Genomic DNA, 57,671 nt, shown 5'->3' with positions numbered 1-57,671 from the left:
CTTCAATTTCCTCATCAAGGTCAATAAAACCACCTGTTCGAGATTTATCAGCTGGAATCACAGCTGTTTTTTCCCATTCGCCATTGATTGCATCATAAAAATCGTCTTGATAACGTGTCATCTTGTTCTCGCTTTCATATTTTCACTTATTCCTAGCTTAGCAAAAAACACTTGGGAATGCAATTAAAAATATGACTTACCCTCGTCTATCATTCTTTATTTCAAGATGATAAAATGGCATCGCTTTCACTATTTAAAATAAATTAAAAGACTAGATTATTTTAAATTTTTCAAAAATTAACTTGACTTAATTTTTTTTTTAATGTATATTAAAATACAGGAGGGAGGAATTTGTTATGATACGTATTGAACACCTCAGCGTCTCCTACAAAGAAACGCTGGCACTAAAGGATATCTCACTAGTGCTCCACGGACCAACTATTACCGGAATTATTGGTCCAAATGGTGCTGGAAAATCAACTTTATTAAAAGGTATGTTAGGAATTATCCCACATGAAGGTCAGGCCTTTCTCGACGACAAAGAAGTCAAGAAATCTTTAAATCGAGTTGCCTATGTCGAGCAAAAAATCCATATCGACTACAATTTCCCTATCAAGGTCAAGGAATGTGTCTCTCTGGGACTCTATCCATCCATCCCGCTCTTCCACACTTTAAAGGCCAGCCACTGGAAAAAAGTGGCAGAAGCACTTGAAATCGTTGGACTCTCAGACTATGCTGATCGCCAAATCAGCCAGCTCTCAGGAGGACAATTCCAACGTGTTTTGATTGCCCGCTGCCTAGTGCAGGAAGCTGACTACATCTTTCTAGATGAGCCTTTTGTCGGGATTGACTCGATCAGTGAAGAGATTATCATGAATACGCTGAGAGACCTAAAAAAATCTGGTAAAACAGTTCTCATCGTCCATCATGACCTCAGCAAAGTCCCCCATTATTTCGACCAAGTTTTGCTTCTCAATCGAGAATTAATAGACCTTGGTCCGACCGAAGAAACCTTTACCGAGGTCAATCTCAAAAAGGCCTACGGTAGCAAACTCTTTTTCAATGGAGGTGACCTATGATAGCAGAATTTATCAATGGATTGCAAAATTTCCATTTCCTACAAAACGCCTTGATAACAGCTATTGTCATCGGAGTTGTTGCTGGAGCTGTGGGATGTTTTATCATCCTACGTGGGATGTCTCTCATGGGGGATGCCATCTCTCACGCAGTTTTGCCCGGCGTAGCCCTTTCCTTTATCCTGGGAATTGATTTCTTTATTGGAGCCATCATCTTTGGCTTGATGGCTTCCATCATCATTACCTACATCAAGGGAAACTCTATTATCAAGAGTGACACTGCCATTGGTATTACCTTTTCATCTTTCTTAGCCTTAGGTGTCATCTTGATTAGTGTTGCCAAGAGTTCGACAGACCTCTTTCATATCCTTTTTGGGAATATCCTCGCTGTCCAAGATACGGACATGTGGATTACCATTGGTGTGGGCGCAGTCATTCTCTTGATTATCGGGATTTTCTTTAAACAACTATTGATTACATCCTTTGACGAGCTTCTGGCTAAGGCCATGGGAATGCCCGTTAATTTCTACCACTATCTGCTCATGGTGCTCTTGACCCTTGTGTCTGTCACCGCAATGCAAAGTGTTGGAACCATTCTTATCGTGGCCATGCTAATCACTCCAGCCGCGACGGCTTACCTTTATGCTAATAGCCTAAAGAGTATGATTTTCCTTTCATCAACCCTAGGGGCAACCGCTTCTGTTGTGGGACTCTTTATCGGCTATAGTTTCAATCTCGCAGCAGGATCGAGCATCGTGCTCACATCCGCCAGCTTCTTTCTAATCAGTTTCTTTATCTCTCCTAAGCAACGATACTTGAAACTGAAAAACAAAAAAATCATTAAATAACGGGGAAACCCTTCTGGAGGAATCTAATGAAAAAATTAGGTACATTGCTTGTACTCTTTCTTTCCGTCATTGCACTTGTAGCATGTGCTAGCGGAAAAAAAGATGCAGCTTCTGGTCAAAAACTGAAAGTTGTTGCTACAAACTCAATCATCGCTGATATTACCAAAAATATCGCTGGTGACAAGATTGATCTTCACAGTATCGTTCCTGTTGGTCAAGACCCGCACGAATACGAACCACTTCCTGAAGACGTTAAGAAAACCTCTCAAGCTGACTTGATTTTCTATAACGGTATCAACCTTGAAACAGGTGGCAATGCTTGGTTTACCAAATTGGTCGAAAATGCCAAGAAAACTGAAAACAAAGACTACTTTGCAGTTAGCGACGGTGTAGAAATCATCTACCTCGAAGGTCAAAATGAAAAAGGCAAAGAAGATCCACACGCTTGGCTCAACCTTGAAAATGGAATGATTTATGCTAAAAATATCGCTAAACAGTTGATTGCAAAAGACCCTAGCAACAAGGAGTTCTACGAAAAAAATCTCAAAGACTATACTGAAAAGCTAGACAAACTGGACAAGGAAGCCAAAGAGAAATTTAACAATATCCCTGCTGAGAAAAAACTCATCGTAACCAGCGAAGGATGCTTCAAATACTTCTCTAAAGCTTACGGAGTTCCAAGTGCCTACATCTGGGAAATCAACACAGAAGAAGAAGGAACACCTGAACAAATCAAGACCTTGGTTGAAAAGCTTCGCCAAACAAAAGTTCCATCACTCTTTGTTGAATCAAGTGTCGATGACCGTCCAATGAAGACTGTTTCACAAGACACAAATATTCCAATTTACGCACAAATCTTTACTGACTCAATTGCTGAAGAAGGTAAAGAAGGTGACAGCTACTACAACATGATGAAATACAACCTTGACAAGATTGCTGAAGGTTTGTCAAAATAATCCATTAAAAACGTCATTCTCACCGAATTGGCGTTTTTTGTTTTCACTTTCCGGTCAAATCATTGGAAAAATCTGACAATTCTCGGTAAAATAAAAGAAAAAAGAATGGAGTAATTTATGACCACTTTTCTCGGAAATCCTGTAACTTTTACAGGTAAACAACTGCAAGTCGGAGACAAGGCACTCGACTTTTCCCTCACTACAACCGATCTCTCTAAAAAAACGCTAGCTGACTTTGATGGAAAGAAAAAAGTCTTGAGTGTTGTCCCTTCTATCGATACTGGTATCTGCTCAACGCAAACACGTCGATTCAACCAGGAACTTGCCAACCTTGACAACACCGTCGTTCTTACCGTTTCTATGGACCTACCATTTGCCCAAGGACGCTGGTGTGGGGCTGAAGGTCTTGAGAATGCCATTATGCTTTCAGACTACTTTGACCATTCTTTCGGACGTGATTATGCTCTCTTGATCAACGAATGGCATCTCCTTGCACGTGCCGTCTTTGTTCTCGATGCTGACAATATCATCCGTTATGTAGAATACGTTGACAATATCAACACGGAGCCAAACTTTGAACCTGCCATTGCCGCTGTTAAAGAACTGGACTAAAATCAAAGCCATTACGGCAGAAGGCTAGAGAAATCTAGCTTTTTTTGATATACTAGATGGAGAGAAAAGACAAGAGGGAACGAATGACGCCAAATAAAGAAGACTACCTAAAATGTATTTATGAAATCGGTACGGAGATGCAGAAAATCACCAATAAAGAAATTGCTGCCCGTATGCAGGTCTCTCCACCTGCCGTAACAGAGATGATCAAACGCATGAAAAGTGAAAATCTCATCCTCAAGGATAAAGAGAATGGCTACCTATTGACAGATATTGGCCTCAAACTGGTCTCTGAGCTCTATCGTAAACACCGTTTGATTGAAGTCTTTCTAGTTCACCATCTCGACTATACCAGCGATCAAATCCACGAAGAAGCTGAGGTCTTAGAGCACACTGTCTCTGACCTATTTGTAAAGAGATTGGATAAACTGCTTGGCTTCCCTCAAACCTGTCCCCACGGTGGAACCATACCAGCCGAGGGAGAACTCTTGGTTGAAATCAATAACCTGCCACTAGCAGCCGTCCAGGAAGCTGGATCCTATCTTCTGACTCGCGTTCATGATAGCTTTGAACTACTCAAATATTTAGAAAAGCACGCAATTCATATCGGTGATCAACTCCAAGTCAAGCAGTTTGATGGCTTTTCCAATAGCTTTACTCTAGTCAACAAAGACGAAGACCTCCAAGTTAGTATGGATATCGCCAAACAACTCTATGTCGAAAAAATCAACTAACCCCTTATCCCTGAAAGAAGTTCATTTCAGGGATTTTTTGTTATTTTGCTTGTAAGTCCCATTCGTTTGGTGTAGAATGAAGCTAGATAAAAGAGGGAGGTCTTCCTATGAAAAAACTCTTTAGAATACACTTCGCAGCCATTGCACTCTCCGATTTGCTACTATTTGCATTTTCTACCACTAGACCCGAGACATCTTGGGACTGGCTCTTACTCTCTGGCTTCATTTTCATCCTTGCTCAGGGACTACTGCTGTCTCGCTTGGTCTTCCGACTCAAAAAACATTTCTCAGAGATTTATCCTCAGATGAACAAAAAAATTCGCCTTTATTACTTAGAGATTCTCTCAGTTGACCTTCTATTATTTGTCTTTTTAGCCATCACTGGCCCTCAACATTTCTACTCTCTTACTCCAGTCTTTACTTCCTGTCATTCTACTTTTTATTATATAACGGCTAGTCACCTAAGAGAAAACTATCCCGACTTTTACAACAAACATATCTCTTTCTGGGAGTGTCTATAAACAAAAACCAAGCCGACTGACTTGGTTTTCTTATCTATTTTTAGTATCAAGGATAATGGTGACTGGTCCGTCATTGACCAGCTCAACCTGCATATCCGCTCCAAAGATGCCTGTCTGAACGGGCACTTCTTGCGCTAGCTTTTGATTGAGAGCATCATAGAAATCTGATGCCATATCAGGCTTGGCTGCACCTGTAAAGGCGGGACGATTGCCTTTCTTGGTATCTGCAAAGAGGGTAAACTGAGAAATAGAAAGAATTGCGCCCTCAATATCCTTAACAGACAGATTCATCTTGCCTTCTGCATCAGAAAAAATTCGCATGTTGACGAGCTTTCGGACAGCATAGTCCAGATCTTCCTCTTGGTCCTCTGGTCCTACTCCGACCAACAATAAGAGCCCCTGATTGATTTTTCCCTGAACCTGACCTTCAATACTCACTTGAGCTTTCTTAACTCGTTGAACGACGATTTTCATAAAAATCCTTTCTAGATCTTAGCCATTGGTCCGTTTGACAGAGTAGACCTCTGGCACACTCTTAATCTTATCCACGACTGTGGTCAGTGTAGAGAGATTTGAGATTCCAAAGGACACATGGATATTGGCAAATTTCATATCCTTGGTTGGTTGGGCATTAACGGTTGAGATATTCTTAGTTGTGTTGGAAAGAACTTGCAGAACATCATTTAAGAGACCTGTACGGTTGAGGCCGTAGATATCGATGTGAGCAATATATTCCTTGCTTGAGTATTGGTCTTCCCATTCCACATCAAGGAGACGTTGCTCGTAGTTTTCTTGGGCGCGAAGGTTCATACAGTCCACGCGGTGAATGGCCACACCACGCCCCTTGGTAATGTAGCCGACAATATCGTCACCAGGCACGGGATTACAACACTTAGCAATCCGAACCAAGAGACCTGAGGCACCTTCAATAATGACACCGCCCTCATGCTTAACCTTGAGGGTTTCTTTGTTTTCAACCTTGACCTCGCCGCCTTTGACAAGCTCTTCTGCTTCAGCCCTAGCCTTGGCACGTTCCTCCTCACGGCGTTCCTTTTCAGTCAGACGGTTAAAGACAGTAATAGCACTGATTTCTCCAAAACCAATGGCCGCAAAGAGGGATTCTTCTGTCTTGTAGCTGGTCTTTTGAAGGACTTGGTCCATGTGCCGCTTGTCCATATACTTATTAGCCACATAGCCATTCTCTTGGAGTTGATTAATCAGCAGTTCGCGTCCCTTATTAACAGACAATTCCTTGTCTTGATTTTTAAAGAACTGGCGAATCTTGTTGCGTGCCTTGCTAGTCTTAACCATGTTGAGCCAGTCACGACTCGGGCCAAAGGAGTTGGGGTTGGTGATAATTTCAACCTGATCCCCTGTCTTAAGCTTGGTTGTCAGAGGAACCATACGGCCATTGACCTTGGCACCAGTTGCTTTTTCACCGACTTTGGTATGAATTTCATAGGCAAAGTCAATCGGGCCTGAATCTTTTGGAAGGGAACGTACAGCCCCATCTGGGGTAAAGACGTAAATCTCCTCAGCTAGGTAGTTTTCCTTAACAGAATCCACAAATTCCTTGGCATCATCAGCCTGGTCTTGCAACTCAATCATTTCCTTGATCCAGTTCATCCCGATAGCTGATTCTTTGCTGTTGACCTGCCCCTTGATTCCTTTTTTATAAGCCCAGTGAGCCGCAACCCCGTACTCAGCCACTTCGTGCATTTCCTTGGTACGAATCTGGAATTCAATCGGGCCTTTTGGTCCATAGACAGTCGTATGGATAGACTGGTAACCATTGGCCTTACGGTTAGCAATATAATCTTTGAAGCGACCTGGCATGGGTTTCCAAAGTTCATGCACATAGCCCAGCATGGCATAGACATCACTCTGGGTATCTAAGATACAGCGAATAGCAATCAGGTCATAGATTTCCTCGAAGCGTTTCTTTTTATCCTGCATCTTGCGATAGATAGAGTAGATATGCTTGGGACGGCCATAGATTTTCCCTTTTAGATTGCGTTCGGAAGTGTACTCCTCCAACTTTGTCACGACTTCATCGACCAAAGCCTCACGCTCTCTGCGTTTTTCTTTCATCATGTGAGTGATCTTGTAAAACTCGGTCGGATTGAGGTAACGGAAGGATAGGTCTTCCAACTCCCACTTGACGCTGGAAATCCCCAGACGATGAGCAAGCGGTGCATAGATTTCCATGGTTTCTCTGGAAATGCGCTCCTGCTTGTCTTTTCGCAGGTGGTTAAGTGTTCTCATGTTATGCAAGCGGTCAGATAGTTTAACCAAGATAACGCGAATATCCTCAGACATGGCCATAAGCATCTTGCGGTGATTTTCCGCTAATTGCTCCTCAATTGATTTGTACTCGACCTTACCAAGCTTAGTCACCCCATCAACAATAATGCGAACATCATGACCAAACTCTTGCTCTAAATCATCCAAGGTCGTATCCGTATCCTCAACTACGTCATGCAAAAAACCACAGGCAACTGTCACAGCATCTAGCTTGAGCTTAGCTAAAATCCCTGCCACCTGAATGGGATGAATAATATAGGGCTCGCCAGATTTACGATACTGACCACTATGGCATTCAACTGCGTAAACCAAGGCTTTATGTACAAAAGCAACATCTTCTTTCGATAAATATTTTTGCGTTAAAGCGACAACCTCATCGCCCGTCAAATTCACTTCTTTCGGCATCTATTCTCTCCAATTCTTCCTACCATTTTATCACTTTTTTAAGAATATTAAAACTAGAAAAGCCTGTTTTCATGCCTAGCCTAAGCAATTAAAAGAAAAACACTGCAAGAGAGACTCTGCAGTGCTTTGTTATTTTATTTATCTTAGTAAACTGTTTTTTCAGTTTCTACATCGAAGAAGTGTGCTTTGTTCAAGTCGAATCCAAGTTCAACCGTTGCACCTGTTTGCAAGTAGTCACGAGCATCCACTTTTGCAACAAATTCATCTTTACCAACTTGGCAGTAAAGGTGAGATTCTGAACCAAGCAATTCTGATACTGAAATAGTAGCTTTGACAACTGATTCTGGGAATGTTTCAAGGAAAGCAGGTTCTGCATTCACATCTTCTGGACGAATACCGAAGATCAATTCTTTTCCTTCGTAGCCTTTTTCACGAAGAACTTTCAAAGCACCTTCTGGAACTTTCAAGCGGAAACCGTCAGAAACAATTTCGCTACCAACCAATTTCACGTTGATGAAGTTCATAGCTGGGCTTCCGATGAATCCTGCAACGAACTTGTTAACTGGGTTTTTGTAAACTTCTTGAGGTGTACCGATTTGTTCAACACGTCCGATAGTACCTGTACCAGCAGGGTTCTTAGTTGCTGACATGATAACGATACGGTCAGCAAGAGTCATTGCTTCTGTTTGGTCGTGAGTTACGTAGATAGTTGTAGCTCCGATACGGCGGTGGATTTTCGCAATTTCAGCACGCATAGATACACGAAGTTTGGCATCCAAGTTTGACAAAGGTTCGTCCATCAAGAATACTTTTGCATCACGGACGATGGCACGACCCATGGCAACACGTTGACGTTGACCACCTGAAAGGTCAGCAGGTTTACGATCCAAGAATTCTTTCAAACCAAGGATTGCTGCTGCTTCTTGCACACGTTTATCGATGTCTTCCTTGCTGTATTTACGCAATTTCAAACCGAAAGCCATGTTGTCATACACAGTCATGTGTGGATAAAGAGCGTAGTTTTGGAATACCATAGCGATGTCACGGTCTTTTGGAGCTACGTCATTGACAACCACGCCATCGATAGATGCAGTACCTTCTGTGATGTCTTCAAGACCAGCAATCATACGAAGAGTTGTTGATTTACCACATCCTGAAGGACCTACGAAAACGATAAATTCTTTGTCTTTGATGTCCAAGTTGAAGTCTTCAACTGAGTAGTGTTCGCTGTTTGGATATTTTTTGTAGATGTTTTTAAGATTTAATTCTACCATCGAGGTGAACTCCTTCTGTCTTTTGATAGTTTTATTATAGATGAAAACGCTTTACATTTCTATGGCAAGGTGACTAAAAAAATTAAAAAGTTCTGTGCAACTTGCACAAAACTTTAGAGAATATCTGGTAAAATCAACTGATAACACAAGGTGAGATCCGTCAACTCCTTCAACTGCAGTCCTGTCAATTCTTCCCATTTGTCAATCTTGTATTGGAGAGAATTGCGATGCAGATAGAGTTGCTGGGCTGTTTTAGTTAAGACAGCACTATTTTCCCAAAGGGAGAGAATGATTTCCTGAATCTGATCCTGATCCAAGATCATCTGGTGCAGGCATTCTTTAATGACCCTCAGGTCCACTAGTCTTTCTCCCATACTCCAAAGATAGAGCTGTGAAAAAGCATGAACACCTTGGTGACCCTGACGCCACCAAGTCTTAAACAAGTCTCGCTCTGCTTTGATCAAGTCTGATAGGGCTTGAGGGCCTGTCTGAAACCACACCTGCCCCAACATGATAGACAGACGAAGACCAAAGTCATACTCAACTGCTTCAATCGTATCAGATAAAATTGATCGTACAGAGGTGTACTTATCTTGTTGAAGCACGAAAACATAATCCTGAGCCCCGACCTGTAGCACTGTTTGGCAGTTGGGAAAAAGAGTCCGCATCATGTCTAGCCAAGAGGATAGATTTTCCTGTTGGAAATAGGAAAGATGGCAATAAGCCAGCTGAATCTTTTTGAAAGCTTGCGGTGCCTGCCCCTTCCCCTCAATCAGATAGGGATACCAAGGATTGAGTGAACGAGCCTGCTCCTGCTGAGTCAAAAGGGCAACCAGCTGCTTTTCACGCTCGCTGAGCCCAGCTTCCTCCAGTAAAATCCACTGCTGAGAGGCTAAAGGGAGAGTGAGATAGCCTGGTTTCTCTACTGGCTGATCTGAAATCTGAGCCTCAGGAAACCAGTCCTGTAGTTCTTTTGCAAGCATTTCTACTCCTCCACTTTTTGGATACACCAAGAGATTAAGGTTTCTAAGCGCTCTATATTTTCAGTCAGATGAAGATAGCCCATGACTGCTTCAAAACCTGTAGACATGCGGTAAGTCACCACATCAGCATTTTTAGCCTTTGTATGACTATTGGTATTGCGACCTCGTTTATAGATTTCTTCTTCCTTTTCCGTCAAGACATGCTCCTCCAACATGAGGGCAATCAGACGAGCCTGAGCCTTGGCTGAGACATACTTGGTCGCCTCTTGGTGAAGTTTATTGGGTTTGGTCATACCTTTTAGGATGAGGTGACGGCGAATATACATGGAATAAACCGCATCTCCTTCAAAGGCTAGCGCAATCCCATTAATGAGATTGACATCAATCACGTGTCCACCTCACTCCATCTTTGGTGTCAAGGAGCTTAATCCCTTGAGCAGCCAGTTGATCTCGGATTTGGTCTGCTGTCGCAAAGTCACGATTGGCACGCGCTTCTTGTCGTTTTTGGATCAAGGCTTCGATCTCTGCATCCAAAACTTCCTCAACAAAGACAATACCAAAGACCTCTAACATAGCCGCAAGAGATTTCTTAACACTTGCATCATAGTTGCCAGAGTTGATCCATTTGGCCATTTCAAAGACAACTGTGATACCATTGGCAGCGTTAAAGTCCTCATCCATAGCTGCAACAAACTTATCTTTAAAGGCTTGTAACTCTTGAATATCTACAGTCCCAGAAAATGGTTGCTCGTAAGTGTTCTTCAGATATTTGAGATTAGTCTCGGCATCACGCACAGCTTTTTCCGTAAAGTTGATTGGCTTGCGGTAATGCTGAGTAGCAAAGAAGAAACGAAGTACTTGCCCATCAATAGTTTTGAGGGCATCATGTACAGTAATAAAGTTACCCAAAGACTTGGACATCTTGACATTATCGATGTTGACAAAGCCATTGTGCATCCAGTAGTTGGCAAAGGTCTTACCTGTTTTAGCTTCTGACTGGGCAATTTCGTTGGTATGGTGTGGAAATTCAAGGTCGGCTCCACCACCGTGGATATCAATAGTATCACCTAGAATCTCTGTCGACATGACCGAACACTCGATATGCCAGCCTGGGCGACCATGTCCCCAAGGACTGTCCCAGAAAATCTCACCTGGCTTAGCTGCCTTCCAGAGAGCAAAGTCCACTGGATTTTCCTTACGGGCGGTCTCCTCATCTGTCCGACCAGAAGCACCCAACTCCAAGTCTGCCAAGGTTTTGTTGGCTAATTTGGCATAATCGTGAGACTTTTCGACGCGGAAATAGACATCCCCCTGACTCTCATAGGCATAGCCTTTTTCAATCAAGTCTTCCACAAAGCGGATAATGTTAGCCATAAACTCGACTACACGCGGATGGCGAGTCGCAGGCTTGACACCCAAGGCAGTCACGTCCTCACGAAAGGCCGCGATATACTTGTCCGCAATCTCCTGAGGCGTGATGCCTTCTTCCCTTGCGCGATTGATAATCTTATCATCCACATCCGTGAAATTGGAAATATAGGCAACTTCGTAGCCACGGTATTCAAAGTAGCGACGAATGGTATCAAAGGCTACTGTTGAGCGGGCATTGCCGACATGGATATAGTTGTATACAGTTGGCCCACAAACATACATCTTGACCTTGCCGTCCTCGATTGGGACAAATTCTCGCAAATCACGAGACATGGTGTCGTAAATTTTAATCATGCGGTCCACTCCCTTCTCTATTTCTGACTTTTTCGGCTGAAAACCAGCTCTGCAAAAGGGCCAAATTGTCTGAGGCTATCCAGTTGGTAAAAGCGCTGCCCTTCCTCTTGGGTAAAGAGGGAAACCCCCTTTCCTAGGATAAGGGGCGCTATCTGAATAATGAGGTGGTCGAAAAGATCCGCATTCAAGAGCGGTCCTACCAAGGAATTACCACCAACCACAAAGACATTTTTGCCTTTGTCAATCTGGTGAACAAAGTCCACCACATCCCCAGCTACTGGCTGATAATTGCTGACAGGCAGGTGCCTATCATGCGTAAAGACATAGTTTTCCGTAGCTTGATAAAAACTTTCTACATCTTGCAAATCTTGGATTTCCTCAAAGGTCCGCTTGCCCATGATGGTGATATCCATTTGCCTGTAAAAGTCATCATAGCCTGTATCCTCTACAGAACCAAGCTGATGCAGCCAGTCTATCCTGTGCTGGCTGTCTGCCAAGTAGCCATCCATGGTGATACAGCCGTAAAAATATACTGCCATTCTTGTAGTTACCTTTCTAGTTCCTTTGCTATTGTCAAAGCGATAGTGAAAAAAGTCATGGCATCAGCTGTCCGCTCTTCATGGCGGGCATCCCAGGTTCGGTTATGATGATCCACATAGTCAGCTGTGTAGAAGAACTGATAGACTTTACTCTTGCGAAATTGACTCCAAGCCATGATAGCCGAAGCTTCCATGTCCACCACTTTGGCTCCAGCAGCCAAGCGACGCTTGACCTTATCAGGCGTTTCTCGATAAAAGGCATCAGTCGTCCAAGACTTGGTGCGGATATGCTCAATGCAAGATTTGTTCAAAGCTTCTTCCATGGTTAAGAGCAAAGTTTCGTCATAAGCTATCTCATCACTTGCAGGAGCGTAATGGTAACTTGTACCTTCATCACGTAGAGCTGAACTTGGTAGGATAATCTTATCTGCCTGAATAGACTGATCTAGAACTCCGCAAGAACCCAAAATAATAAAGTTCTTAAATCCTCTTGCTTTGAGTTCTTCTAAGAGTCCAACAACCATCGCGGCTCCAATCGTAGCTATAGCAACTGCTACCTTACTCCCATCTTTCTCATAGATATACCATGGAAATCTACCATTTAGATTGGTTAGATAGCCGCCTTCGTAAACATCTTCAAACTGCTTTACTCGTTCAACGATTTCTCCATTAAAAGATAAAATAATCGTGTCACAGATTTCCCCACCACCACGAATACTTCTATCAGTTGGTTCGATAACCGCAGGTACATTTTCGAATTCTTCTAATAGCATTTGCCTAACCTCCTACCCAAGGCATTACTACCCTCTACAATCCCGACGATCTGTGGCTGGCTTCTCTAGCATGCTCGAGTTTATTGACGTAGTATTCTCGTTTTTCTTCGACTTCGTGGATCGTTGGCTCATCCTTCTGTCCATGAACTCGGACAATCTTAGCCGGAATTCCGACCACCGTCACATCACTAGGTACGTCTGCCACAACAACTGCTGCTGCACCAACTTTGGCATTTTCACCGATTTCTACCGGTCCGATGACTTGGGCATGGGCTGATATGAGCGCCCCTTTTCGGACAGTCGGATGGCGTTTGCCACAGTCTTTCCCTGTCCCACCGAGAGTCACTCCATGATAGAGCAGAACGCCTTTTTCAACAATCGCCGTCTCTCCAATCACCAGACCTGAACCATGGTCGATAAAGACACCTGAATCAATCTGGGCACCTGGATGAATCTCAATCTGGGTCCAAAAGCGCCAAAACTGACTATGCATCCGAGCCAGGAGTTTGAAGCCGTGCTTCCAGAGAAAATGCGAGAGACGGTGGGCAGCTAAGGCCTTGACACCTGGATAAGTCAGCAAAACTTCCAAACTGTTGCGTGCCGCTGGATCATTTTCTTTTACAATATCAATGGTTTCGCGCCACCATCCCATACATTTCTCCTTTTCTTATTCTGAATCTTTTGGTGTTTCTGTAAATTCTTTCTTAGGTTTGTGGTCCTTGTGATGACGTGGACGGTGAGGTCGCTCAGACTTTTCACCTTTTTCATCGTGTTCTGGTTTTGGTGGACGAGGAAGAAGAGCCTTCATAGAAGCATCAACACGTCCTTTTTCATCAATCTTGATAACCTTAACATCTACTTCATCACCAATGGCTACCAAATCTTCTACATTGTTCGTACGAGTCCAAGCCATTTCAGAAATGTGCACAAGTGCATCTGTCTTATCAAAGAGGTTGACAAAGGCACCAAATTTCTCGATACGAACAACCTTAGCATGGTAAACTTCATCCACTTTCGCTTCACGAACCAAACCAGCGATGATTTCTTTGGTTCGGTTAATGGCATCCTGGTCGCTAGAGTAAATGGACACATTACCTTCTTCGTCAATATCAATCTTAACGCCTGTTTCAGCGATAATCTTGTCAATGGTTTCTCCACCCTTACCGATGACAATCTTGATCTTGTCCACATCAATCTTGATGGTATCAATTTTCGGTGCAGTTGGAGCCAATTCTGGACGAACTTCTGGTATCGTTTCTTCAATCACATCAAGGATTTCAAAACGGGCTTTCTTGGCTTGGGCAAGGGCTTCTGTCAAGATTTCCGCAGTAATCCCTTGGATCTTGATATCCATTTGTAGGGCTGTAATCCCTTCACGAGTACCGGCAACCTTGAAGTCCATATCTCCAAAGTGGTCTTCCAAACCTTGGATATCTGTCAATACTGTGTAGTTGTTTCCATCTGAGATGAGACCCATGGCAATCCCTGCTACTGGCGCCTTAATTGGCACACCACCAGCCATAAGTGCAAGCGTTCCCGCACAGATAGAAGCCTGAGAAGAAGAGCCATTTGATTCCAAGACTTCTGCTACCAGACGGATAGCGTAAGGGAATTCTTCCAAACTTGGCAAGACTTGAGCAAGGGCACGCTCACCGAGAGCACCGTGACCAATTTCACGACGACCAGGCGCACCGTAACGACCCGTTTCCCCTACAGAGTATTGAGGGAAGTTGTAGTGGTGCATAAAGCGTTTCTTGTATTCTGGGTCCAAACCATCGATGATTTGCGTTTCTCCCATTGGGGCCAAGGTCAAGACAGAAAGGGCTTGAGTTTGTCCACGAGTAAAGAGACCGGAACCGTGCACACGAGGAAGGAAGTCAACAACCGCATCCAAAGGACGGATTTCATCAACCTTACGACCGTCAGGACGAACCTTGTCTTCTGTGATCAAACGGCGCACTTCAGCGTGTTCCATTTGTTCCAAGATTTCAGCCACATCACGCATGATACGGTCACATTCTTCGTGGTCTGCATATTTTTCTTCATACACAGCAGTCACTTGGTCTTTGACTGCTTGAGTTGCAGCTTCACGAGCCAATTTTTCTTCTACTTGAACCGCTTTTTGGAGGTCGCTGTTGTAGGTTGCGATGATTTCAGCCTGCAATTCAGCATCTACATGAAGCAATTCCACTTCCGCTTTTTCCTTACCAACTGCCGCAACGATTTCTTCTTGGAAGGCAATCAATTCTTTGACTGCTTCATGCCCTTTCAGAAGGGCTTCCAACATGATTTCTTCTGACAATTCTTTGGCACCAGACTCTACCATGTTGATAGCGTGTTTGGTACCAGCTACTGTCAATTCAAGAAGCGAACGCTCTGCTTGTTCTTGACTTGGGTTGATGATGATTTCACCGTCGACATAGCCAACTTGTACCCCAGCGATTGGGCCGTCAAATGGAATATCTGAGATAGAAAGAGCCAAGGATGAACCAAACATAGCTGCCATCGGTGCAGATGCATTTTCATCATAAGAAAGGACGGTGTTGATAACTTGGACTTCGTTACGGAAACCTTCCGCAAACATAGGACGGATTGGACGGTCAATCAAACGCGCTGTCAAAGTCGCATCTGTTGAAGGACGTCCTTCACGCTTCATAAAGCCACCAGGAAACTTCCCAGCCGCATACATTTTTTCTTCGTAGTTGACTTGAAGTGGGAAGAAATCCCCAGTTGCCATTTTCTTAGACATGACAGCAGCAGTCAAGACAGTTGACTCACCGTAACGCACGACAACAGAGCCATTTGCTTGCTTAGCAACCTGGCCAGTCTCTACAACCAACTCACGACCTGCAAAAGTCGTTTGAAACACTTGTTTTGTCATTTTAATCCCCTTTGGATTGATGAAATTATACGCCTTGCCTACAAAAATCAGGATACAAAGGGCGTAAAGAATCCCGTATGAAAATAGGAGATTGACGCAGTGTGCGATGCACACTGGGAAATCTATCTTTTTCACTAGGGATTTAGCCCGTGTTCAACTATCTAGATACTTTGAAACATCTAAGAATAATATTCTCTAGCATCTGTCTATTTTTGTTAGATTTAAATTGCTAAAAATCTTTTTATACCCTCATCTTTGTATCAAGTACGTACAGAGTCTATTTTATCATATTTTTCTTAAAAAGTGCGGGCTTTTCTATTAAAAAGGAACCATCCCCCTCGCTTGAGAAGAATGGTTTGCTTTTTATTACCCTAAAGACTGATGATTAAACAAGGCATTGGTTGCTTGGTGGATGTATTTTGCTGTTTCAGAATTGTTCATGGTGTAGAGATGCACACCTGCGACATCCTGGGTTACCAAGTCCACGATCTGATCCACTGCATAGGCAAGTCCTGCTGCTCTGAGCGACTCAGGGTCATGCTCATACTTGTCTAAGATGGCCTTAAATTTACGTGGAAGGTGGATATTCTCACACGTTTTCAAGAGACGAAGGGCTTGATTACGGTTCAGAATGGGCATGATTCCCGCATGAATAGGAACATCAATCCCTGCCAAGGTACACTTATCTTGGAAATCATAGAAACGCTCATTATCAAAGAAAAGTTGCGTTACGAGACTTGAGCAACCTGCATCCACTTTTTTCTTGAGATTTTGAATATCTGAGATTTGGTTTGGCGAGTCAGGGTGCCCCTCTGGATAGCAAGCTCCTACAATATCAAAGTGAGGGGCTTGTTCCTTGATGAACTCAATCAAGTCCGTTGCATAGCGGAAATCCTTTTGCGGTTCCACATCAGGAATGATGTCCCCACGTAGAGCCAAGATTTTTCGCACACCAACCTTGTCCAAGTCCGCAAGTGTCTCTGCAACTTTTTCCTTTGCCAGATAGATGGCTGGCAAGTGGGCAATGGTTGGAATCGCCAAGTCATTCTGGATAAAGTCTGCCAAACGAACCGTTGTTTCCTTGATATTGAATTTATTATTGCTGGCAGTCACACTGATAAAGTGTGGTGTCAGCTCCCGCATATCCTGCAAGGCTGAAATAATTTTATCATTACCCACAGCTGGGTTTGGAGGGAACACTTCAAATGAAAGTGACGGCGTTTGGCGTGACATAGTCATTATCCTTTTCTTTTTGATTTCATGATTGCTGAGCAGCTAGGGCCAAGCAGTTCCTTGATTAGTCAGTGTCACGAGAGAAATCTTATCTTATAATTTCTCACGCGCAGCTTTTGCTGCTTCGACAAGGCGGATCAAGCTTTCTTTTGTTTCTGGAATACCACGTGTTTTCAAACCACAGTCAGGGTTGATCCAAACTTTCTTGCTTGGAACTTTGGCAAGGATAGCCTCGATTGTATGGTCGATTTCGCCTTCGTTTGGCACACGAGGAGAGTGGATATCGTAAACCCCAGGTCCCACTTCTGTTTGGAAGTTTTTCGCTTTGAGTTCATCCAAGATTTCAAGGTTTGAACGGCTAGCTTCAAAGGAAATAACGTCCGCATCCATGTTGTCGATAGCTGGGATGATATCTGTAAATTCTGAGTAACACATGTGAGTGTGGATTTGAGTGTCTGGCGCTACTGTAGAGTGTACCAAGCGGAAGGCAGGAATTGCCCAGTCAAGGTAGTCTTCGTACCAGTCGCTACGACGAAGTGGCAATTTCTCACGAAGAGCAGCCTCGTCGATTTGGATGATTTTTACGCCAGCAGCTTCAAGGTCAAGAACTTCATCCTTGATGGCAAGAGCGATTTGAAGAGTTGAGTCCTTGATAGAGATGTCTTCGCGTGGGAATGACCAGTTCAGGATGGTAACAGGTCCAGTCAACATCCCTTTAACAGGTTTGTCAGTACGGCTTTGTGCGTAGCTAGACCATTTGACAGTGATTGGGTTGAGACGAGTCACATCACCCCAGATGATTGGTGGTTTCACCCCACGCATACCGTAAGATTGCACCCAACCATTCTTAGAGAAGAGGTAACCTGACAAGTTTTGACCGAAGTACTCAACCATGTCATTACGCTCGAACTCACCGTGTACCAGCACGTCAAATCCAACTTCTTCTTGCCATTTGATCCATTCGTCGATTGTTTCAGCAAGGAAGGCATCGTATTCTTCTTGGGTCAATTCACCCTTACGGTAAGCCAAACGTTTAGCACGAACTTCTTTAGTTTGAGGGAATGAACCAATGGTTGTGGTTGGAAGAGCTGGCAGTTTGAAGGCTTCTTCTTGGATAGCTTCACGTTCAGCAAAGGCTGGCAAACGAGTGTAGTCAGCGTCTGTCAATCCAGCGATACGCGCACGAAGTTCTGCATTTTCACCAACACGTTCAGTCGCAAAGAGTTCTTTGTTAGCTGCAAGAGCTTCTGCACCTTGACCATTGCGGATAGCATCCAAGTCACGAAGTTCTTCCAATTTTTCAACCGCAAAGGCAAAGTGGTTCAAGATAGCTGGTTCAAATTCTTCGTTAGCAGTTGTAAATGGCACATGAAGAAGTGAACATGAGCTTGTCAAAACAATGTTTTCAGCTGGGATTTGCTCAAGAACAGCCAAGCTCTTTTCGTAGTTATTACGCCAGATGTTTTTACCATTGACGATACCTGCATAAAGAGTCTTGTCAGCTGGGAAACCACCTTTAACAAGTTCAAGAGTTTTCTTACCTTCAACGAAGTCAAGACCGATAGCATCCACTGGCAAGTTTACAAGGTCAGCGTAGACATCACGAACGTCACCGAAGTAAGTTTGAAGCAATACTTCAAGACCTTTTTTATCAGCCAAAAGTTTGTTGTAGAGGTTCAAGAAGAGAGCTTTTTCTTCAGCTGTCAAATCTTTTACAAGAGCAGCTTCATCGAGTTGGATGCGAGTCGCACCAAGTTCAGCCAATTTAGCAAAAACTTCTTGGTAAGCAGCTACAAAGCTATCTACGAAGTCTTCTGCTTTCACACCTTCTTCAAAGTCTGACAATTGAAGGAAAGTGAATGGTCCTACAAGGACTGGACGAGTGTTGAGACCAAGTCCTTTTGCTTCTTGGAATTCGTCAAAGATCTTGTGACCTGCAAGTTTGACTTGAGTGTCTTTTTCAAATTTAGGAACGATGTAGTGGTAGTTGGTGTTAAACCACTTCTTCATCGGAAGGGCGCGCACATCCCCTTTTTCTCCTTGGTAACCACGCGCCAAGGCAAAGTAGCGCTCAAGGTCAGTCAAGTCCAAGTTTTGAACTGAAGCAGGCACCACGTTGAAAAGGAAGGCTGCATCTAGGAAGTTATCATAGTGAGAAAAGTCATTTGATGGGATTTCAGTGATACCTTTTTCTTTGACAATGTTCCAGTGTTTCGCGCGCAATTCTTTTGCTGCGGCAAGGAGTTCTTCTTCTGAGATTTCTTTTCTAAAGTATTTTTCAGTTGTAAATTTTAATTCGCGGAATTCGCCCAAACGAGGGAAACCGATGATCGTAGTTGACATGATGTGTCCTCCAAAATTTGTTGTTGAAACTATCTTAACAGAAAAGAAACTGTCTGTATAATTGTAAATAATTAGGCTTTGATATAGTTTGAAACTATATCACTTTTTTGAACAAAAGAAAAAGACTTGAGACCGGTGTCTCAAATCCTTTGTATTGCTTGTTTTGTGGCTGTATTTTAGTTGGAATGCTCAAACGAGCTATTGACAATTCTTCTAAGTGACTATGGCTTGCTATTAGAAAAGACTATAGGTCTATCCCCTTCTCTCGGAGATTTGCCAGACACTCCTCATAGTATCTTGCATCATGTTCGCTATAGATAGGATTCCCCAACTTTTCCTCAGGCAAGTCTTCATAAGCTGGACAAATTTTACCTCGGTAGTTTTTATCCAGCCACTCTGGACTGACCTTATAGCCTCGGTTAGCCATCTCCTTCATGATCAAGTCATGGTAGGCATAGAGACGATAGGGCGAATGGGTAAAGACATAGTCCACTGTCGCATGCTTTCTACCCCAGCCATTGCCACGCAGGGCGCAACACTCCCGATGTTGCCCCAAAAGTTGAGGACGGGGAAGTTGTGAAATCAAAGCCTCATGCCAAAGTCTCATGGGCGTCTCCTTTCAGTAAAGTCGAATGTTGCAAGTAGGTATTGGGATAGCGATCCAGCAAGTCTCGAGTCTTAGCGATCAAGTCTTTCTTAGAAGTTTGACCAAAGCGGTAGCGATCCAGCAAGAGCATATAGTCCTTGCGCTCAACATCTGTCGCTTTCTTTTTGAAATAGCCCCAAATATGCTGAAAGGCATTGCAAACCTGACCCCTGTGTTCTGGGATTTGACAGGCACGGTCGATTAGTTCTTGAACATGACTTACCTCCACCACTTCATTCTTGAGATATTGGCGAATCTCATTGTAAATATTGCTGGAATGGCTCAAAACAAGGTATTTATTTCTAGCCCAGAGTTGTTGACACTGGGATTTTTGATTAGTTTGTTCCATGTTTCTCTTTACTTTCTATCAGTTTCCAGGAAATATGGAAACAAAATTGTATCTTGGTCTTATTTCAAAAAATAAGCGAATTATGAGCGAATAAAGAAGCTATCATTACTAACTGTATGGAACATTTTCATCTTCTACAAATTTCCATAGATTCAAGAAACAAAGTAATAATTTTCTTTTAATTCACGAAAACGGTCAAAACTGAGAATACCCTCATTTTGTAGTCTGCCTAAAACGACGCTAGGATGAATATCTATCTCCTCTGCAAAACGTATGATATCCGACTTATCAAAGTTTCCTTTTTCAACAAAAGCCTGATAGTCTTCTGGTCTTATTAAAAGATCTTTTGCAAACTGATCTGCCTCTTCCTCAGAAAGTCGGTAGGATTCGCTATTTCCATCATCAGATGAAAAATCATTCTCCAGAATATGTCCTATCTCATGGAAAAGTGAGAACCAGAAAATATCTGATGCTTTGTTTCGATCCGTGAGTAAAAGCAAGGCACTGCCATTACTGAATTTTTTAGTTGCTCCATTCAGATTGGCATTTGGCAAAGCAGGTAGACCGACTAAAACAACACCACAATCAAGTAAGATATCGTACAAGCGCTGTGGAAAGATTTCTGGGTCCTGTCTGGTCAACTCTCTCAAGGCAGGCAAGCTTTTCTCTAACTTTCTGCGATTGAGCTTGATAGTTGTTGTATCACGTGCTTTTTTAGATGCCAACTCCAGCATGATATTGGAGTTGATTATACTTTTAGTCGTAAACTCACGCGTATTCCGATAGCTGACTAGATGGTTAAACGATGTAAGGTTTTCTAGACTTGCCACACCTAAAATCTTGCGAAGCTCGACAATCTTTTCCTTCAAACTATAGCGTTTTTCTGGAACGTAGCCTTTTTCCTTAAAATACTTGAAATCAATCATCTCACCGATTTCTTTCTCGCTACCTTCTTCAAGCTCTCTTTCCTCTGCGATCTCAGCCACTTTTACATCATAAGCATTTTGAAGATTGAGCCAAGTTTGCATGGAAACTCCGCTTAGCTTGGCTAACTTATGAGCCGTTTCTTTACTAATGGACTCCTCAGCATTGACGATCTTGCTGACAGTCTTTGCTGAAACTCCCAAACGCTCCGCAAATTCTTTCTGCGTTACGTTATAATCTTCAATCAACTCTTCAACATACTGACCTGGATGAAAAGCAATCAGGTCTTTGTATTCAACAATTTTATTACTCATAGTGATTGCTGACCTCCTCTATTTTTAGGATTTCGATTTCAATAGGATTTGGAAACACCTTTTCTAGGTCCTCCTCACGAAAACCGACAATCAACCGATAGGAACTTTTCCGACCATCTATATCCAAAGCAAACTGTCCCTGTCTCTTTCCCTTGAGTTGGTGAAAGTGGTACTTAGGAAAAGCTGTCACACTAGCCAAAGAATCTGCCACTTCCAAAAAGTTAATCAGCTGATGCAACTTTACAGCAACCTTATCCGAAAAATCCTTTTTCGCCTGCCTTAGCTCTGTGCACTGCTTTTTAACAGTTTTGTTTGTATAGATAAGCTTCATAAGTCCCTTTCTGTCAAATTAAATTACCTTTTTGGTAATTTAATTATAACATAAATAAAAAATAAAAGCCAGCCAAAGGTTGATTTGGCTGGGATTAATTTGATAGAAAACCACTGCTAATATCGATTTAAAAATCAATCAAAATACGGAAGTTCGATCTGGTTATTGAGAATTTTTTCTACAATTTGGTTATTTAGTAAAGCCACAAATATTCTAATCTGGTTTCCTGAGACGGTAAGTTTATCATTTTCATATTTTGGAATGTCTTCCAAAGTATATTTGTTATTTTCATCTTCAACATGATCTTGCAAACTATTTATAGCCAACAATAATTTCTCACCCGTTATTTGATTAATCATTTTATTACCATGACCACTATAAAATGATAGTGATTTCGATAAAGCCTCATTATCAGTAACAACATTCATTATTGAATCAATATTATCAATTTGAACTTCAATTTTATCAGTTGTTAACAAAAATTTATTTTGATCACTGCTGTTAAATCGATTTAAAACTTTTTTAGCATAGTCATTTATATGAGCATAGAGTTGAAATTGTTTATCAACTTTAAAAGTATCATAAACATTTATTGAAAAAGTAGTATCATTTTCTTTAGAAATCATACAAATAAAACTTGACATAGGTAATTCTATGCTATCTTTAATTTCATGAGTAATCATATCAATTCCATTATTAACACCAGTTCGTTTTTTAAAACCTAAAAATAATTTATCTTTCACCAATAATTTATTTAAATTTAAAGGCGTAATTAAAATGATTTCTTCTTTATCCTTCAAAAAATAGTATAAAACAAGATTTGGTTTGAATCCATTTTGAGAATTTGAAAACTCAATATCATCAATACTCTTCAATCTGCTTTCTGGCTCTGAGTAATCAATATCAAAAAAATCAATCAGCTTATAATAAGGACTTCCTGCAGTCAATTTTTCAATTGAAAAGCTCTTTGGATTATCAAAAATTCCTAAATCACTTATCTCTTTTAATTTATCATTATTTGGAAATTCTATATTCTTCTGTATATTCTCTAATTCATTATCTGCAGTATTTAAATACTTCACAACAATTTCATCTTCTTTTACTTGAGCTAAAACAACTCTCTTTAACACTTTACTCATCTCCAATTTCCTCACCAACAATACCAAGATTACTATCTGTAACTGTTCCTAAATAAACAAAATTTATATTTTTACCTAATAATTTTTTTAAATCTTGTTTTTGAACAAATAGTAGTAAATCTTGATTGCCTTTCTGTCCCACAACCAACGAATAACCAAAGAGCATTAGGGGAACATTAACAAAAAGTTCATTTGAGTTCCAGAAAAAATAACCTAAAATTATTTGAATCAGTAACACCCCAATAATCCCTGTTATAGGAGCTTCTGGAACTGAAATTGTCGTAACCACAGGTAATAAAACTCCTAAAATAAATTCCCTACTTCCATTATTATAAGAGTAGCCTAACCGACCTTCTTCTGAGTTAATTCTCAAATAACCCCTGCTTTCTGAAATCTTACGCTTTACATAGAATAATGAACTTAGTGAGCACAAAGATAATATAATTAGAATAATGAAGGCTATCTTTTTTGTGGTTACTAATATTTGAAAATCAGGAAAAAGTTTTCCATTTGTCTCTACATATTGAGCATACATAATTATAATAAGAAATAAATAGCTTAATAAAAACGATGAAACAAAATATGTTAATTTAAACTTTTTACTAACATTATCATTAAACATTTAAACCACATCCTTTCCCTATTCTACCGTCACTTGCCCGTTCATCAGCATTGGCAAGAGCCAATCGCGCAGTTGGGTGAGTTCTTGGTTTTGCTCATTGTTCTGTAAAACTTGGGTTCTAATGCTATCAATAATCTCCCCAAATTTTTGTATATATGTTTTCTCAAATGGACTCTGGAATCCAATCATTATATCAGGCGAAACTCTTTTATGACTATTTGAAGTACCTGTTGCAAATCGTGTACAATACTCAATAAATTCTTTGCCCGTTGCAACTTGATACAAAAAGTTTTTCTCAAATCGATTAAATGTTTTCCATACAATAAACTCAGTTGATGAAATTGCATTTTCTTCTAGATTATAAATAACTCTGTTAAACCATGGATTAAGTTTTGAAACTAACAAATCATTTTTTTCGACTTTAAATTTATTACTTTTAATACTTTCTCCAAGTTCTAATGAATATGTACCTGTAGTATCAAATTCTGGTATACTATAGTACTTAAATTCTTCATTTGGAAATTTCATTGGATTTGTTGTTTCTTTACCAATTTTAAGTAATGAGTCCAACTTCTCCACTCCCCACCCCTCTGGGATTTCGCGTTTGAGTTCTGGGTGATAGACCATCTTGCCACCACTTGATTTATAGGGTTTGCCATTCTGGTCTGGGAAATCAAACTGGACAAACCAGTAGTCATAGAGGGTCTTGGCCATGGCTTCCAACTCTTGGTTGATTTGGTTGTTGGTTTGGATTTTTTTGTCTAAAGCACCCAAAATATCTGTTATTTGATTTTGTTGTTGGATTGAAGGAACATTCGGTATCTTAGTATCTCTTAAATTATCGTTATATAATCTTTTTATGGTACTTCCATTTGTGGTAATAAAAGGATTTGTCTGTAAAAAATAATAAAGAAACTGATTTGTTACCTTTGATTCATCATTTTCTATCCATACTATATTGGAATCCTGAAAATAAGAATCTTCTCCATCAAATATTACTGTTTTCCCAATTGTTCCTGCAGCAGAAATTAAAATATCACCTTTTTTAGGGTATGAATATCTTTCTTTGTATTCACGATAAATCTTTTCATCAATATAGACTGTCGGAGTACCACCAAACGTTGAGATTTTATAAAAAGGGATTCCTGAAAATTCATTTGTCTGGGATTTTAATATTCTCTTACACATTGAGATTTTTCCAATCTCCCCTAACCTTATACTACTCATACTTCAATCCCTTCATCTGCTTCTCTATCTCCTGCTCCAAGTCATGTGATTGCTGGAAGAGGTCTGAGAGTTTGTTTTGAAAGGCGGTCATCTTGGCTTCAAACTCTTCTGCTGTGATATCTACATAGTCGATCTTGATGTCAAAGTATTGGCCTGCGCTGAGAGAGTAGTTTTTCTCCTTGATATCCTCATAAGAAACCGTGACAGAAAAGTCTTCGACGACTTCTTTCTTGATAAAGGTCTCGACGATCTTCTGCTCTTCCTCAGGAGAGAGGACAGTCTTTTGGTTCTTGCCTTCCTTGACTTTGGTTCCGAGGTTTGAGGCATCGATGAGGACGACATCACCCTTGTTTTTCTTATCGATAAAGAGGATGGAAACGTTGGTTCCTGTCGTCGCAAAGATATTGGACGGCATAGAAACGACACCTGCCAGCATTTGATTGTCCACCAAGTGTTGACGGATAGTCTTGTCAATCCCTGACTGGGCTGTGATAAATCCTGTCGGCAAGACAACGGCTGCTTGACCGTCTGGTTTCAGGGAGTAGATGATATGCTGAACAAAGAGCTCATAAATCGCCATCTTGTCCTTGGACTTGGCAGGAACCTTTGGCACACCTGCAAAGAAACGCTCACTAGCTTCCGGCAAGGTCTCGACTTGGTCACGCCACTCTGAAAAGTCCAACTTGAAAGGAGGGTTGGACACGATATAGTCCATCTTTTCAGGATGGCGATTAGCTATAATGGTATTTCCCTGTACGATATTATGAATGGAGTGCTGTAGTCCATTCAAGATCAGATTGAGACGGAGGAGATTGGAGGACTTTTGCGAGATGTCCTGACTATAGACAGTAGTCTTGTCCACGCCGATACGACTAGCCAGGTTCATCAGCAAGGTGCCCGAACCAGCTGACGGATCATAGATGCGCACATTTGACGGCTGGTCATGTCCCACCAGGATATCCGCGATAATCTTAGCGACTGAGTGAGGTGTGTAGTACTCGGCATACTTGCCACCACCGTCTTTGTTGTAGTCCTTGATCATGTACTCAAAAAGAGTAGAGAAAAAATCAAAGCCTTGTGAAAAAATATCCTCGTCAAACTTGACACGGGCTAGGAGATTGATGATAGATTTTGCCACTTCGTTACGTTTACTACAATCTGATATAGTATCTGTAATCAAACGCTCATCAAAGAGACGAATGGCCGTATCCCCGTCTGTGTGAACGGAGAAGATATCGTTATTGTCAATGGCTATCTGGTTGAGGGTATTTTCAAAAGTTTCGTAAAAAGTCGGCTCATTTTGCTGACGGTGGAGGGTTTCGATCAACTGGTCTGGCTTGAGCCAAGCGGTGCTGGTACCGATATCCTCCAAGAGCCAGTCGTAGTCTTCCTCACTCATAGCCAACAAATTTTCATAGGTGTTGGACTCATCTAGGACCTTGGCTTGATACAAAAACTTATCGTTTAAAAATTTGTAGAGGAAGGACTGGGTGAGGAGTTTATACTCACCCGCTTCTCCTCCTAGTCCCGCGTGGGTAAATACAGCTTTCAAATCATCTACCAAGCCTTGGACTTGGACTTTGTATGTTTCATTCATTAGTGTTGGTATTCCTCTTCATATCCTTCAAATAGTGACTCGACGATATAATTAAAATCCTCTCTTGTCAAACTACTTGCAGATTCGTTAGTTTTCATTTCAATCCGAGCTTCTTCTCGAATCATTTTCTTGAGAAAGTCCTCGTTATCGAGTACTCCTTGATTTTGACCGATTTTACGGTCTAGTCTGACTTTAGAACCCTTGATGACATGATAAATAGCAGGAAACTCGCTTACCGTTGTTGAGTTGGTCACATGCTTGTAGGAACGAGCCGCCATATCATCTCCGTTAAAGTTCATAGCTAAGCGTCTCATACGAGTATGATATTCCTCCACGGACTTAAAGAGTTCTTCATAGTCTTTTTGGGTTTCTTTGATATTCTCCATGGTAAAGCCTTCTTGGCCATGGATGAGGTGTTTCTTCATGATGCGTTGAAATTCTTCGTAGAGAGAGACCCACTCAGGATCCTTTTCATCACGTTGTTTTTTAATTCCACTTGCCACTCGACGTTTCAAATCTTCTAGGTCATTGGCTGCTAGACGAAGTTCTTCTTCTGCAATCTTGACAAAGCTGAAGCTGGTCTCAGACATAGCCAAGTTTAGAAGGGTTCGGCTTGAAAACTCATCTGGCTTATCTATCAGTGACAAGGTCAGCAAGCGTCTGGAGAGGATATTGAGCAGAGTTGCTATCTGAACGATATCAATCTGTTGGAGCAGATGTTCATAGCCTAGTAAACGAGCGACATTGTAGTACTGCTTGATAGACTCTAGGGCTTTACGAAGGTCATTTAACTCCTTTCTATCCTTAATATCATTGATAACTTGAGAAAAGTATTCCAGATTTCTCGTCGGATAATCGATGAGAATCTTTTCGGTCTTGCTTAACTCTTGGGCAATCTCATCCGCTGGCACAAATAGAGAACCAAAGACATCTTCCCCATTTTCTCCAGTTAGAGTAATGTCGTATTCTTGATTTAACTCCTCTAGATAGGCGCGGTTGGTCTTGTCGAACTCCTTTGAGATATCTGCAAAGTCAATAACATAACCAAAGATATAGTCCTTGTAAGGACGATTGACACGAGTCAAGGTCTGAAGGAGATTGTGGGCCTTGATCTTGCGCCCTAGATAGAGGCGCTTGAGACGAGGGGCATCAAAACCTGTCAGGAGCATGGAGTATACGATGATCAGGTCAATCTTACCTTCCTTATAGGCATCTACCTTGTCCTTCTTCTCTTCCTTATCTCCCTCATCATGGAGGATAAGAGCGGAGGTCAACTTGGTTAAGCCTGCTTGGCGTCTTTCTTCTAATTGTTTTTCAAGCTCACGAGCCTGCTTGGACGAGTCACAGACAATCATGCCCCCGATGCTCTGGTCATCAAAGACCAAATCACGCGCTCGATTAAAATCTTCAATGATAAAATCAAGCATGGGCTCTACATAATGAGGATGAGCAAAGATATCTTCCTTGGACAGGTCGCCTCGTTGGATTTCTTCATTGATAGATCTGAGATTATCTTTATAGGAAGTTTCGATATCCTCTCGCATCAGGCGTAGGGTAAAACCATCATCAATGGACTGGTTGTAGTAGTATTTATGGATGTAGTCTCCAAAAATATCACGAGTCGTCGCATGACTTTCCTTAGTCTTGCCATCTTTCTTATAGGTGATGAGGGGCGTTCCTGTCAAAGCAATCTTGATAGCATTGGTATCTGCCTGATAGAGATTCGGCAAATAGGAACCTCGTTCATTGTATGAACGGTGGGCTTCATCGATAAAGTAGATATTTTGACGATTGAGGTCATAGCCCGAGCGGTCAGTCAGGTCTGAATCATCCTTAAACTTCTGGATATTAACCACAGCTACGTCATAGCCGTCTTGTTTTTGATTCAGTTCTTGTGGGTTATTGATGCGCTTAACCTTGAGTCCTCGTTTGGTGAATTCCTTAAAGGCCTGGTCAGCTAGGTCTAAACGGTCCACAACAAAGTAAAACTGCGGAACAATCCCTTGTTTTGAAAAATAATGAGTTAAATAGCGGATATTGAAATACGCCAAGGCAGTCTTACCCGAACCTTGTGTATGCCAGATAATCCCTTTTTTGACACCTTTTGCAATTGTTTCTTCGATAGCACGTGTTGCAAAATACTGAGGATAGCGCATGACGTGCTTTTGCAATTGCATCTGCCCGTCCTTGCTTTCTTCTTCGACATAGACCAGACCAAAACGAAGCATAAAGAGCAGACGTTCCTTCTGGTACAAAGAAGACAGAAAGGCATTGCAAGGTGTATCAGGGTTTAGGTTTGTTGTAAACTCTGGCTGAGACTTGAGGGCAAAGCGCTTCATATCTTCTAGGACAAAGTCGATTTGTTCCTCGGATAGCATGGCAAGGGAATGAAGGAAATCTTCTTCTCTTTCTTCCTTGAAAGAATTAAACTTGGTTTTTGAATAGGCGTTCGAACCGTAATAAGAACCCTGTTTTTGTTGACCTTGTCCACTAATATACGGCAAGTTATCAGAAAGGGCAATGAGCTGGGTAATGTTGTTAAAACGACGGAATTTACGGTTTTCAAATCGGTACCTGGTTCTGTCTTGCTCGGACTGAATCCCTGTCTTCCCATCGCGGATAGCATTGGGCTGTTTAACTTCAATATAAGAAAGTGGCAGACCATTGATAAAGATGACAATATCTGGACGGAACTCATCCTGACCATTTTGACAGGTTACTTCCAGTGCCAGATGGAAGGTGTTTGCTTCTGGGTGTTCCCAATCAATATATACGGTATTTTCCTGACCTTGTAATCGTTTAAAGAAAGAACGTCCCAGATCATTTTGGTCTAGTTCCAACTTGATATTAGCCAGTTCTCTCTCAAAATCATCCTCTGTCAAGTAGTTGTTAAATTTAAAAAATTGCTCCTTAAAAACAGATACAAGGATATTGGTATCTGGGTCTCTTTCTATCATTTCTTTGCTGTTTCGAGGCAGATAAGTATAACCCAGGCGCATGAGATGCAAGGCCGCTGGGATCTGAACTCTCGTTAATTCAGAAAAATCTTTTCTTTTTGCCATAAAAAACCTTCCTTTGTTGTTAGAACAGGCTATTTTGTTATCAATTTTACTTTAGCTGTTCCAACTGTGCTATGTCCCTATTTACCCTTTTCTTACAGGTTCACTATCCTCATTATTATATCATATTCCCTTCAAAAAACCTTATGCTCACCAAACTTCACCCCAATAATCTAAATAGTTTTTCTTCCCAAAATATGGTATAGTAGTATCATACTATCTATGAGGAGTTTACATGTCACAGGATAAGCAAATGAAAGCTGTTTCTCCCCTTCTGCAGCAAGTCATCAATATTTCATCTATCGTCGGGGGAGTCGGCACCTTGATTTTCTGTATTTGGGCCTATCAGGCCGGCGTTTTACAGTCCAAGGAAACCCTATCGGCCTTTATCCAGCAAGCTGGGGTTTGGGGGCCACCACTCTTTATCTTTTTACAGATTCTACAAACCGTTGTTCCGATCATTCCGGGAGCTTTGACCTCAGTGGCTGGGGTCTTTATTTACGGCCACATCATCGGAACCATCTATAACTATATCGGTATCGTGATTGGCTGTGCTATTATCTTTTACCTGGTGCGTCTCTATGGAGCTGCCTTTGTCCAGTCCGTCGTCAGCAAGCGCACCTATGACAAATACATCGGCTGGCTAGATAAGGGCAATCGTTTCGATCGTTTCTTTATCTTTATGATGATCTGGCCAGTTAGCCCAGCTGACTTTCTCTGTATGCTGGCTGCCCTCACCAAGATGACCTTCAAACGCTATATGATTATCATCATTCTGACCAAGCCCTTTACCCTAGTGGTTTATACTTATGGTTTGACCTATATCATTGATTTCTTCTGGCAGATGTTTTGAGCATAAATAGACTCTAGCTTGATACTAAATATACTTTGGTATGGAAATCATGCCTATTTTTCGATAGTGAATAGAGGACTTACCTAGCCTTTCCGCCGTGATAAAAACACCTGAAACCATTAGATTTCAGGCGTTCGGAAACTTTGAGACATCAGGCTCAAAGTTTAGGTATGGAATTTCGAAGAAAGTCGCTACCGTCCGTAATCACTTAAGGAAAGGCTCAAAAAACATTGTCTTTAAGCAAAACATCCGTTTGGTTTCCCAAGCGGATGTTTTGTTTGTTTTATTTTGCGACACTCTTAGCAAGGACAAAGTTCCCAAGTGTGGCAGAACCATTTCCAGCAACTGCAGGTGTCACGATGTAGTCACGCACGTCTGGTACTGGTAGGTAGCCGTTGAGGAGAGCTGTGAATTTCTCACGCACACGATCCAGCATGTGTTGTTGGGCCATAACCCCACCACCAAAGACGATCACATCTGGACGGAAAGTTACAGTAGCATTGACTGCAGCTTGAGCGATATAGTAGGCTTGAACGTCCCAGACAGAACTGTTGAGTTCGATGTTTTCACCACGAACACCTGTACGGGCTTCGAGACTTGGACCAGCCGCAAATCCTTCCAAACAGCCTTTGTGGAATGGACAAACACCGTTAAATTCTTTTTCCACATCCATTGGGTGTTTAGCCACATAGTAGTGCCCCATCTCAGGGTGACCCACACCACCGATAAACTCACCACGTTGGATGACACCTGCACCAATCCCTGTACCGATCGTGTAGTAGACCAAGTTTTCGATACGACCGCCAGCATTGTTACGAGCAACCACTTCACCATAGGCAGAGCTGTTTACGTCTGTTGTGAAATACATGGGTACGTTGAGGGCACGACGAAGGGCACCAAGTAGGTCTACATTTGCCCAGTGAGGTTTTGGAGTCGTTGTGATAAAGCCATAGGTTTTTGAGTTTTTATCGATATCGATGGGACCGAAGGAACCGATGGCAAGACCTGCAAGATTATCGAATTTTGAAAAGAACTCGATGGTTTTATCGATGGTCTCGATAGGAGTTGTTGTAGGAAATTGTGTCTTTTCTACAACGTTAAAATTTTCATCTCCGACAGCACAGACGAACTTTGTACCGCCTGCTTCTAAGCTTCCATATAATTTTGTCATGATAAACCTCTTATCTTTGTTTTCTCTATTATAGCACATTTTAAAGGGCTAGATTTCTCAATATTTTAGATTTTCCTCTGTAAATCTTACCATCCAAGTAAAAACGAACAAACATGATATTTGTTCGTTTTGTTTTTAGATTTGATTTTCGAAAAGGACTAGGCTTTCACTTCAATGATAGCATCACCCTTGACAACTGAACCGCTTGCGACTGGTGTCACAGAAGCGTAGTCTGCTGTGTTGGTTACGATAACCATTGTTGTGTCGTCAAGACCTGCGGCAGCGATTTTGTTTGAGTCAAAGGTTCCAAGAACGTCACCAGCTTTGACCTTGTCGCCTTGAGCAACCTTTTGTTCAAAGCCTTCACCGTTCATAGTCACCGTATCGATACCAACGTGGATCAAGATTTCAGCTCCATTCGCTGTCTTCAAACCGTAAGCATGTCCTGTAGCAAAGGCGATCGATACTTCTGCATCAGCTGGTGCGTAAACCACACTTTGGCTTGGTTTTACAGCGATTCCTTGTCCCATTGCACCACTTGAAAAGACTGGGTCGTTAACATTCTCAAGAGCAACCACGTCCCCAACGATCGGAGTTTGGATTGTTTCGTTTTGAGGAGCTACTGGGATGTTACCAGTTGTTTCTTCTTGTACCAAGCGCTCTGTCGCAACTTCAGTAGCAACTTCTTCTTCGTCCTCGTAACCAAACATGTAAGTAAGAACAAAACCAAGAACGAATGATACAGCTACCATAAGAAGGTATTGAAGCAATTGACCGTTACCAACGTAAAGCATTGTACCAGGGATGATGGTGATACCATTACCAGTACCAGCAAGTCCAAGGATTGAAGCCAATCCACCACCGATAGCACCAGCGATCAATGAAAGGAAGAACGGTTTACGGAAGCGCAAGTTCACCCCGAAGATAGCAGGCTCTGTAATACCGAGGAAGGCAGAAAGAGCAGCTGGGAAAGCAAGTGTTTTCAGTTTAGGATTTTTAGTTTTAACACCAACGGCAACAGTTGCAGCCCCTTGAGCTGTCATCGCTGCAGTGATGATGGCGTTAAATGGGTTCACATGGTCAGCAGCAAGCAATTGCACTTCAAGCAAGTTGAAGATGTGGTGTACACCTGATACGACGATCAATTGGTGAACCCCACCGATGACCAAACCACCAAGACCAAATGGCAAGCCAAGAATTGCTTTTGTTCCGAAGAGGATGTAGTTTTCAACAACGTGGAAGACTGGTCCGATGACAAAGAGTCCAAGAATAGACATAACCAAAAGTGTCACGAACGGTGTCACCAAGAGATCCAATACATCTGGAACCACTTTGCGGAGAGCTTTTTCAAACTTGGCTCCGACCACCCCGATAATGAAGGCTGGAAGAACGGAACCTTGCAAACCAACAACAGGAATGAAGCCAAAGAAGTTCATAGCTGTTACTTCACCACCTGATGCTACTGCCCAAGCGTTTGGAAGTGAACCAGAAACCAGCATCATACCAAGGACGATACCAACAGCTGGATTTCCACCAAATACGCGGAAGGTTGACCATACAACCAAACCTGGCAAGATGATGAAGGCTGTATCTGTGAGGATTTGGCTGTAAATGGTAACATCTTCTGGAAGTGTCATTCCAAGAGCATTCAAGAGACCACGAACACCCATGAAGAGACCAGTTGCTACGATAACTGGGATGATTGGCACGAAAACGTCACCGAAAGTACGGATAGCACGTTGGAACCAGTTTCCTTGTTTAGCAGCTTCTGCTTTCATGTCTTCTTTAGAAGATGTTGGCAAACCAAGTGCAACCACTTCGTCGTACATCTTGTTTACTGTACCAGTCCCAAAGATAATTTGGTATTGACCTGAGTTAAAGAAAGCTCCTTGAACTTTATCCAAGTTCTCAATCACTTCCTTATTGATTTTCCCTTCATCTTTGACCATGACACGTAGACGGGTCGCACAGTGGGCAACACTGTTGACATTTTCACGTCCACCAAGGGCTTCGATGACCTTTTTTGCAATATCCTGATTGTTCATTTGCAAAAATCTCCTTATAAAATTTTGTTCTTGTTTGAAAGCGATTTTATTCGCCCTACGACTATTATTTTATCATGTTTCTAAAATATGTCAAGCGTTTTGCAGAAAATTTTATTCCCTTTCTTTTTTCTCTGATTATTTCTGCGCGTTTTTGAGGGATATTTTCTTTTTCCTCAAAAAAATATCTTTATATTAGAGGATTCAAAGCTTTTTATTTACATTTTCTTTCATTTTTTCGTGAAAATTTGCCAGATTTCCTTTACTTGATTTCTGGCAATCGTTTGACATATTTTTCTCTTTTTTAACATAAAAGACTTGCTTTTTTTACCGAAAACGTTTACTATTAATAATAGAATAGAACTTATGGAGGAAAGATAAAATGGAATGGACAACCGAGCTCCGCTATAGACGCTATGAAGACTGGTCTAATGATGAAATCAAGCAAATCAAGGAAAAGATGGCACGATCTCCTTGGCATACTCGTTACCATGTCGAGCCTAAAATGGGGCTTCTCAATGATCCAAATGGCTTTTCTTATTTTGATGGCAAATGGATTCTCTTTTACCAGAACTTCCCCTTTGGTGCAGCTCATGGCTTGAAGTCTTGGGTGCAGCTTGAAAGCGATGATCTGGTGCACTTTACAGAAACTGGAGTCAAAGTTTTGCCAGATACTCCATTAGATAGCCACGGTGCCTACTCTGGTTCTGCCATGCAGTTTGGCGATCAGTTGTTCCTATTTTATACTGGAAATGTCCGTGATGAAAATTGGATCCGTCACCCTTACCAGGTTGGTGCCCTGATGGATAAGAATGGCAAGATTACAAAGATTGACAAGATCTTGATTGACCAGCCAGCAGACTCTACTGATCACTTCCGCGATCCGCAAATTTTTAACTTCAAGGGGCAATATTATGCTATCGTCGGTGGACAGGACTTGGAGAAAAAAGGCTTCGTCCATCTCTACAAGGCTGTGGACAATGATTATACAAACTGGCAAGCAGTTGACGACCTTGACTTTGCTAACGACCGCACTGCCTACATGATGGAATGTCCAAATCTAGTCTTTGTAGGGGAGCAACCTGTCCTTCTCTACTGTCCACAAGGATTGGATAAGAGTGTTCTAGACTATGATAATATTTATCCAAACATGTACAAAATCGGGGCTTCCTTTGATCCTGAAAATGCTAAAATGGTAGACGTGTCTCCATTGCAAAATCTAGACTATGGTTTTGAAGCCTATGCAACTCAAGCCTTCAACGCTCCAGATGGACGTGCATTGGCAGTAAGTTGGCTTGGGTTACCAGATATTTCCTACCCATCTGACCGTTTTGACCACCAAGGAACCTTCTCATTGGTCAAAGAACTCACTATCAAAGATGGCAAACTCTACCAATATCCGGTCTCAGCCGTCAAAGAACTTCGTTCCTCTGAAGAAGCCTTCTCAAATCGTACTCAAACCAATAACACCTATGAACTGGAGCTCAACTTGGAGGCCAATAGCCAAAGCGAGATTGTCTTACTAGCCGATAAAGAAGGCAAGGGGCTTTCAATCAACTTTGACCTTGTCAATGGACAGGTGACAGTGGATCGTAGTCAGGCTGGTGAGCAGTACGCCCAAGAATTTGGTACAACTCGCTCTTGCCCTATCGATAACCAAGCTACTACTGCCACTATCTTCATCGACAAGTCAGTCTTTGAAATTTTCATCAATAAAGGAGAAAAAGTATTTTCTGGCCGTGTCTTCCCACATGCGGATCAAAATGGTATCCTCATCAAGTCTGGAAATCCAACTGGAACTTACTATGAATTAGATTATGGTCGCAAAACTAACTGATGTCGCAAAACTTGCAGGCGTCAGCCCCACTACCGTCTCACGAGTCATCAATAAAAAGGGTTATCTATCTGAGAAAACCATTCAAAAAGTCAATGAGGCCATGCGAGAATTGGGCTATAAACCCAACAATCTGGCTCGTAGTCTTCAAGGGAAATCGGCTAAGTTGATTGGACTTATTTTTCCAAACATCAGTCATGTCTTTTATGCGGAGTTGATTGACAAGTTGGAACACCAGCTCTTCAAAAATGGCTACAAGACCATCATCTGTAACAGCGAACACGACTCGGAAAAAGAACGGGAGTACATTGAAATGCTGGAGGCCAACCAGGTAGACGGTATCATTTCTGGAAGTCACAACTTGGGAATCGAAGACTACAATCGTGTGACGGCACCGATTATTTCCTTTGACCGAAATCTATCACCTGACATCCCTGTCGTCTCCTCTGATAACTACGGTGGCGGGGTTCTCGCAGCCCAAACTCTGGTTAAGACAGGAGCTCAGTCTATCATCATGATTACAGGAAATGACAACTCTAACTCACCAACTGGACTGCGCCATGCTGGATTTGCCTCTGTTCTCCCGAAAGCGCCTATTATCAATGTTTCGAGTGACTTTTCTCCCGTCCGAAAAGAAATGGAAATCAAGAATATCTTGACCCATCAGAAACCAGATGCTATCTTTGCTTCGGATGATTTGACAGCCATTCTGGTTATCAAAATCGCTCAAGAGCTAGGAATTTCTGTTCCTGAAGAGCTCAAGGTCATCGGCTATGATGGTACCTACTTTATCGAGAACTACTACCCTCATTTGACAACAATTAAGCAGCCTATGAAAGAGATTGCCCAACTCACTGTCGATCTTCTCCTGCAGAAGATTGAAGGTAAGGAAGTCGCGACAACTGGTTATTTCTTACCAGTTACTCTATTACCCGGAAAAAGTATTTAAACACAAGAAAACTCAGACCAATTCGTCTGAGTTTTTTTATGATCTTAAGTTTTCTAGATAGCGCTGGGCTGTCTCTAAGTTGAAAGTTTTATCAGCGATGAGGCGCTCAACTAGGGGAGCAACCTCGGACTCACTAGCACCGGCTAGGAGAGCTAGGGATTTGGCCTGTAATTTCATGTGACCTTGCTGGATGCCTGTACTTACCAAGGCTTTGAGGGCCGCAAAGTTTTGGGCAAGACCGATGGACACGATAATCTGAGCTAATTCCTTAGCAGAAGGATTCCCTAGTAGTTCATGGCTGAGGGCTACACGTGGGTTGAGACCGATTGAGCCACCCTTGGTCGCTACCGGCATGGGTAGGGTCATCTCACCGACCAATTCTTCTCTTTCCATGTCCAGCGTCCATTGACTAAGACCTTGATAGCGTCCATCTCGACTGGCAAAGGCATGGGCCCCAGCTTCGATGGCACGCCAGTCATTACCAGTGGCAATCAAAATGGCATCAATACCATTAAAAATCCCTTTATTGTGAGTAGCTGCTCGGTAGGGATCAGCCTGTGCAAACTGGCTAGCCAAAGCTATTTTCTCCGCAATTTCTCGTCCTTGATCCCTTTGAGGACTCAAGTAGCGAAAGGCGATACGACAGCTTGCAGTCACCAGAGAATCGGTTGCGTAGTTGGACAGGATTCCCATGAGGCTCTGTCCCTGACTGAGTTCTTCTAATACTGGCTTTAAAGCCTCCAGCATGGTGTTGAGCATATTGGCTCCCATGGCTTCCTGAGTATCGACGTGGAGATAAACAACGAGAAAGTCTGTTTCACCTTTGATCTGCTCTACATGCAAATCACGCGCCCCACCACCTCGTTTAACGATAGACGGATAGGCTTGATTGGCAAGTTCCAAGAGTTCCGCTTTCTTGTTGGCAATCTTCTCTTGCGCTTGTTCAGGATCAGCAACTTGATAAAGGGCTACCTGACCAATCATCTGGCGCTCATGTACTTTAGCAGTAAAGCCACCTGCTCGCTTGATGATTTTGCTGGCATAGCTAGCCGCAGCAACCACTGAGGGTTCTTCTGTCACATAGGGAACTGTGTAGTCCTGACCGTTCACTAAAAGTTCTGGAACGATAGAATAAGGCAGAGAAAAAGTTCCTACTACATTCTCACTCAGCTGGTCTGCAACTGCCAAGCTGACTTGTTCATCCTGCTCCAGACTGGTTTGCCTTTCAGGACTAAGGAGCGCCTGAGCTTTCAACAACTCAAGGCGCTCATGGTATGATTTTTTAGAAAATCCATTCCAACTTTTCTTCATTATTTTTCAACCTTGCTATAACGGCGTTGGTGGTCGACAATTTCAACCAAGGCATAGTCTTGATGTTCATAGCCTGCAAATTGGGCTGAACCAGATTCATCCAACTGTAATTCTTCGAAGAAGACTTTTTCATAGTCTGCAACAGACAATGCTGTACGTTGTTTGAGTTTGCTCAAGCGATCCTTATCAAGGTAAGCCTTATAGCCTTCGACCAGCTCTCCACTAAAGAACTCTGAAACGGCTCCACTTCCGTAACTGTAGAGGGCAATTTTATCTCCAGCCTTCAAAATCTCTGCATTTTCCAAAAGAGAGAGGAGGCCGAGGAAGAGAGAACCTGTGTAGATATTTCCAATCATCTGACTGTAGAGAATGGACTTATCAAAGTTTTCTTGCAGACTATCCTTTTTCTCTCGAGATAAGGTTTTGTCCATCATCTTGCGCAAACCTTTTAGGGCCAACTTAGGATAAGGTAAGTGGAAGCAGATGGCCGCAAAGTCATCCATAGTCCAATCGTAGCGTTTCTTATATTCATCCCAAGTCGTTGTCAGGCAATCAAGATACTGTTGGGTCGAGTACATGCCGTTTACATAAGGAGTGCTTGAGTAGTTCGGACGCCAGAAATCCATGATGTCGCGCGTTTGGGCAACGTTATCATTGTTAAAGGCCATGATGCGCGGATTTTGGGTGATCAACATCGCTACACTTCCAGCACCCTGAGTTGGTTCACCTGGAGTTCCCACACCATACTTGGCAATATCACTGGCGATGACCAAAACCTTGGACTCTGGAGAATTTTCCACATGCAATTTAGCATAATGGAGGGCAGCTGTTGCTCCATAGCAAGCTTCTTTGATTTCAAAGCTACGAGCGAAAGGCTGAATGCCTAATAGGCCATGAACAAAGACTGCCGCCGCCTTACTCTGGTCAATCCCTGACTCGGTAGCTACGATGACCATATCGATTTCTTCTTTTTCTTTATCTGTTAAAATAGAGTTGCTGGCACTAGCTGCCAAGGTAACAATGTCCTCGGTCAGTTGCGCAATACTAATTTCATTTAACAAGAGTCCCTTGCTAAATTTTTCGGGGTCAACTCCCCTTGCTTCTGCTAGGTCTTGTAATTTCAAGACGAATTGACTGGTAGCAAAACCAATCTTATCAATACCGATTGTCATATTTACCTCTGTTTTTTCATTCATTGTAAAAAATCGTTTCATTCTATTTTATCACAAATAGGAGCAAAAGAGAGAAAAAAGACTTGATTCACCAAATCAAGTCTTTGCTTTGACTGCATTAGGAAGATATTCCTCGCTATTTTCGGATGTAGTAATAGAGCTTTAGAATCACCGTTCCACTTGCCATTCCAATAGAAATAACAAGGGCTAACATAACCACCAAAGTCGCGCTGGCAATAGCATGACTGTAATCGCCTGTCACAAAGAAAGCTGTCGTCCGATAGGATAGATAACCTGGCACCAAGGGGGCAAGAATGGCCAAGACAAAAACCACCGCTGGTGTCTTATAGACAATACTTAAAATCTGGCTGATGCAAGAGCCAATTACTGCTGCGATAAAGGTCGCTACAATAACATTGGTTGGTTCTTTGAGCACGAGATAGAGGAGCCAAACGCCCATTCCCAAAATACCACCAGGTAGGAGCATGGAGCGTTGAACATTCAGTACGATTAGAAAGGTGATAATGGCGAGTAAACTCGCCACTGCTTGGAGTAAAATACTTGTTAGAGTCATCTTATGTCATCAAAACCAGGGCGACAGATGTGCCGGCCCCTAAAGCGAGGGTAATGAGCAAGGATTCAAACATCTTGCTCATACCAGAGTTGATATGGTTGGTCATGATATCCCGAACCGCATTGGTCAGAGCAATCCCTGGAACAAAGGGCATGACAGCTCCTGCTATGATCAGGTCTGCCGTCGAAGGAAAGCCAGTATAGCGAGCCCAGAACTGGGCAATCAAGCCAAAAACAAAGGCACCCGCAAAAGCTGTTACAAAAGGAATTCGGATAAACTTCTCGACATAGAGAGAGAAAGCAAAACCAAACAAGGTCGCAACGCTTGCTCCAAAAGCATCATAGACATTACCGCCAAACATAATCGAGAAGAAAGGGGCGCTGAGGGTTGCTGCTACAGTCACTTGGAGCTTGCTATAAGGAAGAGCTTGATTTCTGATTTCCTTCAGCTTTTTAAAAGCTATAGAAAGATCAATCTGGCCACCCACAAGTTCTCGTGATACTTGGTTGACATCACAGACTTTTTCGATGTTATAGGAGGATGACGTCACCCGTTTCATACGAGAAATATTGGTGTTTTCAATCGAAAAGAAAATAGCCGCGGGCATGGCAAGAACATTGCAATCCACTATTCCCTGTGAATGGGCAATGCGAATCATGGTGTCCTCAACCCGATGAATCTCCGAACCACTTTTCAAGAGAATGGTTCCAGCTAGCATAATCACATCAATGACAGCATTTAACTCTTTTGATTCGTCCATTTTCTACTCCTATTTTCTACTCCCTTTATTCTATCACAAAAGTTCATGAAAAAAAATCTTTGTCATGATTTCATGACAAAGATTGGGTTAATTTCGTTCATTACTTGACGTTCTACTGCCATCTGAAGAATCCGTTGTAGGATTGCTACCTTGATTGTTACTCTGTGAAGGCGTCGTGTCTGTTCCTGAATTTCCGTGTTGAGACGAACTTGATGAAGAAGGAAGTGGTTTTGGTTTATAAATAGAAATCTTAACACGTGTTTTATTGAGATCTACCTTTTCTCCAGGTTTAGGATCCTGACTAACAACTGTTCCTGCAGTAGTTCCTTCAGGAGCAGTTGATACTTCCACAACTTCGATATTGGCCTCTTTTACACCAACAATCTGAGTCAAATTGTTCTTAGTAAATTCGAGACTTGAACCAATGTAACTTGGCATCGAGACACTAGTTACCTTCTTAGCAACTGTTAAGGTAATCGTGCTGGCTTTCGTGAGGTCGTAAGTACTTCCTGCAGCTGGGGTTTGCCTAATGACTGTTCCTGGATCGCTTTCGCTAGATTCCTCTTCCTCGATCTTGATAAGATTTTCTGGAACCTTTTTCTCTTTGAGCTCTGCGACAACATCCGAGGACTTACGTCCTACATAGTTACTTAGTTGGAAGGATTGCTTACCTGATGAAACGATTAGATTTACTTTGCTTCCTTCTTTTCGACCGCTTCTAGCTTCTGGATCTGTTCGAATGACGCGACCTTCGGCTACTGTGTCGCTGGCCTCGGTCTTTTCTTCACCTACTTCAAAATTAGCTTTCTTCAGTGTTTCTTTAGCTTCAGCAACTGTCTGTCCCGATACATCTGGAATAGCAATAGTCGCTGGAGTTCGGGAGAAGATCCAAATCAAAGAGGCTGCAACTAGCAAGGCACTGGCCAGTAAAATCATGTAGCGAGCTTTAAACTTCCGTTTTTTCGTTGGTTTTGGTACTGGTGCTTCATCTACCACCTGCTGAGTCTGCTGTTTTGATTGAGGTCGCTCTAATTGTGGCTTAGCCTTCGGAATAGAGGTCAGAGTGCTTTGTGGAACTTTAGGCAAGGTCTTGGTATCAACCTTGCTTGCCTCATCAAAGACTAGCTTTGGTTCTCTCCTACGATTGTGAGATAAACAACTCGACAAGTCCACATACATTTCTGATACAGACTGATAGCGATCTGTTAATTTCTTGGCCGTTGCCTTGATAACGACATTTTCCAAAGCTTGTGGTACTGCTGGATTCTCAGCAATAACAGATGGGAGTGGTTTTTGGAAATGCTGGAGGGCAATAGTCACTGCACTATCCCCATCATAAGGGATATGTCCAGTCAACATTTCATAGAAAATAATCCCCATAGCATAGATGTCACTCTGCACAGTTGCCTTGGAACCACGGGCCTGCTCAGGTGAGAGATAGTGAACTGAACCGAGCATGGAGTTGGTCTGTGTCAGACTGGTCTCTGCAAAGGCCACGGCAATCCCAAAGTCTGTAACTTTGGCAGTTCCATCTGGTGTCAATAGGATATTTTGAGGTTTCAAATCTCGGTGGATAATCCCTCTCGTATGCGCCAGACGCATCGCCAAGAGAATCTGTCCCATAATACGGACGGCTTCTTCATTTGAGAGAGGGGAGTGTTCTTTGATATAACGTTTGAGGTCAAGCCCTGCCACATACTCCATAGCTAGGTACTGCTGACCGTCTTCCTCACCGATATCTGTTATTCGAACGATATGGGGATGATCCAGATCCGCCATGGCTCTCGCTTCACGTTGAAAACGTGCCACAGCAATCGGATCTGTCTGATAGTTAGTCCTCAGGACCTTAACCGCCACTTCTTCCCCGTCTAGGATCAAATCCTTGGCCAAGTAAACATCCGCCATGCCTCCTCGACCAATCTGTTTGACAATCCGATATCGTCCGGCAAAAATCTTGCCGATCTGGATCATTCTACTTCCTCCTCATTCATGTGAACAAGGGCAACCGTGATATTATCTAAGCCTCCTGCATTGTTTGCAAAACGAATCAAAGTTGCCGCCTTGTCTGCCAAGGAAATATCACTCGTTACGATATCGTAGATATCGCTTCCTGAGATCATATTGGTCAAGCCGTCACTGTTGAGCAAGAGGTAGTCTCCTGGCTCTAGGCTAACCATGCCAAAATCTGGTTGAATTTCATCTTTTTGCCCAATGGATTGGGTAATGATATTTTTCTGCGGATGAATTTCTGCCTCCTCTGGAGTTAGCTGGCCAGCCTTTAGCAGAGCATTAACCAAAGAATGATCACTCGTGAGCTGGCGATAATCTTCACCACGGATCAAACCGATACGAGAATCACCGATATGGGCATAAATAGCTTGATTTCCAATAATGGCTACTGCTTCAAGCGTTGTTCCCATCCCCTTATAGGCTTCGTCTTTCCCCATCTGATGAATTTTTTGATTTTCAAGTTCCAGATAGTGGGCAAACCATTCACGGACCTCATTGACGGTGTCGATTTGGGTATCAACCCAAGCCACGCCCAGGTCTGTTACCGCCATCTCACTAGCGATATTGCCTGCACGGTGTCCTCCCATCCCATCAGCCAAGAGGATCATGGTGCGTCCTGCTCGGTTGACAAAGTGATTGACATAGTCTTGGTTATTTGTTCGTTTCTGACCAACATCTGTTAATAATGCTATTTCCATTGTGTCAGTTCCTTCCTAATCAGACATCTTGCGGAATTGGCTGATAAAGAATCCATCACTTCCGTACAATTCAGGAGTGATCAAGATACAGCCGTCCTTCAAAATATCCTTGCATTCATGTTCTAGTTTAACCTGCTCAAACTCGGGGTGACTTTCTAAAAATGCCTCAACGACGTGAAAGTTCTCCTCTGAGACGATAGTGCAGGTACTATACGTTATTATACCACCTTTTCGTAAGGTTTGACAAACACTACCTAGTATTTCCAGCTGAATTTGCTGTAATGATGCGAAATCCGCCATTTCTTTATTATATTTGATATCTGGTTTGCGGCGCAAAAGACCAATTCCAGAACAAGGGGCATCTACTAAAATCTTGTCAAAAGAGTCTTTTTCAAAAAACTCATGCACTTTTCTAGCGTCCAATTTTTGCGTTTGCACTCGATCTGCCACACCCAGACGTTGGGCGTTTTCTTGGATCAAGTCCAACTTGTGATCATAAAGATCCAAAGCCGTCACCTTACCGGATGTGAGGTAAGAAGCCATATGGGCTGTTTTCCCACCAGGAGCGGCACAGGCATCAAGCACCCGCTCATCACCTTGTAGACGAAGGGTCGGAGCAACCAATTGACTAGACTCATCTTGGATGGTAATGGCCCCTTCTGCGAACAAATCATGTCCTGCAAAGTGACCTTGCTCCTTGACCAGACCAGTGGCTGCCAAAGGGGAATCAGCCACCTCTAACAAAGCTTTGATTTCCTCTTTTCGGCTCAAGTCGGTCACCCGAATACTGGCCTTGTTTCGCACCAAGAGACTTTCAAAGATGGCTTGCGCTCGCTCTTCACCGTATTCTTCCTTGAGCATAGACACTAGCCAAACTGGGAGAGAATAGGCAATGGAATCACGTTTGTTTTTGCGTTTGATAGTTGCAATATCTGGCCACCCTTCTCGCAAGATACGACGAAGGACAGCATTGACCATTTTTTCACTGCCTTTTTTACGGGCTTTTGCCAATTCTGCCGCTTCATTTACGACGGCATGATCAGGTACCTTGTCTAGATACTGGAGTTGGTAGGCGCTCAGAAGGAGCAGGATATAGAGCCAGTTATCTAGCTTATCCCGATCTTCGATAAAGTGGGACAGGTACCATTCCAGAGTCAGTTTACGAGCTACCGTTCCATAGACAATCTCTGTTACCAAACCCTTGTCTGCTGCTGAGAGTCGACTCCCTTTGAGGTGTTTGTTTAAGGCGATATTTGAATATGCTTGATTGACAAAAACATCCTCTAGCACTGCTAGAGCTAGATTTCTCGCCGTTTCTACTTTAGTCACCAAATCGTTCTCCTACAGTCAATGTCCGTCCCACTCCGTTGAGGAAGGATGCGATGTCCATCTTAGGTTTACCAGCTGGCTGCACTTGCTTGAGAGATAGAGCTCCTTCAGCCGTTGCTACGATTAATTCTTTCTTACCGATAAGCAGAATCTCACCTGGATTTCCCTGACCTTCTACTGGCAGGGCTTCATAGATCTTAAAGCGGTCTCCCTTGAAAAAAGTATGGGCAACAGGCCATGGATTCATCCCTCTGATTTGGTTGAAGAGTTGGCGATTGGTTTTAGTCCAATCGAGTTTCTCTTCTTCTGGCTTGATATTTGGCGAGAAAGTGACTTGACTAGGATCTTGTGGTTCAGGTTGGATTTCTCCTGCTAGGTAGTCAGGTAGCGTATCCAAAAGCAAATCACGACCAACAACCGCCAATTTCTCAAACAAGGTTCCAACATTGTCATCATCAGTGATGGGAATACTGCGACGAGAAATCATATCTCCTGCATCCATTTCCTTAACCATCTCCATAATGGTCACACCAGCTTCCTCATCGCCTTGAATCAAGGCATAATGGATAGGAGCGCCACCACGGTGTTTAGGAAGGAGGGAAGCGTGAACATTGACCGCAAAATCCATGCTATCAAGAAGTTTACTTGGGAGAAATTGTCCAAAAGCAGCGGTCACAATCCCATCCGCCCCTAGATTCATAATGGCTTCCATCTCTGGACTTCCAGATAATTTTTCAGGCTGGTAGATAGGAAGACCTGCTTCTTTGGTTGCTTGCTTGACTGGGGTTTCTTGGATCACTTTTTTTCGGCCGACAGCGCGGTCTGGCTGGGTCACAACAGCTAGAATCTCGTAACGGTCGTCTGATAACAAACCCTTCAAAACTGTCGCTGAAAAATCAGGTGTCCCCATAAAGATTAGTTTTGTCATTTCTTTTCCTTCTTATAAAAATTGCTGCGGTTCATGGTCAATACTGAGACGAAGCTCGCTATTTTCACGTTCTTGAGTCAAGGCCAAGACCTGATTGAGGGTTGGACCCAGCTCATCTTCTAAACGGTATTTAATCAAAATCTGGTAATGATACAGGTTGTGGGTGCGGGCAATGGGTTTTGGTGTCGGTCCAAGGATTTTACTAGTTTCCGATAAACCTGAGCGCAAAATTCCCATGACTTCATAGGCACGTTTGACAACCTCTTCTTCTTTCTTGTGAGAGAGGGTAATCCCAATAGTGAAATAATAAGGCGGGTAGCCGAGTTGTCGTCTGATTCCCATTTCATAGGCATAAAAACCTTCATAATCCTGATCTTTTGCAAAACGAATGGCATAGTGCTCAGGATTGTAAGACTGGATCAAGACCTGCCCAGCCTTTTCCGCTCGTCCTGCCCGACCAGACACCTGAGTTAAGAGTTGGAAGGTTCTCTCGGAAGAACGAAAATCAGGCAGATTCAAGGCCGTATCTGCATTGAGCACTCCGACTAGAGTCACATTGGGAAAATCCAAGCCCTTGGCAATCATCTGAGTTCCCAGCAAGATATCCGCTTTCCCTTGACCAAACTGGTCAAGAAGAGCTTGGTGACTGCCTTTCTTACGGGTCGTATCCACATCCATCCGCAGAATGCGGGCCTGAGGAAAGAGCTCCGCTAGCTCATCGTAGGCTTTCTGAGTCCCTGTACCGTAGTAGCGAATGCTGCGACTCTGACAGTTGGGACAGACATGAGGAATCCCCTTCGAAAAACCACAGTAATGGCAGTTCATGGTCTTGGTATCCATGTGAAGAGTCAAGGAAATATCACAGTTGGGACAAGTATCCACCATTCCACACTCCCGACACATAACAAAGCTAGAATAACCCCGGCGGTTGAGCATGAGGACTACCTGCTCTTTTTTATCCAGACGGTCTTGGATGGCCTCTAGCAAAAGAGGCGTAAAGTTTGATGTTTCATTCTGCCCGATATAGTCCCGAAAGTCAATCACTTGAACCTCAGGAATGGTGGCCAGAGGATTAGCTCGTTGGGTTAGTCGCAAGTGGTGATAGACACCTTTTCCAGCCCGTGCACGGCTCTCTAAGCTCGGTGTCGCCGAACCAAGAACCAAAGCCGCTTGATTGTACTGGGCCCGTAGAATGGCGACCTCTCTAGCATGATAACGCGGATTGCTGTCTTGTTTATAGCTGGCTTCGTGTTCTTCATCGATAATGATGACACCGAGATTTTTTATAGGTGCAAAGATGGCCGATCTGGCACCAACGACAACTTGGGCATCGCCACGTTCCACCTTGCGCCATTCATCGTACTTTTCACCATTGGACAAGCCTGAGTGAAGAATGGCCACTTTCTCGCCAAAACGAGCAATGAAACGCTCCGTCATTTGTGGCGTCAGAGAAATCTCAGGTACCAGCAAAATAGCCGTCTTACCCTTGTACAAGGCTCCTTGGATAATCTGCAAGTAAACCTCAGTTTTCCCACTTCCTGTAATCCCTTGAAGGAGGAATGGAGGCTGTTGACTGCCAATAGCACTGACAACGGCATCACGCGCCTGTCTTTGTTCAGGATTCAATTCCAAAGGTCTACTTGCTTCAATACCTTCGAAATAAGCAGCTGAGCGTTGCACTTCCTTTTGAATTAAGGTTAGAGCTCCTTGCTCCACAAAGAAGTTGACTTGCTCGCGTGAGTAGGATTCTAACAAGCTAGCCAGAGGAGCACTTTCAGGATGAGCAAGCAAATAGTCTCTCAGCTCTGTCTTTTTTTTGGCACGCGCGGAAATCTCAATCTGCTTTAGTCGAATAGCATCAACCTCATACCAAGACTGGGTCTTGACCTTCTTTTGATCGACTGCCTGGTATTCTAAGCGGAGCAAACCTTTCCTAGTCAAACGCATCATCTCAGCCTGCTTGGCTAAATCTAGAGAAGAAAAGGCTAGCGAATCTTCTGAACCAAACAAGCGCTCTTTGTCTTCCTGACTGAGACCTTCCAGAGGATAGAGAATCTTATCATAGCTGGAGTTTAAAAACCCTGGAAGCATAGCTTTTAGAATGGAGATTTTGTAAGAAAAGACGGACTTTCGTAGCTCCTCAGCTAGCCAGAGTTGCTCTTGAGTCAAGACAGGAGAAAAGTCTAGCACCTCTGCAATCTCTTTCAAATCCTGATTGGCAGCTTCTTCATCCGGCTGGGACTCCAAACCTAGCACAATCCCTTGGATCAAACGATTGCCTTTGCCGAAGGGGACATGAACCCGCATACCGACTTCTAGCATCTCTACAAATTCCTCAGGGACCTTGTAACTGTATGGCTGATCCGTCTGCATCAGGGGAACATCCACGATAATCTTTGCGATCGCCATCTTCTCACCTCCTTCTTGTCAGTAAATTCTTGCAATAGAAAAAATAAGATTGAGTCCCCCCAACCTTAAATTTTTTCACCATCTTCTTTTTCTTTAGCAATTTGCTCTTTGATTTTCTTTTCTTCTTCTTCTTTGCGGCGTTTTTCTTCTTCGATACGGAGACGAACCGCTTCACGTTTTCCTTCTGGATCTGGGTGAATCGTAACGTTTCCTGACTCAATTTCTTCCAAAGCGCGAAGAGTTGATTTTTCAGACTTAAACTCTTGAGTAGCTGGCGCACCTGCCTCTAGTTCGTGGGCACGCTTTGCTTCTAAGATTACGAGTGAATATTTTGATGGCACCTTGTCTAGCAAGGTATCAATAGAGGGTTTTAACATCATTTGCTTGTACCTGTTTCCTATAGTTTATCGAGTAGTTGGAGATTTTGGCAACATCTCCTGGTAGTGACCAATAACACGGTCCACACGGAAGTGTTCTGCTTCGATCACACGCTTGACACGTTCAGCAGCGAGGGGCACCTGATCGTTGACAATGGCATAATCATACTCACGCATGAGGGCAATTTCTTCCTTGGCTTTTTCGATTCGTTGGGCAATCACTTCAGCGCTATCTGTTCCACGACCTACCAAACGATCTTGCAATTCATCCAAATCTGGTGGCGTTAGAAAGATAAAGACAGCGTCTGGGGCCTTTTTCTTAACCTGAAGGGCTCCTTGGACTTCAATCTCAAGAAAGACATCGATTCCCTTATCTAGGGTTTCGTTGACATAGGTCAGAGGAGTTCCGTAGTAGTTACCGACATATTCTGCATATTCCAACATCTGACCTTGACGTATCAGTTCTTCAAACTCTTCACGAGTACGGAAGAAATAGTCCACTCCGTCCACTTCACCAGGACGTTGCGCACGCGTCGTCATCGATACAGAGTATTGAAATTGATTCTCAGAACTCTCAAAAATCTCTCTTCTAACCGTTCCTTTCCCAACTCCTGAAGGACCAGAAAAAACGATTAGCAAGCCTCGGTCTGCCATTATGTCTCCTTTAGTTAGTCTGTGAAATAAAGTAAAATTTCTATCGGATACTGATGAAAGCGTCAGTTATCCTTCTACAGTCTTTCTATCTAGTGTAACAAAAAAGCAGTAATATTTCAACTGCTCTTTCTTATTTATTTAGCATAATCTACTGCACGAAGTTCGCGAATCACGGTTACCTTGATATTTCCTGGGTAATCGAGATTGTTTTCAATTTTCTCACGAACTTTGTGAGCCAAGATTGTGACTTTGTCGTCCTTGATTTGTCCTGGATTAACCATGATACGGATTTCACGTCCTGCTTGAAGGGCAAAACTATTTTGCACTCCTTCAAAGCCATTGGCGATTTCTTCCAAATCATGGAGACGCTTGATGTAGCTTTCAAGAGACTCGCTACGAGCACCTGGACGCGCTGCACTCAAGGCATCTGCTGCAGCAACGATCACTGCAATGACGCTTTCGGCTTCGACATCGCCGTGGTGGCTAGCAATGGTATTCACCACAACTGGGTGTTCCTTGTACTTACGAGCCAACTCCGTACCAATCTCAACGTGGCTACCTTCAACCTCGCGGTCAATAGCTTTCCCGATGTCGTGAAGGAAGCCAGCACGACGGGCAAGAGCTGCATTTTCACCAAGTTCACTCGCGATGATACCAGACAACTTAGCAACCTCAATCGAATGACGCAAGACATTTTGTCCATATGAAGTACGGAACTGCAAACGTCCCATAATCTTCATCAAGTCTGGATGGAGGTTTGGCGCACCAATCTCATAGGCAGCAGCCTCACCGTATTCACGGATTTTGTTGTCAATCTCCTGACGGTTTTTCTCCACCAACTCCTCGATACGAGCTGGGTGGATACGGCCATCTTTGAGCAACATTTCCATGGTCATACGAGCAATTTCACGACGAATCGGATCAAATCCTGACAAGGTTACCACTTCTGGCGTGTCGTCGATGATAACATCGACCCCTGTCAAACTTTCAAAGGTACGAATATTACGTCCTTCACGACCGATAATGCGTCCCTTCATGGTATCATCTGGTAGGTGAACTGTAGAGTTTGTTGACTCCGCTACATAATCACCAGCGATACGCTGCATAGCCTGAACCAAGATATCTTTAGCAATCTTGTCTGAACGTTCCTTCACTTCTTGCTCAGCCTCACGAATGCGGCTAGCAATTTCCTTAGTCAAGTTTTCCTCTGTCTGAGCCAAGATAATATCTCGAGCCTCAGCTTGGGAAAGGGAACCGATACGTTCAAGTTCAGCTTCTTTTTGTCTTTCGACTTCCTCTAATTGCTCTTCACGTGCATCAAGGTTTTTTGCTCTATCAGAAATACTTTGTTCTTTTTGTTCAAGTGTTTTTTCTTTGTTCGTCAAATTGTCGTCTTTGCGGTCAAGACTCGTAGCTCTCTCCGTCAAACGACTTTCAATTTGCTTGAGTTCCTGACGTTCTGACTTAAATTCAGCGTCCACTTCTTCACGGTATTTTCTGGCTTCCTCTTTGGCCTCCAATAGTGCTTCTTTTTTAAGAGACTTGCTTTCGCTCTTGGCTTCATTTAGCAATAAATCCGCTTCGCGCTCAGCTTGTCCTCGTAAATTAGTTGCTTCTTGTTCAGCATTTAGAAGCATCAACTCTGCAGCCTCTTGAGATGATTTCATCTTAGCTGAGATGCTGACATATCCAATGACTAAACCAATGATGACGGCAAAAACAACAATCGCAATGGTCATGATTTCCATGTTTTTACCTCATTAAATTTGTTTATCGAATGACATACATTCCTTAATATTCTATCATAAAAAACCGATTTCCACAAACCCAAATTGAAGAGTTTTGTGTGAATTTTTGAAGAAATTCCTTAGATTTCAAAGCAAAATAAAGATTCTTTAAAAATTTAAATTTCCACGAAAAACGAAGCAAAAAAGAGCAATCACCCACCAAATACTACTTCTACAAATGGCTTAGAGAAAGTTCAGGAACAAGCGAAAGCGGTTCACTGTAGACAGATTCAACAGCCAGATCCCTATCGTCACACTACTTCAAAATACCAAAATTATACTGAATAAATTTCACATATTCCAACATCTCAGTCGCGCTATAATAAAGCCTTTTATCCTCAAACTTTCAGAGAAACTTTAGCACCTTGTGAGATTGACAGCCAGACGTTGACTTGTTCTGGTGAACTTCGCCATTAGTTAAAAGCAATCAGCAAGAATATAAGATGTCTAGTATTTGATTTTCAAAATTTCAAAAATTTAGAGTGATAATTCTCGTCACTTTGAATATTAAAAAAGAGAGAACCAATCTGATTCTCTCTCATGCTTAGTTAGATCTCACTCTCTACAGTTGACAAAGAGCCAAAAACCCCAGATAGCCTTGAGCTATCCGGGGTTCTTGTTTTCATCGCTAAAATGATATCAACAATTTCATTTTAGTCGATTTTTGGGACTTAGTCTTCTAAATCCATTTCAGAAGCTGCTGATTTCTTCTTCTTGCCAAGAAGAGAGGCAGTTGCCAAGGCAGCTACTCCTAATCCAAGACCAGCAAATTGGTTACTTGCAGTTCCTGTATTTGGAAGTTTTCTACCGTTTGAACGTCCTGGTCCAGCAGGTTGTTGTGCAGGAGCTTGTGAGTGGTTCAATGCACTTGAGATTGAAGCACTGTCAGACAAGCTAGCTGAGGTACTTGCACTATCGCTCAAGCTTGTGCTTGCTGATTGGCTCGCACTAATTGATGCAGATACGCTGTTGCTCAAGCTTTCTGAAGTACTTGCTGAAGTTGAGGCATCACCTGAACCATTGCTTGTACTTGTTGAACCTGAACCGCTACCTGAGTTGTTGCTTGCACTGATTGAAGCAGAAATGCTGTCACTCAAGCTTGTGCTTGTTGAAACTGATTCACTTGTGCTGATTGAAGCACTTACGCTGTTGCTCATGCTTGCTGAAGTACTTGCTGAAGTTGAGGCATCACCTGAACCATTGCTTGTGCTTGTTGAACCTGAACCACTACCTGAGTTGTTGCTTGCACTGATTGAGGCTGAAATGCTGTCACTCAAGCTTGTGCTTGTTGAAACTGATTCACTTGTGCTGATTGAAGCACTTACGCTGTTGCTCATGCTTGCTGAAGTACTTGCTGAAGTTGAGGCATCACCTGAACCATTGCTTGTGCTTGTTGAACCTGAACCACTACCTGAGTTGTTGCTTGCACTGATTGAGGCTGAAGTACTATCGCTCAATGATACGCTTACTGACTTGCTGAGTGAAACTGACTCACTTGCACTTACAGATTCAAGGTAGCTAGGAAGGTTAAACTCTGGCTTAGATTCGCTTGTTGGCTCACCCTTACTATAGCTGAATGAATTAGATTGTTGTGACGCACTTGTACTCAAACTGCTTGAAACGCTATTGCTCAAGCTTACTGAAGTACTTGTTGAAACTGAAGTACTACTTGAGTTGTTGCTTGCTGATTCAGATGCACTGATTGAGGCAGACACGCTGTTGCTCAAGCTTGTGCTTGCTGATTGGCTGGCACTGATTGAGGCAGATACGCTGTTGCTCATGCTTGTGCTTGCTGATTGGCTAGCACTGATTGAGGCAGATACGCTGTTGCTCATGCTTGTGCTTGCTGATTGGCTAGCACTGATTGAGGCAGACACACTGTTGCTCAAGCTTGTGCTTGCTGATTGGCTAGCACTGATTGAGGCTGACACGCTGTTGCTCAAGCTTGTGCTTACTGATTGGCTAGCACTGATTGAGGCTGACACGCTGTTGCTCAAGCTTGTACTTGCTGATACTGAAGCACTAATTGATGCAGATACGCTGTTGCTCATGCTTGTGCTTGCTGATTGACTTGCACTGATTGACGCTGATACGCTGTTGCTCAAGCTTGTGCTTAATGAGTGGCTAGCACTAATTGATGCAGATACGCTGTTACTCAAGCTTGTGCTTGCTGATTGGCTAGCACTGATTGAGGCAGACACGCTGTTGCTCAAGCTTGTGCTTGCTGATTGGCTAGCACTAATTGATGCAGACACGCTGTTGCTCAAGCTTGTGCTTGCTGATACTGAAGCACTAATTGAAGCTGACACGCTGTTGCTCAAGCTTGTGCTTGCTGATTGGCTAGCACTGATTGAGGCAGACACGCTGTTGCTCAAGCTTGTGCTTGCTGATTCAGATGCACTAATTGAAGCAGACACGCTGTTGCTCAAGCTTGTGCTTGCTGATTGGCTAGCACTGATTGAGGCAGACACGCTGTTGCTCAAGCTTGTGCTTGCTGATTCAGATGCACTAATTGAAGCTGACACGCTGTTGCTCAAGCTTGTGCTTGCTGATACTGAAGCACTAATTGAAGCTGACACGCTGTTGCTCAAGCTTGTGCTTGCTGATACTGAAGCACTAATTGATGCAGACACGCTATTGCTCAAGCTTGTGCTTGCTGATTGACTTGCACTGATTGACGCTGATACGCTGTTGCTCAAGCTTGTGCTTAATGAGTGGCTAGCACTAATTGATGCAGATACGCTGTTACTCAAGCTTGTGCTTGCTGATTGGCTAGCACTGATTGAGGCAGACACGCTGTTGCTCATGCTTGTGCTTGCTGATTCAGATGCACTGATTGAAGCAGATACGCTGTTGCTCAAGCTTGTACTTGCTGATTCAGATGCACTGATTGAAGCTGACACGCTGTTGCTCATGCTTGTACTTGCTGATTGGCTAGCACTGATTGAGGCAGACACACTGTTGCTCAAGCTTGTGCTTGCTGATTGGCTAGCACTGATTGAGGCTGACACGCTGTTGCTCAAGCTTGTGCTTACTGATTGGCTAGCACTGATTGAGGCAGACACGCTGTTGCTCATGCTTGTACTTGCTGATACTGAAGCACTAATTGATGCAGATACGCTGTTGCTCATGCTTGTGCTTGCTGATTCAGATGCACTGATTGAAGCTGACACGCTGTTGCTCATGCTTGTGCTTGCTGATTGGCTAGCACTGATTGAGGCAGACACACTGTTGCTCAAGCTTGTGCTTGCTGATTGGCTAGCACTGATTGAGGCTGACACGCTGTTGCTCAAGCTTGTGCTTACTGATTGGCTAGCACTGATTGAGGCTGACACGCTGTTGCTCAAGCTTGTACTTGCTGATACTGAAGCACTAATTGATGCAGATACGCTGTTGCTCATGCTTGTGCTTGCTGATTCAGATGCACTAATTGAAGCTGATACGCTGTTGCTCAAGCTTGTGCTTACTGAGTGGCTAGCACTAATTGATGCAGATACGCTGTTACTCAAGCTTGTGCTTGCTGATTCAGATGCACTGATTGAGGCAGACACGCTGTTGCTCAAGCTTGTGCTTGCTGATGCTGAAGCTGATTGGCTTGCAGATACTGATGCGCTAGTTGATTGGCTTGAGCTTACTGATGCTGAAGTTGATTCACTTGCAGATACTGAGGCTGAAGCTGATTGACTTGAGCTTACTGATGCTGAAGCTGATTCACTTGCAGATACTGATGCTGAAGCTGATTCACTTGCAGATACTGATGCTGAAGCTGATTGGCTTGCAGATACTGAGGCTGAAGTGCTTTGGCTTGCAGATACTGATGCGCTAGCTGATTGACTTGCAGATACTGATGCTGAAGCTGATTGGCTTGCTGATACTGACGCTGAAGCTGATTGGCTTGCTGATACTGATGCGCTAGTTGATTGGCTTGAGCTTACTGATGCTGAAGTTGATTCACTTGCAGATACTGACGCTGAAGCTGATTGGCTTGCTGATACAGATGCTGAAGCTGATTGGCTTGCAGATACTGAGGCTGAAGCTGATTCACTTGCAGATACTGATGCTGAAGCTGATTGGCTTGAGCTTACTGATGCTGAAGCTGATTCACTTGCAGATACTGACGCTGAAGCTGATTGGCTTGCAGATACTGAGGCTGAAGCTGATTCACTTGCAGATACTGATGCTGAAGTGCTTGTGCTTGCTGATTCAGATGCACTAATTGAAGCAGACACGCTGTTACTCAAGCTTGTGCTTGCTGATGCGCTAGCTGATTGACTTGCACTTACAGAAGCTGAAGCACTTTGGCTAGCTGATACAGACGCTGAAGCTGATTCACTTGCAGATACTGATGCTGAAGCTGATTGACTTGCACTTACAGATGCGCTAGTTGATTGGCTTGCAGATACTGATGCGCTAGTTGATTGGCTAGCTGATACAGACGCTGAAGCTGATTGGCTTGCAGATACTGATGCGCTAGCTGATTCACTTGCAGATACTGATGCTGAAGCTGATTGACTAGCTGATACAGATGCTGAAGCTGATTGACTTGCAGATACTGATGCTGAAGCTGATTGGCTTGCAGATACTGATGCGCTAGTTGATTGGCTAGCTGATACAGATGCTGAAGCGCTTTGGCTAGCTGATACAGATGCTGAAGCTGATTGACTTGAGCTTACTGATGCTGAAGCGCTTTGGCTTGCAGATACTGATGCTGAAGTGCTTTGGCTTGCAGATACTGATGCGCTAGCTGATTGACTTGCAGATACTGATGCTGAAGCTGATTGGCTTGCAGATACTGATGCTGAAGCTGATTGACTTGAGCTTACAGATGCTGAAGCTGATTGACTAGCTGATACAGAAGCCGAAGCTGATTGACTTGCAGATACTGATGCTGAAGCTGATTGGCTTGCAGATACTGATGCGCTAGTTGATTGGCTAGCTGATACAGATGCTGAAGCGCTTTGACTTGCAGATACTGATGCTGAAGTGCTTGTGCTTGCTGATTCAGATGCACTAATTGAAGCAGACACGCTGTTACTCAAGCTTGTGCTTGCTGATGCGCTAGTTGATTGGCTTGCAGATACTGATGCTGAAGCTGATTCACTTGCAGATACTGATGCTGAAGTGCTTTGGCTAGCTGATACAGACGCTGAAGCTGATTGGCTTGCAGATACTGATGCTGAAGTTGATTGACTTGAGCTTACTGATGCTGAAGTTGATTGACTTGCAGATACTGATGCTGAAGCTGATTGACTAGCTGATACAGATGCTGAAGCTGATTCACTTGCAGATACTGATGCGCTAGTTGATTGGCTAGCTGATACAGACGCTGAAGTTGATTGACTTGCAGATACTGATGCTGAAGTGCTTTGGCTTGCAGATACTGATGCTGAAGCTGATTGACTAGCTGATACAGATGCTGAAGTTGATTCACTTGCAGATACTGATGCGCTAGTTGATTGACTTGAGCTTACAGAAGCTGAAGCTGATTCACTTGCAGATACTGATGCTGAAGTGCTTTGGCTTGCAGATACTGATGCTGAAGCTGATTGACTAGCTGATACAGATGCTGAAGTTGATTCACTTGCAGATACTGATGCGCTAGTTGATTGACTTGAGCTTACAGAAGCTGAAGCTGATTCACTTGCAGATACTGATGCTGAAGTGCTTTGGCTTGCAGATACTGATGCTGAAGCTGATTCACTTGAGCTTACTGATGCTGAAGTTGATTGACTTGCAGATACTGATGCTGAAGCTGATTGGCTTGCAGATACTGATGCTGAAACTGATTGGCTTGCAGATACTGAGGCTGAAGCTGATTCACTTGCAGATACTGATGCTGAAGTGCTTTGGCTAGCTGATACAGACGCTGAAGCTGATTGGCTAGCTGATACAGACGCTGAAGTTGATTGACTTGCAGATACTGATGCTGAAGTGCTTTGGCTTGCAGATACTGATGCTGAAGCTGATTGACTAGCTGATACTGATGCTGAAGTTGATTGACTTGCAGATACTGATGCTGAAGCTGATTGGCTTGCAGATACTGATGCTGAAGCTGATTGGCTTGCAGATACTGAGGCTGAAGCTGATTCACTTGCAGATACTGATGCTGAAGTGCTTTGGCTAGCTGATACAGACGCTGAAGCTGATTGGCTAGCTGATACAGACGCTGAAGTTGATTCACTTGCAGATACTGATGCTGAAGTGCTTTGGCTTGCAGATACTGATGCTGAAGCTGATTGACTAGCTGATACAGATGCTGAAGTTGATTCACTTGCAGATACTGATGCGCTAGTTGATTGACTTGAGCTTACAGAAGCTGAAGCTGATTCACTTGCAGATACTGATGCTGAAGTGCTTTGGCTTGCAGATACTGATGCTGAAGCTGATTCACTTGAGCTTACTGATGCTGAAGTTGATTGACTTGCAGATACTGATGCTGAAGCTGATTGGCTTGCAGATACTGATGCTGAAGTGCTTTGGCTTGCAGATACTGATGCTGAAGCTGATTGACTAGCTGATACAGATGCTGAAGTTGATTCACTTGCAGATACTGATGCGCTAGTTGATTGACTTGAGCTTACAGAAGCTGAAGCTGATTCACTTGCAGATACTGATGCTGAAGTGCTTTGGCTTGCAGATACTGATGCTGAAGCTGATTCACTTGAGCTTACTGATGCTGAAGTTGATTGACTTGCAGATACTGATGCTGAAGCTGATTGGCTTGCAGATACTGATGCTGAAACTGATTGGCTTGCAGATACTGAGGCTGAAGCTGATTCACTTGCAGATACTGATGCTGAAGTGCTTTGGCTAGCTGATACAGACGCTGAAGCTGATTGGCTAGCTGATACAGACGCTGAAGTTGATTGACTTGCAGATACTGATGCTGAAGTGCTTTGGCTTGCAGATACTGATGCTGAAGCTGATTGACTAGCTGATACTGATGCTGAAGTTGATTGACTTGCAGATACTGATGCTGAAGCTGATTGGCTTGCAGATACTGATGCTGAAGCTGATTGGCTTGCAGATACTGAGGCTGAAGCTGATTCACTTGCAGATACTGATGCTGAAGTGCTTTGGCTAGCTGATACAGACGCTGAAGCTGATTGGCTAGCTGATACAGACGCTGAAGTTGATTCACTTGCAGATACTGATGCTGAAGTGCTTTGGCTTGCAGATACTGATGCTGAAGCTGATTGACTAGCTGATACAGATGCTGAAGTTGATTCACTTGCAGATACTGATGCGCTAGTTGATTGACTTGAGCTTACAGAAGCTGAAGCTGATTCACTTGCAGATACTGATGCTGAAGTGCTTTGGCTTGCAGATACTGATGCTGAAGCTGATTCACTTGAGCTTACTGATGCTGAAGTTGATTGACTTGCAGATACTGATGCT

56 protein-coding genes (1 of these 56 only partly in view) are annotated in these 57,671 nt (G+C 43.1%); 13 read left to right on the top strand and 43 right to left on the bottom strand.

Annotated features, from left to right (window positions below):
* On the bottom strand, window positions 1-121 hold the beginning of the coding sequence (locus EJF26_RS09570) for a M13 family metallopeptidase (protein WP_000199243.1). 1,772 nt of this gene lie to the left of the window's left edge; only the first 121 of its 1,893 coding nucleotides appear in the window; it begins with the start codon at window positions 119-121; its stop codon lies beyond the left edge, outside the window.
* Between the two features lie 235 nt (window positions 122-356).
* Between EJF26_RS09570 and EJF26_RS09565 the strand changes: the two genes are divergently transcribed.
* The 6 genes from EJF26_RS09565 (at window position 357) to EJF26_RS09540 (ending at window position 4,747) form a co-directional block, all read left to right on the top strand.
* Complete coding sequence (locus EJF26_RS09565) at window positions 357-1,079, top strand: metal ABC transporter ATP-binding protein (protein ID WP_000618098.1); 723 nt, start codon at window positions 357-359, stop codon at window positions 1,077-1,079.
* Entirely contained in the window at window positions 1,076-1,924 is an 849-nt protein-coding gene (locus EJF26_RS09560; protein ID WP_000559800.1) for a metal ABC transporter permease, read from the top strand. Before EJF26_RS09565 ends, EJF26_RS09560 begins: the two co-directional genes overlap by 4 nt.
* 26 nt (window positions 1,925-1,950) lie before the next feature.
* Window positions 1,951-2,880: a metal ABC transporter substrate-binding protein gene (locus EJF26_RS09555; protein WP_000733075.1), complete on the top strand. Its 930-nt coding sequence runs from the start codon at window positions 1,951-1,953 to the stop codon at window positions 2,878-2,880.
* A gap of 117 nt (window positions 2,881-2,997) precedes the next feature.
* On the top strand, window positions 2,998-3,492 hold the full coding sequence (gene tpx, locus EJF26_RS09550) for a thiol peroxidase (RefSeq protein ID WP_000206540.1): 495 nt from the start codon (window positions 2,998-3,000) through the stop codon (window positions 3,490-3,492).
* 83 nt (window positions 3,493-3,575) lie between these two features.
* Window positions 3,576-4,226 (top strand): metal-dependent transcriptional regulator, encoded by a 651-nt coding sequence (locus EJF26_RS09545; RefSeq protein ID WP_000188546.1) that lies wholly within the window; start codon window positions 3,576-3,578, stop codon window positions 4,224-4,226.
* A gap of 107 nt (window positions 4,227-4,333) precedes the next feature.
* Entirely contained in the window at window positions 4,334-4,747 is a 414-nt protein-coding gene (locus EJF26_RS09540) for a hypothetical protein (protein WP_000732778.1), read from the top strand.
* Window positions 4,748-4,777: 30 nt separating this feature from the next.
* Here EJF26_RS09540 and dtd read toward each other — a convergent pair whose 3' ends face one another.
* From dtd to EJF26_RS09435, 21 genes are all read right to left on the bottom strand, one after another.
* Window positions 4,778-5,221, bottom strand: a complete 444-nt coding sequence (dtd, locus tag EJF26_RS09535; protein WP_000707051.1) for a D-aminoacyl-tRNA deacylase — start codon at window positions 5,219-5,221, stop codon at window positions 4,778-4,780.
* Window positions 5,222-5,239: 18 nt separating this feature from the next.
* A complete protein-coding gene (locus EJF26_RS09530; RefSeq protein WP_001123773.1) occupies window positions 5,240-7,456 on the bottom strand; it encodes a RelA/SpoT family protein in 2,217 nt (738 codons plus the stop codon).
* A gap of 143 nt (window positions 7,457-7,599) precedes the next feature.
* A complete protein-coding gene (locus EJF26_RS09525) occupies window positions 7,600-8,730 on the bottom strand; it encodes an ABC transporter ATP-binding protein (protein ID WP_000229945.1) in 1,131 nt (376 codons plus the stop codon).
* Window positions 8,731-8,843: 113 nt separating this feature from the next.
* Entirely contained in the window at window positions 8,844-9,713 is an 870-nt protein-coding gene (locus EJF26_RS09520; RefSeq protein WP_000879851.1) for a helix-turn-helix domain-containing protein, read from the bottom strand.
* 2 nt (window positions 9,714-9,715) lie between these two features.
* Entirely contained in the window at window positions 9,716-10,102 is a 387-nt protein-coding gene (locus tag EJF26_RS09515; protein ID WP_000567906.1) for a Mini-ribonuclease 3, read from the bottom strand.
* Window positions 10,095-11,438, bottom strand: coding sequence for a cysteine--tRNA ligase (gene cysS, locus EJF26_RS09510; protein WP_000591112.1), 1,344 nt, complete (start codon window positions 11,436-11,438; stop codon window positions 10,095-10,097). Before cysS ends, EJF26_RS09515 begins: the two co-directional genes overlap by 8 nt.
* 17 nt (window positions 11,439-11,455) lie before the next feature.
* Complete coding sequence (locus EJF26_RS09505) at window positions 11,456-11,977, bottom strand: dihydrofolate reductase family protein (RefSeq protein ID WP_000301977.1); 522 nt, start codon at window positions 11,975-11,977, stop codon at window positions 11,456-11,458.
* Between the two features lie 8 nt (window positions 11,978-11,985).
* Window positions 11,986-12,750 carry a nucleoside phosphorylase gene (locus EJF26_RS09500; RefSeq protein WP_000923417.1) on the bottom strand — a complete coding sequence of 255 codons (765 nt, stop codon included), beginning with the start codon at window positions 12,748-12,750 and terminating at the stop codon, window positions 11,986-11,988.
* Between the two features lie 34 nt (window positions 12,751-12,784).
* Window positions 12,785-13,402, bottom strand: coding sequence for a serine O-acetyltransferase (gene cysE / locus EJF26_RS09495; protein ID WP_000539957.1), 618 nt, complete (start codon window positions 13,400-13,402; stop codon window positions 12,785-12,787).
* Between the two features lie 15 nt (window positions 13,403-13,417).
* On the bottom strand, window positions 13,418-15,631 hold the full coding sequence (gene pnp / locus EJF26_RS09490) for a polyribonucleotide nucleotidyltransferase (protein WP_000166433.1): 2,214 nt from the start codon (window positions 15,629-15,631) through the stop codon (window positions 13,418-13,420).
* 366 nt (window positions 15,632-15,997) lie between these two features.
* Window positions 15,998-16,864: a methylenetetrahydrofolate reductase [NAD(P)H] gene (gene metF / locus EJF26_RS09485; protein WP_004246141.1), complete on the bottom strand. Its 867-nt coding sequence runs from the start codon at window positions 16,862-16,864 to the stop codon at window positions 15,998-16,000.
* A 93-nt stretch (window positions 16,865-16,957) separates the two neighbouring features.
* Window positions 16,958-19,207: a 5-methyltetrahydropteroyltriglutamate--homocysteine S-methyltransferase gene (metE, locus tag EJF26_RS09480; RefSeq protein ID WP_000108250.1), complete on the bottom strand. Its 2,250-nt coding sequence runs from the start codon at window positions 19,205-19,207 to the stop codon at window positions 16,958-16,960.
* A 244-nt stretch (window positions 19,208-19,451) separates the two neighbouring features.
* Window positions 19,452-19,814, bottom strand: a complete 363-nt coding sequence (locus EJF26_RS09475; protein ID WP_001241793.1) for a TIGR02328 family protein — start codon at window positions 19,812-19,814, stop codon at window positions 19,452-19,454.
* Window positions 19,798-20,202, bottom strand: a complete 405-nt coding sequence (locus EJF26_RS09470) for a YbgA family protein (protein WP_000438485.1) — start codon at window positions 20,200-20,202, stop codon at window positions 19,798-19,800. The genes EJF26_RS09475 and EJF26_RS09470 overlap by 17 nt, the downstream gene beginning before the upstream one ends.
* A 152-nt stretch (window positions 20,203-20,354) precedes the next feature.
* Complete coding sequence (locus EJF26_RS09465; RefSeq protein WP_000066247.1) at window positions 20,355-21,440, bottom strand: HigA family addiction module antitoxin; 1,086 nt, start codon at window positions 21,438-21,440, stop codon at window positions 20,355-20,357.
* Window positions 21,433-21,771 (bottom strand): type II toxin-antitoxin system RelE/ParE family toxin, encoded by a 339-nt coding sequence (locus EJF26_RS09460; protein ID WP_000767874.1) that lies wholly within the window; start codon window positions 21,769-21,771, stop codon window positions 21,433-21,435. Before EJF26_RS09460 ends, EJF26_RS09465 begins: the two co-directional genes overlap by 8 nt.
* 134 nt (window positions 21,772-21,905) lie before the next feature.
* Window positions 21,906-22,910, bottom strand: coding sequence for a hypothetical protein (locus EJF26_RS09455; RefSeq protein WP_000048910.1), 1,005 nt, complete (start codon window positions 22,908-22,910; stop codon window positions 21,906-21,908).
* Window positions 22,903-23,532, bottom strand: coding sequence for a KwaA family protein (locus EJF26_RS09450; protein ID WP_000481365.1), 630 nt, complete (start codon window positions 23,530-23,532; stop codon window positions 22,903-22,905). The genes EJF26_RS09455 and EJF26_RS09450 overlap by 8 nt, the downstream gene beginning before the upstream one ends.
* 18 nt (window positions 23,533-23,550) lie before the next feature.
* Entirely contained in the window at window positions 23,551-24,759 is a 1,209-nt protein-coding gene (locus EJF26_RS09445; RefSeq protein WP_000095074.1) for a restriction endonuclease subunit S, read from the bottom strand.
* Window positions 24,752-26,356 (bottom strand): HsdM family class I SAM-dependent methyltransferase, encoded by a 1,605-nt coding sequence (locus tag EJF26_RS09440; protein ID WP_001006418.1) that lies wholly within the window; start codon window positions 26,354-26,356, stop codon window positions 24,752-24,754. The genes EJF26_RS09445 and EJF26_RS09440 overlap by 8 nt, the downstream gene beginning before the upstream one ends.
* Window positions 26,356-29,418 (bottom strand): type I restriction endonuclease, encoded by a 3,063-nt coding sequence (locus EJF26_RS09435; protein WP_001129121.1) that lies wholly within the window; start codon window positions 29,416-29,418, stop codon window positions 26,356-26,358. The genes EJF26_RS09440 and EJF26_RS09435 overlap by 1 nt, the downstream gene beginning before the upstream one ends.
* A gap of 232 nt (window positions 29,419-29,650) precedes the next feature.
* On the opposite strand from EJF26_RS09435, the gene EJF26_RS09430 reads away from it, so the two are divergent.
* The gene (locus EJF26_RS09430; RefSeq protein WP_000076174.1) at window positions 29,651-30,268 is read left to right on the top strand and encodes a TVP38/TMEM64 family protein; all 618 of its coding nucleotides are present in this window, start codon (window positions 29,651-29,653) and stop codon (window positions 30,266-30,268) included.
* A 283-nt stretch (window positions 30,269-30,551) separates the two neighbouring features.
* Here the strand turns inward: EJF26_RS09430 and scrK are convergent, their stop codons facing one another.
* Window positions 30,552-31,439, bottom strand: coding sequence for a fructokinase ScrK (scrK, locus tag EJF26_RS09425; protein ID WP_000164289.1), 888 nt, complete (start codon window positions 31,437-31,439; stop codon window positions 30,552-30,554).
* A 158-nt stretch (window positions 31,440-31,597) separates the two neighbouring features.
* The gene (locus EJF26_RS09420) at window positions 31,598-33,484 is read right to left on the bottom strand and encodes a sucrose-specific PTS transporter subunit IIBC (RefSeq protein ID WP_001064519.1); all 1,887 of its coding nucleotides are present in this window, start codon (window positions 33,482-33,484) and stop codon (window positions 31,598-31,600) included.
* Between the two features lie 379 nt (window positions 33,485-33,863).
* On the opposite strand from EJF26_RS09420, the gene EJF26_RS09415 reads away from it, so the two are divergent.
* Window positions 33,864-35,318 carry a sucrose-6-phosphate hydrolase gene (locus tag EJF26_RS09415; RefSeq protein WP_000455279.1) on the top strand — a complete coding sequence of 485 codons (1,455 nt, stop codon included), beginning with the start codon at window positions 33,864-33,866 and terminating at the stop codon, window positions 35,316-35,318.
* The gene (locus tag EJF26_RS09410; RefSeq protein ID WP_000225991.1) at window positions 35,299-36,264 is read left to right on the top strand and encodes a LacI family DNA-binding transcriptional regulator; all 966 of its coding nucleotides are present in this window, start codon (window positions 35,299-35,301) and stop codon (window positions 36,262-36,264) included. The genes EJF26_RS09415 and EJF26_RS09410 overlap by 20 nt, the downstream gene beginning before the upstream one ends.
* 36 nt (window positions 36,265-36,300) lie before the next feature.
* On the opposite strand, the gene EJF26_RS09405 is transcribed toward EJF26_RS09410, so the two are convergent.
* The 13 genes from EJF26_RS09405 to EJF26_RS10455 form a co-directional block, all read right to left on the bottom strand.
* Complete coding sequence (locus EJF26_RS09405) at window positions 36,301-37,575, bottom strand: hydroxymethylglutaryl-CoA reductase, degradative (protein WP_000750332.1); 1,275 nt, start codon at window positions 37,573-37,575, stop codon at window positions 36,301-36,303.
* The gene (locus EJF26_RS09400; protein ID WP_025168949.1) at window positions 37,575-38,747 is read right to left on the bottom strand and encodes a hydroxymethylglutaryl-CoA synthase; all 1,173 of its coding nucleotides are present in this window, start codon (window positions 38,745-38,747) and stop codon (window positions 37,575-37,577) included. Before EJF26_RS09400 ends, EJF26_RS09405 begins: the two co-directional genes overlap by 1 nt.
* Window positions 38,748-38,883: 136 nt before the next feature.
* Entirely contained in the window at window positions 38,884-39,321 is a 438-nt protein-coding gene (locus EJF26_RS09395) for a threonine/serine exporter family protein (protein WP_000176904.1), read from the bottom strand.
* 1 nt (window position 39,322) lies between these two features.
* Window positions 39,323-40,081, bottom strand: coding sequence for a threonine/serine exporter family protein (locus EJF26_RS09390; protein ID WP_000344524.1), 759 nt, complete (start codon window positions 40,079-40,081; stop codon window positions 39,323-39,325).
* A gap of 87 nt (window positions 40,082-40,168) precedes the next feature.
* A complete protein-coding gene (gene pknB / locus EJF26_RS09385; protein WP_000614515.1) occupies window positions 40,169-42,052 on the bottom strand; it encodes a Stk1 family PASTA domain-containing Ser/Thr kinase in 1,884 nt (627 codons plus the stop codon).
* Entirely contained in the window at window positions 42,049-42,789 is a 741-nt protein-coding gene (locus tag EJF26_RS09380) for a Stp1/IreP family PP2C-type Ser/Thr phosphatase (protein WP_000401538.1), read from the bottom strand. Before EJF26_RS09380 ends, pknB begins: the two co-directional genes overlap by 4 nt.
* Window positions 42,790-42,804: 15 nt before the next feature.
* Window positions 42,805-44,118 carry a 16S rRNA (cytosine(967)-C(5))-methyltransferase RsmB gene (gene rsmB / locus EJF26_RS09375; protein ID WP_004246110.1) on the bottom strand — a complete coding sequence of 438 codons (1,314 nt, stop codon included), beginning with the start codon at window positions 44,116-44,118 and terminating at the stop codon, window positions 42,805-42,807.
* Window positions 44,111-45,046, bottom strand: coding sequence for a methionyl-tRNA formyltransferase (fmt, locus tag EJF26_RS09370; protein WP_000163665.1), 936 nt, complete (start codon window positions 45,044-45,046; stop codon window positions 44,111-44,113). The genes rsmB and fmt overlap by 8 nt, the downstream gene beginning before the upstream one ends.
* A 12-nt stretch (window positions 45,047-45,058) precedes the next feature.
* Complete coding sequence (locus tag EJF26_RS09365; protein ID WP_000951898.1) at window positions 45,059-47,455, bottom strand: primosomal protein N'; 2,397 nt, start codon at window positions 47,453-47,455, stop codon at window positions 45,059-45,061.
* A 65-nt stretch (window positions 47,456-47,520) separates the two neighbouring features.
* On the bottom strand, window positions 47,521-47,835 hold the full coding sequence (gene rpoZ, locus EJF26_RS09360) for a DNA-directed RNA polymerase subunit omega (protein WP_002874282.1): 315 nt from the start codon (window positions 47,833-47,835) through the stop codon (window positions 47,521-47,523).
* A gap of 24 nt (window positions 47,836-47,859) precedes the next feature.
* On the bottom strand, window positions 47,860-48,486 hold the full coding sequence (gmk, locus tag EJF26_RS09355) for a guanylate kinase (RefSeq protein ID WP_000775035.1): 627 nt from the start codon (window positions 48,484-48,486) through the stop codon (window positions 47,860-47,862).
* A gap of 134 nt (window positions 48,487-48,620) precedes the next feature.
* Entirely contained in the window at window positions 48,621-50,234 is a 1,614-nt protein-coding gene (locus tag EJF26_RS09350; protein WP_000404953.1) for a ribonuclease Y, read from the bottom strand.
* Between the two features lie 710 nt (window positions 50,235-50,944).
* Complete coding sequence (locus tag EJF26_RS10455) at window positions 50,945-51,430, bottom strand: LPXTG cell wall anchor domain-containing protein (protein ID WP_312023115.1); 486 nt, start codon at window positions 51,428-51,430, stop codon at window positions 50,945-50,947.
* Between the two features lie 469 nt (window positions 51,431-51,899).
* Between EJF26_RS10455 and EJF26_RS10450 the strand changes: the two genes are divergently transcribed.
* The 3 genes from EJF26_RS10450 to EJF26_RS10440 are packed head-to-tail and all read left to right on the top strand — an operon-like array spanning window position 51,900 to window position 53,957.
* Window positions 51,900-52,343: a hypothetical protein gene (locus EJF26_RS10450; RefSeq protein ID WP_398575757.1), complete on the top strand. Its 444-nt coding sequence runs from the start codon at window positions 51,900-51,902 to the stop codon at window positions 52,341-52,343.
* Between the two features lie 27 nt (window positions 52,344-52,370).
* Window positions 52,371-52,937 (top strand): hypothetical protein, encoded by a 567-nt coding sequence (locus EJF26_RS10445; protein WP_398575755.1) that lies wholly within the window; start codon window positions 52,371-52,373, stop codon window positions 52,935-52,937.
* Between the two features lie 27 nt (window positions 52,938-52,964).
* Entirely contained in the window at window positions 52,965-53,957 is a 993-nt protein-coding gene (locus EJF26_RS10440) for a hypothetical protein (protein WP_398575754.1), read from the top strand.
* Between the two features lie 397 nt (window positions 53,958-54,354).
* On the opposite strand, the gene EJF26_RS10435 is transcribed toward EJF26_RS10440, so the two are convergent.
* Both EJF26_RS10435 and EJF26_RS10430 read right to left on the bottom strand, forming a co-directional pair.
* Window positions 54,355-54,486, bottom strand: coding sequence for a hypothetical protein (locus tag EJF26_RS10435; RefSeq protein WP_398575752.1), 132 nt, complete (start codon window positions 54,484-54,486; stop codon window positions 54,355-54,357).
* A 606-nt stretch (window positions 54,487-55,092) separates the two neighbouring features.
* Window positions 55,093-55,284, bottom strand: coding sequence for a hypothetical protein (locus tag EJF26_RS10430; protein WP_398575751.1), 192 nt, complete (start codon window positions 55,282-55,284; stop codon window positions 55,093-55,095).
* Between EJF26_RS10430 and EJF26_RS10425 the strand changes: the two genes are divergently transcribed.
* The gene (locus EJF26_RS10425) at window positions 55,263-55,463 is read left to right on the top strand and encodes a hypothetical protein (protein ID WP_398575749.1); all 201 of its coding nucleotides are present in this window, start codon (window positions 55,263-55,265) and stop codon (window positions 55,461-55,463) included. The two genes, EJF26_RS10430 and EJF26_RS10425, sit on opposite strands and share 22 nt — an antisense overlap.
* A 7-nt stretch (window positions 55,464-55,470) precedes the next feature.
* Here the strand turns inward: EJF26_RS10425 and EJF26_RS10420 are convergent, their stop codons facing one another.
* From EJF26_RS10420 to EJF26_RS10405, 4 genes are all read right to left on the bottom strand, one after another.
* Window positions 55,471-55,704: a hypothetical protein gene (locus tag EJF26_RS10420; protein WP_176605672.1), complete on the bottom strand. Its 234-nt coding sequence runs from the start codon at window positions 55,702-55,704 to the stop codon at window positions 55,471-55,473.
* 276 nt (window positions 55,705-55,980) lie between these two features.
* Entirely contained in the window at window positions 55,981-56,544 is a 564-nt protein-coding gene (locus EJF26_RS10415; RefSeq protein ID WP_398575745.1) for a tetratricopeptide repeat protein, read from the bottom strand.
* A 126-nt stretch (window positions 56,545-56,670) separates the two neighbouring features.
* Window positions 56,671-56,814, bottom strand: coding sequence for a hypothetical protein (locus tag EJF26_RS10410; protein ID WP_398575746.1), 144 nt, complete (start codon window positions 56,812-56,814; stop codon window positions 56,671-56,673).
* A gap of 126 nt (window positions 56,815-56,940) precedes the next feature.
* Window positions 56,941-57,504 (bottom strand): tetratricopeptide repeat protein, encoded by a 564-nt coding sequence (locus EJF26_RS10405; protein ID WP_398575745.1) that lies wholly within the window; start codon window positions 57,502-57,504, stop codon window positions 56,941-56,943.
* Window positions 57,505-57,671: the final 167 nt, after the last annotated feature.

This window comes from Streptococcus oralis subsp. dentisani, from assembly GCF_007475365.1.
Classification (GTDB): Bacteria; Bacillota; Bacilli; order Lactobacillales; family Streptococcaceae; genus Streptococcus; species Streptococcus mitis_AX.
This window is presented reverse-complemented; position numbering and strand designations above follow the sequence as displayed.

Excerpts from the sequence above, each read along its gene's own strand:
- EJF26_RS09410 (WP_000225991.1), top strand. The coding sequence starts at position 35,299 with ATGGTCGCAAAACTAACTGATGTCGCAAAACTTGCAGGCGTCAGCCCC.
- EJF26_RS09395 (WP_000176904.1), bottom strand. The coding sequence starts at position 39,321 with ATGACTCTAACAAGTATTTTACTCCAAGCAGTGGCGAGTTTACTCGCC.
- EJF26_RS09555 (WP_000733075.1), top strand. The coding sequence starts at position 1,951 with ATGAAAAAATTAGGTACATTGCTTGTACTCTTTCTTTCCGTCATTGCA.
- EJF26_RS09455 (WP_000048910.1), bottom strand. The coding sequence starts at position 22,910 with ATGAGTAAAGTGTTAAAGAGAGTTGTTTTAGCTCAAGTAAAAGAAGAT.
- EJF26_RS09470 (WP_000438485.1), bottom strand. The coding sequence starts at position 20,202 with ATGGAACAAACTAATCAAAAATCCCAGTGTCAACAACTCTGGGCTAGA.
- EJF26_RS09520 (WP_000879851.1), bottom strand. The coding sequence starts at position 9,713 with ATGCTTGCAAAAGAACTACAGGACTGGTTTCCTGAGGCTCAGATTTCA.
- EJF26_RS09565 (WP_000618098.1), top strand. The coding sequence starts at position 357 with ATGATACGTATTGAACACCTCAGCGTCTCCTACAAAGAAACGCTGGCA.
- EJF26_RS09540 (WP_000732778.1), top strand. The coding sequence starts at position 4,334 with ATGAAAAAACTCTTTAGAATACACTTCGCAGCCATTGCACTCTCCGAT.
- EJF26_RS09545 (WP_000188546.1), top strand. The coding sequence starts at position 3,576 with ATGACGCCAAATAAAGAAGACTACCTAAAATGTATTTATGAAATCGGT.
- EJF26_RS09445 (WP_000095074.1), bottom strand. The coding sequence starts at position 24,759 with ATGAGTAGTATAAGGTTAGGGGAGATTGGAAAAATCTCAATGTGTAAG.
- metE (WP_000108250.1), bottom strand. The coding sequence starts at position 19,207 with ATGTCAACTACGATCATCGGTTTCCCTCGTTTGGGCGAATTCCGCGAA.
- fmt (WP_000163665.1), bottom strand. The coding sequence starts at position 45,046 with ATGACAAAACTAATCTTTATGGGGACACCTGATTTTTCAGCGACAGTT.
- EJF26_RS09460 (WP_000767874.1), bottom strand. The coding sequence starts at position 21,771 with ATGAAGCTTATCTATACAAACAAAACTGTTAAAAAGCAGTGCACAGAG.
- EJF26_RS09400 (WP_025168949.1), bottom strand. The coding sequence starts at position 38,747 with ATGACAATCGGTATTGATAAGATTGGTTTTGCTACCAGTCAATTCGTC.
- EJF26_RS09525 (WP_000229945.1), bottom strand. The coding sequence starts at position 8,730 with ATGGTAGAATTAAATCTTAAAAACATCTACAAAAAATATCCAAACAGC.
- tpx (WP_000206540.1), top strand. The coding sequence starts at position 2,998 with ATGACCACTTTTCTCGGAAATCCTGTAACTTTTACAGGTAAACAACTG.
- EJF26_RS09415 (WP_000455279.1), top strand. The coding sequence starts at position 33,864 with ATGGAATGGACAACCGAGCTCCGCTATAGACGCTATGAAGACTGGTCT.
- EJF26_RS09560 (WP_000559800.1), top strand. The coding sequence starts at position 1,076 with ATGATAGCAGAATTTATCAATGGATTGCAAAATTTCCATTTCCTACAA.
- EJF26_RS09530 (WP_001123773.1), bottom strand. The coding sequence starts at position 7,456 with ATGCCGAAAGAAGTGAATTTGACGGGCGATGAGGTTGTCGCTTTAACG.
- EJF26_RS09500 (WP_000923417.1), bottom strand. The coding sequence starts at position 12,750 with ATGCTATTAGAAGAATTCGAAAATGTACCTGCGGTTATCGAACCAACT.
- EJF26_RS09505 (WP_000301977.1), bottom strand. The coding sequence starts at position 11,977 with ATGGCAGTATATTTTTACGGCTGTATCACCATGGATGGCTACTTGGCA.
- EJF26_RS09350 (WP_000404953.1), bottom strand. The coding sequence starts at position 50,234 with ATGGAAATCATGACCATTGCGATTGTTGTTTTTGCCGTCATCATTGGT.
- cysE (WP_000539957.1), bottom strand. The coding sequence starts at position 13,402 with ATGGGATGGTGGCGCGAAACCATTGATATTGTAAAAGAAAATGATCCA.
- pknB (WP_000614515.1), bottom strand. The coding sequence starts at position 42,052 with ATGATCCAGATCGGCAAGATTTTTGCCGGACGATATCGGATTGTCAAA.
- cysS (WP_000591112.1), bottom strand. The coding sequence starts at position 11,438 with ATGATTAAAATTTACGACACCATGTCTCGTGATTTGCGAGAATTTGTC.
- EJF26_RS09465 (WP_000066247.1), bottom strand. The coding sequence starts at position 21,440 with ATGAGTAATAAAATTGTTGAATACAAAGACCTGATTGCTTTTCATCCA.
- dtd (WP_000707051.1), bottom strand. The coding sequence starts at position 5,221 with ATGAAAATCGTCGTTCAACGAGTTAAGAAAGCTCAAGTGAGTATTGAA.
- EJF26_RS09430 (WP_000076174.1), top strand. The coding sequence starts at position 29,651 with ATGTCACAGGATAAGCAAATGAAAGCTGTTTCTCCCCTTCTGCAGCAA.
- scrK (WP_000164289.1), bottom strand. The coding sequence starts at position 31,439 with ATGACAAAATTATATGGAAGCTTAGAAGCAGGCGGTACAAAGTTCGTC.
- EJF26_RS09475 (WP_001241793.1), bottom strand. The coding sequence starts at position 19,814 with ATGAGACTTTGGCATGAGGCTTTGATTTCACAACTTCCCCGTCCTCAA.
- EJF26_RS09365 (WP_000951898.1), bottom strand. The coding sequence starts at position 47,455 with ATGGCGATCGCAAAGATTATCGTGGATGTTCCCCTGATGCAGACGGAT.
- EJF26_RS09380 (WP_000401538.1), bottom strand. The coding sequence starts at position 42,789 with ATGGAAATAGCATTATTAACAGATGTTGGTCAGAAACGAACAAATAAC.
- rpoZ (WP_002874282.1), bottom strand. The coding sequence starts at position 47,835 with ATGATGTTAAAACCCTCTATTGATACCTTGCTAGACAAGGTGCCATCA.
- metF (WP_004246141.1), bottom strand. The coding sequence starts at position 16,864 with ATGTCACGCCAAACGCCGTCACTTTCATTTGAAGTGTTCCCTCCAAAC.
- EJF26_RS09405 (WP_000750332.1), bottom strand. The coding sequence starts at position 37,575 with ATGAAGAAAAGTTGGAATGGATTTTCTAAAAAATCATACCATGAGCGC.
- EJF26_RS10455 (WP_312023115.1), bottom strand. The coding sequence starts at position 51,430 with ATGAGCAACAGCGTAAGTGCTTCAATCAGCACAAGTGAATCAGTTTCA.
- EJF26_RS09435 (WP_001129121.1), bottom strand. The coding sequence starts at position 29,418 with ATGGCAAAAAGAAAAGATTTTTCTGAATTAACGAGAGTTCAGATCCCA.
- pnp (WP_000166433.1), bottom strand. The coding sequence starts at position 15,631 with ATGACAAAACAAGTGTTTCAAACGACTTTTGCAGGTCGTGAGTTGGTT.
- EJF26_RS09390 (WP_000344524.1), bottom strand. The coding sequence starts at position 40,081 with ATGGACGAATCAAAAGAGTTAAATGCTGTCATTGATGTGATTATGCTA.
- EJF26_RS09440 (WP_001006418.1), bottom strand. The coding sequence starts at position 26,356 with ATGAATGAAACATACAAAGTCCAAGTCCAAGGCTTGGTAGATGATTTG.
- EJF26_RS09450 (WP_000481365.1), bottom strand. The coding sequence starts at position 23,532 with ATGTTTAATGATAATGTTAGTAAAAAGTTTAAATTAACATATTTTGTT.
- gmk (WP_000775035.1), bottom strand. The coding sequence starts at position 48,486 with ATGGCAGACCGAGGCTTGCTAATCGTTTTTTCTGGTCCTTCAGGAGTT.
- EJF26_RS09420 (WP_001064519.1), bottom strand. The coding sequence starts at position 33,484 with ATGAACAATCAGGATATTGCAAAAAAGGTCATCGAAGCCCTTGGTGGA.